Genomic DNA, 57,671 nt, shown 5'->3' on the forward strand with positions numbered 1-57,671 from the left:
CCCCCCCCCAGCTGTAAGCGTGCGGCTATAGTGCCCATATTAGTCAGGGCGGTGAGCACTTGCTCGCGCTGCAGTTCAGGCTGGTTTTGGACCTGACCAAGGGTCTGATCGAGCGGTTCAAAAAGTGCCTTATCCAGTATTGCCATCTGCACGGGCAATTGATGCATATTTGAGCGCAAATAATCCTGCTCAGTATATTTGAAATCAGGCGGGTAGGTCACTTTGCGTACGGTTGAAGCAAATTGGCTAGTGCATCCGGCTATGAATAAGGCGCTTATAAGGGTAATCGCCGCAATTTTTGGTAAAGTCACGTTTACTTTTATCATCTTTTGCGCTCCAGCGTAAGTACGTTAAACGTTCACAATTAAAGCGCTTTCTCTGTTTTATGAATCATCTCAACAAGTTCGTCTTTGAGGTGAACGCGGCGTTTTTTTAGCGACTCTAGATAGTCATCTGCTACGCGTGCGTTATCTTGTTCTATCTTATGCACTTCGTTTTCCAATTCGTGGTAGCTGTCAAATAATTTAGCAAAGTGGGCATCGTTCATTTTAAGATGACGAATTGTATGGTGGTGTTCGGGGAGGTCCTTTACGAGTGTATGTTTTTCTAATGACATTTTCATAATCCTTGTTTATTCGCATGAGCCCTTATGTTAACGAATCTGGATATAGTCATGTTGATCTGGATCAGCTTTATTGCAATGCTATAAGGCTTGGGTCGCAAGGAGGCGTCTACCTTTACCATATGCTTCGGCGGCGATATCGACCAGTTGATGACAACCGTGCCGGCACCCAAAGCAGCGTCTGTAGAGTAAAAATAGCAGAAAGGACCATTAGCTTGCTGGCCTCTTTCTTTGGTTTGAAGGATAGTTAAGGGGTGGCTGGGATTTCCTCTAACAGTTTTGCAATATCCGGATTGTCGCTATGTTTGGCCAAATTAATAAGAAAGCTTTTTTGTATTTCGTCAAATAATATATTGGTCAAAAGCGCTTTTAGACGCTCTAAAGCCATGCGCTTAAAGGTGTACGAAAATCGTACTTGGCTACTTGTAGAAGCGACTAATATAAATATGGGTATTTTGCTTAACTCAAGTTAGTATACACGTAAAGCAACAGCTTCTTTCTCCACTCTTTTTAACGCAGATAATTTACGATATTCGATTATGCCGAAACGCCGTCTAAGCAAGCTTAATAGTGCTTATAATAAAAATAGAAGTTCGCAGGAAACCCTCGGCGATATAAAGGCTAGTACTGCAAACGTGACGCAAAAAAATGATCTTGAGAACTCAAAGCGAAACAAGGGGACTGAGACTGCCGCAAACGCGCGAGTTGAAAAACGAAGAGCAGACAATTCAACGCTTAGGCAAACGCTTAAATACTCTCAAAAAGAGGCCTTAGCTTCCTCCGCTATGACAGCAACCAGTGATAACTTCTTCAATGCGTTTGCCATTTACCTCCACGCCAGCATGACACAATTGGGCATTTTAACGGGATTACCTCAATTGTTTGGTGCGATTATGCAAATTTTTTCGATTTGGTTAAGCAATTATTTTTGTCGCAAAAAAATCATCGTTTGCGGTGCTGTTTTACAGTCAATCGTATTAATAATAATGGCAGTTTTAGCACTCCTTAGACCAACATACGGTATATGGTTTTTTATTTTGTTAGTCCTTTTGCATCACGGCTTACTCAATCTTATACAGCCACAATGGCGGGCGTGGATGGGCAGTATTGTGCCTGCGAGCAGGCGTGGTTCTTTTTTTGCCGCACGTACTCGTATTGTCATGTTTGCATCGCTATGCGTATTTTTAGCTGGCGGTGCATTATTAACTGCAGCGGATAAAGTAGCATTAGTGTGGCTCGGATTTGCATCATTGTTTTTAGTTGCCGCCATAGGACGACTTAATTCAGCTTGGTTATTCTCCAAAATGGTAGATGATCAAGCAAGCGCTGGTAAAATTGCGTTTACTCAAACCTTGGTCGCTTTTAAAGAATCTTTGCAAGATCCGGTGTTTAAACAATACAGTTTCTTGGTGGCTGGTTTGAGTGCAATGGTGGCTATTTCTGCGCCATTTTTTGCTGTGTATATGTTAGAGCACTTGGCGTTTACCTATTTAGAATTTGTACTTGCGGGGATCTCATCAATTGTGACGCAGTTTATCAGCTTGAAATATTGGGGGAAATTTAGCGATAAATTCGGTAACCGTCTTGTCATTATGATTTGCACCGGGGCAATCAGCGTAATCCCTGTGCTCTGGTTGTTCGGTGACAGTTTTATTTACATTGTATTCATTCAAGCATTTTCAGGATTATGGTGGAGCGGTTTTACCCTAAGTAGCGCTAATTATTTATATGATATTCGTCCTCACCAAAGCAACTTCGCCACCTACGCGGCCACCCAAGCTGCGCTTGCTGCCGTGCTGGTGTTTATTGGCTCGCTGGTGGGCGGGGTAATTGCCTCTTACGCCAATTTGTTTAACGAATGGAGCGGCCTATCGACTTGGCTTAGTAGCGCATTATTTATCGTGTTTATCTGCTCTAGCATTGGGCGTTTGCTGGTATTTTTCTACTTTATTCCTAAATTGCATGATACCGGTATTCGCCAGAGACCCAAAGCACTGTCCTTGGTGCTAAGAGTGGCGAGGTTTAACGCTATTTCGGGTATTAACTTTGATTGGTTAACGGTGGCAAAGAAAAAGCGTGAGAAGTAATCCCGCAAAATTATAGTTGTAGATATCACCTGATACAGAAAACAAAAGCGCTTTACCATTGGGGCTGTTCGCATAGCTAACAATGCCGGCTGTTGACACGATAAAAGCAACAATACGCATCAACATAGGCAATCTTCTCTTAATTCTGCTTGGACACAGCCGTCGGTAGTTACGGTAATACGTGCGCATGCGCTATACAATAAATATCTATTTGATAGTTATGACCGACTAAAAGAGCGAGTGACTAAGTTGCATACAATGAATATAGCGTTTATTCTACTAATTGATAATATATGCACGGTACGTAAACATGATTCAGGATATGAATGCAATATTGCAAGGCGTAATAGCTAACAAGAGTTGTATACGAAATAAACAGCAGCGCAAATGGATTTGTAGCGCCGTGCAAAAAATTGCCGCCGATTATCGAAGAAGTGCAGATACCCATCTCTTAAAATTTAATCTTAGTGCATTTGAGGATGTCGATTTTTACTTAAAAGATGAGTCAACTCACTTAACCGGCAGCCTCAAGCACAGACTCGCCCGTTCTCTTTTTTTATATGCTTTGTGCAATGGTCATATCTTCGAAGGCTCTACCATTGTAGAAGCATCATCAGGCTCCACCGCCATATCCGAAGCTTATTTTGCACAATTACTAGGTTTACCGTTTATCTCTGTAGTACCAACAGGTACATCACCCGAAAAACTGGCCAGCATTAAGCACTACGGGGGTTCAATCACCTTTACTGAATCAGCCAATATTTATAATGAAGCTCAGCGCATTGCCACGCAAACAAGTGGCCATTATATGGACCAATTCACGTATGCCGAGCGAGTTACCGATTGGCGTGGTAATAACAACATTGCCGAGAGCCTATTTGATCAAATGTTAGATGAAGAGCATCACGTGCCAACATGGGTGGTAGTAGGCGCAGGCACTGGCGGCACCTCAGCCACAATTGGGCGCTATATTCGATATATGTCTTCTAAAATTGGTGACACAAAACTGTGTGTTGCGGATCCTGAGGGTTCGGTTTTCTTTGATGTATTTACATCAAGTATTGATACTCCGACATTAAACACTTACGAAACAGGTGTTTTCAAATGCACATCAACCAACATTGAAGGTGTTGGCAGGCCTCGCCACGAACCCTCTTTTAACCCACATATTGTAGATAAAATGCTCAAAATAGATGACTCTGCAAGTGTCGCTACCGCTATTTGGTTAGAGAGCTTACTAAATAAGAAGTTTGGTGGTTCAACAGGGTTGAACGTATACGCCGCAATTGTGCTTGCCCATGAAATGAAGCAGGAAAAACAGAGCGGTAGTATTGTGACGCTCATATGCGATGAGGGCACACGATATTTACAAAGCGTGCATAACGCAAAATGGCGTGAAGAAAAAAATCTCAACATAGCGCCGTATATTACACTGCTGCAGAACCTTCAGTGATTTAGAGTAATCATTCGGCTATGAGGCGTGAAGAGTTGAGCAAATAATCGCTGAGTTTTTAATTTTTAACATCGCGTTTACACTCTGCATTGAGCGCCTTAATAGGCCTAATTTCGCACAAAAGCGAGAATGATATATGACGGCAGCAGTAAGAAAAAAGCCGCTAATAGTGCTGCTCTGCTTAGATTGCGCGGTATTTTCCTGACCACGGCCACCACCTCACTTGGTATAATGCCTATGCTGTTTGAAACCAGCACGCAGGCGCAGTTTTTGATCCCCGCGCTGATGATTATTAGGGAAGATATACGCGCCAAAATAAAGAGATTTCAAACAGTGTAAGTAGCGTTTTTTAATAATTGATGAGGTAATGTAATGAAAAATAGTCTTTGCACCGTTGTAATGGCGGCCGTTGTTATACCTTTGCTGAGTACCAGTATATTGTTTGGTTCGGCGTACGCCAATGTTCAACTTAAGGCTTCGCCTGCGGCGTCTATATTAGACCAGCGAGCCAGAATTGAACCAGAGAATCGCATGTTAAATGATCGCATTTTGACATTGTTACCTGAGCTAATGGCGCAAAAAAATATTGATTTATGGCTGGTGCTAGCACGCGAATACGCCGAAGATCCGGTGTTTTTCTCACTAGTGCCGCAGCCCGTGTTTGCTGCTAGGCGAACCACTATGCTAGCGTTTCACTTACAAGAAGACGGCACGGTTGACGCCCTGTCGGTCAATACTTATCCCTTTGGCGAACCTTATGAATCGGTCTGGACGGGCGGCGATTTAGATGAGCAATGGCGTGCATTAGGTGACTTAATTGCTGAATTAAATCCCAAACGAATTGGCATTAACACTTCACGTCATTGGCCAGTTGCAGACGGCCTTACCCAAGGCTTGTATCAGCGCTTATTAGAGGTTATGCCCGAGGGTTTTGAAGACAGAGTCGTGTCGGCAGAGGAACTCGTGGTGCGCTGGATTGAAACACGCAGCGAAGGCGAGCGCGCGGTTTATCCGCATGTAGTGCAATTGGCTCGTTCGGTGATTGCGCAAGGGTTTTCATCAAAAGTTATCACGCCGGGCGTAACCAGCACCGACGATGTGGCGTGGTTTTTGCGCCAGCGCTTTCACGAACTCGACCTGCCAGTTTGGTTTATGCCCTATGTAAATTTGCAGCGTGAAGGCCTTGAATGTGCTAAAGATAATCCATTTTGCGGCACCAGCGGTGTTATTCAACCTGGTGACGTCTTACATACCGACGTAGGCATTTGTTATTTGAAGCTATGCACCGACACGCAAGAAATGGCTTATGTGCTAAAACCGGGTGAGTCTGATGTGCCTCAAGGCCTAAAAGATGCAATGGCAGTGGGCAATCAATGGCAAGATTTTGTGACCAGCTCGTTTGAAACTGGCTTAAGCGGTAACCAAATACTGGCGGCCACTCAGCGAAAAGCGACAAGTGCGGGTATTGACTCAAGTACCTATACCCATCCTATTGGCTTTTTTGGTCATGCACCCGGACCAACAATAGGCATGTGGGATAACCAAGGCGAAACACCGGTGCGCGGCGATTGGCCGCTATACCCAAATACCGCCTATGCGATAGAGGGAAACATCCGCTATGAACTGCAAGAATGGGACAATCAGGGCGTGCGTATCAAGCTAGAGCAGGGCGCTATGTTTGATGGCAATCGGGTTATTTATTTAGCGGGTCGGCAAACACAGTGGCACCTAATAGGGCCTAAAACAGCCCCATAAAAAGCTAAAGACTGGCGCTTTAAGCGCCAGTCTTTAGACCAATTTAGCCCCTTGTGACAAGCTTTGCAACTTTGCATAGGCAATGTCAGGCACAACGGCGCCAAAGCCAGCAAAGGTGCCAAAACCACAGTCGGAGCCGGCAATAACACGATCGCGTCCCACAATATCAACGAACTTTTGAATACGCTGTGCCACTAAGCGCGGATGCTCTACAAAGTTACTGGTGCTGTCAATCACGCCCGGGATTAGAATTTTAGAATCGGGTATGTCCTGCTTTCTTTGCTCAAACACCTCCCATTCATGACCGTGTCGCGGATTTGCAGTTTCAAACAGCAGTTGTCCTGCGTTAACCGACATTAAGGTATCAAACATTTTTTGCATGGGGATATCGCAAACGTGCGGTCCTTCATAGTTGCCCCAGCAAATATGCATGCGCACTCGTTCTTGCGGCAAATCTGCAATAGCATAATTAAGTGCTTCAACATGCGTGTTGGCTATTTTAATAAACGCTTCATCGCTTAAGTCTTGAAACAGCATATGCCGCGATAAAGCTAAATCGGGGCAGTCTAGCTGCAGGTCAAATCCTGCATCGATAATGGCTTTGTATTCCGCTTTCATTACCTCAGCAAGTGCCTCAATGTACTTCTCACGAGAAGGATAATATTGGTTAGGTAAAAATAGCGCAATGACGCCTGGAGAAGCCGCGTTCATAAACGCTTTGTTTATTTTTTGCTGCTTAAGCGCTAAGCGCAAATTATCTAAATCACGCTGTAGGTCTTCATTTCCTTTGCTTTTAATCGTGCCCGTACAAAACGGACGTGAGTAGGTGGGCGTACCGCCAGAGCTAGCCAGTTTTTTCAGAAAATCAGGGAATAACTGAAGGTCGGCGGGCGCATTTCTAGGGCTGTCTCCTGAAAATCCCGTGTAGCGATCTTTTACATAGGTGGCATATGAAATTTTAGAGGTTTCGCCATCAGACACAATATCAATGCCCGCTTCTTTCTGTTTTTGCACAACGCTCGCCACGCCAGACGTCATTTCGGCTTGAAATGCTTGTACATCATAGGACTCATTGTTTTCACGCGCGAAAATAAGGTCAACGGTGGATTGTGAGCGAGGTAGAGAACCAACATGGGTGCTGAGAATAGGCTTTGTCATTAACACTTATAAATTAGAAAATATTAGATCAACAATATAGTCTAATTTTGACAAACAAAAAAGCTAGAATATCGAAAAGGCATGCTACCAGGTAGATCATAGGCAAGTGGTATTCAAGTAATGCTTGGCCAGTTTGAAAATTATATGGACCACTTAGCGGGTGCTTAAAAAGACTCAAATGAAATGGGAAAAAAAGTAAAAAAGGCTAACGCTTAATGAAAGCCTTTTTCATTTTCACTTTACTATTAATAATGTTACCACCTAAAACGCGATGTGCTCGCTTGAACAGTTGCGTTCAATTTTTGCTGAGCATACTCTGCTGGCTCACTATTTTATGATTACGCGCGACCATTTTTTGAAAGTTTCTAAATTCACCGGCGGAATCTAAATCTTCAAGACTAGCGTCTAGATCACCTGATACATAGTGCATTACCGCGCGATTGTTGTAAGAAATTGCAGAAGCTCTACCCACATTAACAGCATCATTACAGTATTTGTCGGCCTGCACAATGTCTTCAATGGCTAAATGTGCCACGCACAAGTTATCTAACAGTGGTTTACGCATACCAGACGTTGATGTTTTGACTAAAACCGCTTTACTTTTTCGAATTCCCTGTTCAAACTTTCCTGATTCAATTTCGCGTACGCCAACCACTTCTGCAACACTGGTTTTCACGCTGAGTGTTGACGCTATGGTGGTACTATTTGCAGCAGCTGCTTGGCTTAAGGGCGCTGCCAAAAGCATCGCTAAAACGGCTGGTGAAAGTATTTTAATTGCTGTTTTCATAATGTTCTACCTTATGTATTTGAACGAGTACTTGGCGCTTAACTGTCAATGGTTAAAATGTACTGATTGGTGTTTACATTTTATTTACTCAACGTTTACTTCGCTTTCATCAATGCGACTTACTTGCACCGAGCTGACAACATTAGTATGGTTGCGCTGTGAAATAAATTCCTGATGAACAACAGATAAAAAGCTGATGAAATACCGATGAAAGTCTGATATCGACGTATTTTTGTTATAAACCGAGGGTGATAATCAAGTGGAACCAGGCAATTGACTGAACAGGCATTACCTGAAAATGGTTATTTTCGTTTAGATGATTATTATATTGACGTGGGCGACCACAAAATATTTCATGCCGATACAGCGCGGCATTTAGAGCCAAAAGCCATGCAGGTGCTCTATCAATTGGCTTTGTCTGCAGGCGAAACCGTCAGTAGAAATGAGCTAATGGATAAAGTCTGGCACGGACGCGTGGTCATTGACGACTCGCTGACTCGCGTTATTTCACAGCTTCGGCAACATTTCAACGACAGTAAAACGCGCAAAGTCATTCAAACAGTGCCCAAAAAAGGTTACCGATTATCGGCTAATGTGACGCGGCTTACGCGCCAAGAATTTATAAACCGGGGCGCTATGCAAAGCACAGACGACTTCACGGTGGATCCAGACATAAGTGACAAGCCCAAGCTAGTCAACGCGCCAACGATCAACAAAGGTAAAGCCGTCGCATTTGCTGTATTTAGTGTGATACTGACCCTGCTGATTTACTTTTTTTTACCGGACGCCCTACAAAGTCCTGAATCTTTCATTGAGAGGTCTCACACTAATGGCAATCGCAGCACGCCTACGACCGTCGCTTTTTTACCGTGGCGCAATCTTACGGGCGATGCAAACAATGATTATTTGGCTGAAATGCTGCCAGAAGAGCTGTCAATTACGTTAGCTAAGTCAGATAAAATTAGTGTTTTATCGCACTACTCGTCTGTTGCTCTGGCGCGCAACCCCGGCGCACTAGACGCGTTACTGGACGATGTGAATATTGAATATTGGGTAGAAGGCAGCGTTACCCAAGCAAACGAGCGCATTCGTGTATTAGTGCGTTTAGTTGAAAAGCAAAGTAATAACGCGATTTGGTCACAGATATATGAAGATGATATGCAGCAACTGCTGATATTAAATACTAAGGTCATTGCCGATATAAACACACAGCTGTTTGGACAAAGCGAACCAGCGACTTTTATAGTCGCAGCCAACAACATTGACATTAATGCTTATCAGGCATATTTACAGGGAAATTACTGGTGGATGAATGGCACCACCAGTGAATGGTTTTCTCGCGCAGAGGCATCATTTGCGAGGGCCACAGAGCTAGCGCCGAATTTTGCCTCTGCTTTTGGTAGTTTGGCATTCGTATATGCCCGTTATAACTATCATGACATTTACATGGAAAAAACAGCTGCTCTTGCAAAGGCTAATGCTGCTATTAATAGTGCACTTCAATTAGACGCCAATGATACTAATGCGCTATTAGCAGGCGCTATATTGGCAATTGAAGATCTGCGCTTTGACACCGCGCAGCAGTTAATCAATCGCGTGTTAAGTGTCGATGCCTTAAATACCCGAGGGCTCTATGTGTATTCGGAGCTGGCTTTGGCCAAGAATGAGTTTGACGTAGCACTTCGCTATGCAGAAAAGGCCCTGCAGCTAGATCCCTTATCGCCGTGGATAAATGTGAACAAAGCGATAGTGCACTTTTGGCGCAATGAAATGCCTGAAGCGCTTGCGCTAGTAGAGCGCGCAATTGATATTGACAGCAACTATACATGGGCCTACGTGTACAAAGCTAAAATACTCAGGCAACAGTCCCAGATTACTGCCGCCATTGACGCAATGAATATCTGTTTAACAATTGATACAGGCTCGCCAGTGAACAGTATTTTCTTGGCCTTGCTATACGATGAGGCAAACATGCCGAGCCAAGCGCAAGATTGGTTTTCTTATACTGCCTCACTCTATGGGGATTCGCCAGACGCCAGATTTTGGCAAAGCTACTTGAGTTTTATCAATCAGCAAGAAGATGCTGATATTACGCGACAGCTAGTTGATCAACTTACACTTAAAACCACACGTTTTTTTAGTGTAGTGCCTCTACAAAAGGCTTTGTTATCTTTGCAACCTGCATTGATTGAGCAATCTTTAACCGAATTTTTGGCGCCGGTTGAGCTGCCAGATAAATCAGGCTTTTGGGTCAATCATCGTAACCAGTTCAGCGCTTATGCGGCATCTGCGTTAATGCAGCAGCTCAATAGTGCTGAGTATGAGCAAAAGCTTGCCGAATTAAACACTCAAATTGAAGTCTTTGAGAGCAAAGTTGCGCCCCTGCTAAGGGCAGAGATAAAATAGCGCTTGTTTCCCATGAGGCCCTTGCGCCGAGTTTCAAAATGCCTTACCTAATGATTTGCGCCCGCTTATTCTTCATGCAAAAAAACGAGGTGGCGCAAGCCCTTAAGCTATTTGTAATACATCCAATGTGCGCGGTTCAAGAGCACGCTGGTAGATTGTTTGATGTACAGGTGGATTTGTACTATCTTACAGTAAAGTTTTCATGAGAAAGCATCGCATATATAACGTTAGCTAGGCTCTTTAGGCGCGAAATTAAATAATAAATGAAATGGCTTATACAGTTTTTACGCAGTAGAGTTGTGGCGCTAATTGCATTTTTCGTGGTGTTGTTTACTTTTATTACTATTTCATACTGGCAAGTGCTTAGCTTGCCGATCAGTGGTCAACTGTCGCTTATAAAGGGTGATATTCAAAGTGATGCGCTGCATTGCTACCGTAACGAAAAAGCTAAGCCGCTAGATAAAAATGGAAAGCTAGATTTACTTGTCTGGAATATTTATAAGCAAACAAACGTGAATTGGCAAGGGAAATTAATGCAGTATTCAAGTAATACTGAATTAGCGCTGCTGCAAGAAGTCAACATGACAAATGAGTTTAAAGATTATATATCCAAAGCAAACTGGTATGCTAGTCATGTTGACGCGTTTAAATTATTTGACGTTTCTTCGGGCGTACTTAACTTATCGATGCGTGCACCTATGTTGGCCTGTGCATATATAGAGGCAGAGCCGTGGTTACAATTGCCTAAATCGGGCATATTTGCACGCTATAAACTATCAGATGGCAAAGTGCTGGCGGTGGTGAATTTACATTCAGTAAATTTTGCCTACGGCACCTTAGCATATAACCGGCAAATTTCTGCATTAGCAGCAGAACTTACCACACACGAAGGTCCGGTGATATTTGCAGGTGACTTAAATACGTGGAGCGCAGCGCGGGTTGAGTTAATAAAAGAGCAGCTAAGCAAACTTGGCTTGCGTAAAGTTGAGTTTTCACCCGACAACCGCACTCGATTTGTTAACGGTTTAGCCCTAGACCATGTTTATTACCGAGGCCTCACATTAGTGAAAGCAAGTTCACCTGTAACCGATGCGTCAGACCATAATCCGATGCTGGTGAGCTTTAGCATTACGTTTTAGGAGAATATAGTGACCGATATGACACATCATGGGTGTTTCGATTATACGCCTATCACCCACAGAGCAGATTTTGATTGGCCAAAGGAAAAACACTCGCGATAAATTTATACGTGGCAGGCTGACCCAAGGTACACAAAGGCATCGTAGTGTTTATCGACATGCAAAATAGAAATAAGACGATATTTTTTATTTTCTTATCGTATAAGAAAAAAGATAGAACAATCCAAAATAAAGTTAAAACCCTATATACTAAGCACAAGAAAGTGGTCAATGTAGGATTAATATGTATTTAGGAGTGGGATGAAGGCGTTGCTAGAAGCTGGTAATAAAAAGAAAAAAGTCAGTGATAAAGAAATTTATCAAGAAATTTTTGATGCTATCTTGTCATTTCGTCTGCGCCCAGGAACGCGGCTCACAGAAGATAACTTATCTAAAATATTTAATGTTGGCCGAAATACTATTCGCAGTGCCCTACTGCGCTTATCCCAAGATCATATAATTGAAATTGAACCTAATAAGGGCGCATTTATAGCTAAACCTTCGGTTAAGCAGGCAAAAGATATTTTCGCGGCTCGACAATTGATAGAAGTCGCTATTGTAAAAGACGTTATTAAACATGCTACTAAAAGTGATTTTGCGCTACTTAAAAAAATAGTAAAAACAGAACAAGACAATATAGATCATGAGCATATAGTAGAAGGCATTTTGTCGGGCGGCGATTTTCATTTAATGTTGGCTAAAATATCAAAAAATACAACCTTAGAACGAATGGTGACTACTTTAGTCCCACAAACCTCATTAGTTATCGTTCAATATGAAAAGCCAGATGCACCAAAGTGTTCTTATGAGGAGCATTTTGCCCTAATAGAAGTAATGCAAAAAGGACAGGTCGATAAAGCAACGCAGCTTATGTTTGACCATATACAAGGTATTGAAGCCCGTCTCAAGCTAGAAGATAAAGAAGTTAGTGGCGAACTGCTTGATGCGTTCAAACCGCGATTATAACGATAGTTTATTATTGAGGAGTTTTTATGGCCGATATAAACAGGCCTCGTATACAATTGAGCAATGATTCTCTAACAAATATTCAGCAGCGGTCTAGGGTGGCCAACAAACATAAAATTTTGGAAGCGGCCGGAGAAGAGTTTAAGCTGCACGGCTATAACGGCGCTTCGATTGTCCGAATAGCGGCATTGGCTAAAATCCCAAGGACCAACATACACTATTACTTCAAAAATAAGCTGGCGCTTTATGGCGCGGTATTAACTAATATTATCGATTTATGGAACCAAGCATTTGCTGATATACAGCCTGATGACGACCCCGCTCAGGCTATATCAAGCTACATAGATGCGAAATTGGAGTATTCACGCACCAATCCCACGGCGTCGATTATTTTTGCCAGTGAAATATTGTACGGAGCGCCTTATTTAAGCGAGTACTTGCAAACTGATTTTAAAAAATGGATAGGTGCAAAAGCGCATGTGATTGAAGCATGGCAAGCGCAAGGGAAAATTGATAACGTGTCTCCTTACCACTTGCTCTTTACTATTTGGGGCGCAACCCAGCACTATGCAAATTTTGCTGTAGAAATAGAAGCGGCTTTAGGCCACCCGCTAAATGAAAAAGACTTTGATGACGCGAAAAAAACCATCAAGCATATCGTTCTAAAAGGTTGTGGCATGCCAGTAAACGGGCTTGTTTGAACCCACTACTTCCCCTCTAAATTTTAATGTTTATGGTAAAAGCTATGTTTGTTCTTTTAAATAAACTAGCTGTTCCCTTAGCTTTAGTGGAGCTGTCTGTATTGTCAGTTAATTGTAAACAATCTTGTTGACAAGAATATTTTTGTTACATATCCTGTTGTCATCGTGATCCATAAACGCACAAGTCATGCACATAGAAATTTGCTAAATATGTATGGTTTAGCACTTATTGTTGATATTGATCAATAAGTTGAAACAAAATATTTGCTTAAAAGGAGCAGCCAATTGGAAGCGTATTTCTTTGACGTTTTAAATTTTTTAGTGCGAAGTGTGCATGTCATCGCGGGTATTGCATGGATCGGCGCGTCCTTCTATTTTGTAATGTTAGACAACTCATTACGGCCCTCAAAAAAAGCAGCAGACTCACAAAACGGTGTCTTTGGTGAGTTATGGGCGGTGCACGGCGGTGGGTTTTACCACTCTCAAAAATATATGCTGGGGCCAAAAAATGAGCCTTTAGCACAAAATCTGCATTGGTCTAAATGGGAAGCCTATTCGACATGGATCAGTGGGTTTTTCTTAATGGCCATCGTGTATTGGTACGGCGCTGACATTTATCTGGTTGACTCCAGCTTAATGGAAATGTCTCAAACAGCCGCCATTGCCATAAGCGTAAGCTTTTTAATTGGCGGTTATATTATTTATGACGTTTTGTGTAAGTCAGCCCTAGCTAAAAACGATTTAGTGCTGGGCATTGTCATATTCATATTAGTGTCGGGTGCGGCCTATGCGCTTACGCACATGTTCAGCGGACGTGGCGCTTTTATCACCTTCGGTGCTATGTTAGGCACCATAATGGCAGCCAATGTATACTTCATCATTATTCCCGGCCAAAAGAAAATGGTTGAAGATTTGCGTGCAGGCAAAGAGGTTGACCCCGCGCCGGGCTTAGCGGGTAAGCAGCGTTCTGTTCACAACACCTATTTCACCTTACCTGTGTTATTTACCATGATAAGTAACCACTATGCTATGACGTATAGTCATGAATATAACTGGTTAATTTTAGTTGGTATTTCAATGGCTGGCGCCTTAATTCGTATCTTCTTTGTATCTCGCCATAGCGAAGGCAAGCCTTTAACAGTGGTCTTAATCCCTGCATTTCTTATTTTAGCCGCGGTTTTTTGGGTAATGGCACCAAAGCCTCAGGTGGTCATGCCGATTGACCCAGCAGTGCCTAGAGTAGAATTTTCCCAAGTAGCCTCTGTCATCGAACAGCGCTGTCATTCATGCCATGCTGCACAGCCTACTCATCCTGGCTTTGCCGCTGCGCCTAAAGGTTATATGTACGACACACCTGAGCAAATTTTAGCGCAAGCAACGCAGATACATCAGCAAACGGTTGTGCTAAGAGCAATGCCAATTGGTAATTTAACCCAAATTACTGAAGAAGAGCGTTCGCTAATCGCAAAGTGGTATCAAGAATTACAGCAACCAGAATAATAAAATAGAATGAAGACTAAACGCAGTGTAAAGCTTAACGCGTGCCGATGGGTCAAGCTTTGCTGTTAGTGTACCGTTAGCTATAAATCTTTGTAATAAAAAGGACAGTGCATGAAAATTACTAAATTAGTCGCAAAGCCCCTTAACCGTGAGGCCTTCAAGCAATTTGGTGATGTAATAGAGCTTGAGGGCGCTAAAAACTTCAGTATCAATGATGGCAGAGTACAGCGCTATCACGATTTAGCCGACGTGCAAATTGACACCCAAAACGGTGGCCGCGCCATTGTCAGCTACTTCAAGATTAATGAGGCAAAACCATTTCCCCACTGCTTTAATTTGCTTGAAAAGCATCCCAAAGGCAGTCAAGCTTTTATTCCTACCGACAATGAACCCGTGGTACTTGTGGTTGGGCCAAAAGACAAACCTTTAGACTCCGATACCCTGCAGGCCTTTGTTACCAATGGCCACCAAGGCTTTAATTTTCATACTGGTGTGTGGCATATGCCATTAATATCGGAACGAAAAGATCGACTTTTTGTGATTGTTGACAGAAGCGGCCCCGGAAATAACTGCGATGAAGTCACCTTAGAAAACGAAACTATTGAGTTAAGGTTACAATGACCCTCAACAACATGAACATTACTATGAGTGATCTAATGAACAACTACCCAAGAGACATGAAAGGCTACGGCCAACGCGGCCCAAAAGTAACCTGGCCGAAAAAAGCAAAAATAGCGGTACAGTTTGTCATTAATTATGAAGAGGGCGCTGAAAACTGTATTTTGCACGGTGACAAAGCCTCAGAAACATTTTTATCTGAAATTATAGGCGCGCTGCCGTTTGAAAATCAGCGCCATATGAATATGGAATCTTTTTATGAATATGGCTCCAGGGTAGGATTTTGGCGACTGCATAAGCTGTTTACACAGCGCAAAATGCCAGTAACCGTGTTTGGTGTGGCTATGGCTATGCAGCGAAATCCAGAAGCAGTTGAAGCAATGTTAAAAGCCGACTGGGAAATAGCCAGTCATGGCTATAGATGGATTGACTATCAAAAAGTCCCGCTTGATATTGAGCGTGAACATCTGCAAAAAGCCATAGAAATTCACAAAAGCATGACCGGTGAGAAGCCAAAAGGCTGGTATTTAGGCCGCATGAGCGAAAACTCACGTAAGCTAGTGATAGAAGAAGACTCATTTTTATATGACGCTGACAGCTACGCCGACGATCTACCTTATTTTGTGGAAGGTAAAGCTGTTAACGGTAATTACAAGTCACACTTAATTGTGCCTTACACGCTAGACGCCAACGATATGCGCTTTGCCAGTCCGCAAGGTTTCAACTCAGGTGAGCAGTTCTTTACCTATTTAAAAGATTCCTTTGACACCCTTTACGATGAAGGCGCTGATGCACCAAAAATGCTGTCTATTGGTCTGCACTGCCGCATAATAGGTCGTCCTGGTAGGTTTGCTAGCTTGGTCAAGTTTTTAGACTATATTGAGCAGTTCAGCGACGTATGGGTTTGCCGTAGACAAGACATTGCATCGCATTGGATAAAGCATCACACACCAGACTAGCGGCTTTAGGCAAGTTAATCGCCTGCCTACTAGCTTTCATCTCTTCAAATTATCTGAAATTAAGCGTCATGAGCCACACGCCATGGTCCAGCCTAAGGTACCGTGACCGGCCTTAATATATAGGTTCGGAATGTTTGTTTTGCCTATAATAGGCGTTCCGTCGGGCGTCATTGGGCGAAGCCCAGTCCAGTACTCGGCTTTTGATAAATCGCCTGCATGGGGAAACAGATCGCTGACCACCATCGCAATAGTAGCTTTACTCAAGCAGCTAGCTATTTGCATGTAACGACAGGCGCGGTAAGTCAGCAGATCAGTTTACTTGAAAAGCAGCTGGCGGTGAGGTTATTTGAGCGCCATTCTAAAGGGATTACGCTTACCTATGCTGGCCAGCAGATATACGCAGCGGTTGAAAAAGGTTTGGGTGATATTGAAAGGACAATAGAGGTCTTTCGTCAAGAGAAAATCCCAGAAGTTGAGATACGTGTAAAACTAACGCCATCATTTGCCTTTTACACCTATTCCCGCTCAGGCAGGTTACTATTTGATTAGCTACCGTGAGTCAAAAGCTATTGCGTGTTTTAAACAATGGTTACGTGCCCAAATTACGCCTTGTGCTTAGTCTTAATCTATATCACGTTGCGTGGTTTTTAGAAACATTGGGTAAAAACAAGGCAATAACAACCATGCAAAAGCTCAGCGCCGCTAGAAAGGTAAACGACCATTCATAACTGCCGGTTATGTCTTTGCCAATGCCGACTAATGCAGGCGTAACGCCGCCAATAATATAGCCGAATGACGACATCATCGACGACAGTTGAGAGGCCTCATGAGGTGTATCAGTTTCAAGCACAGGTAAGGCTAGCGCGAGTGCAAAAGTGCCCGATGTGGTCACGCCTAATATAGACACAAGTACCAAGGGGTTGAACTGAGGCAGCCACGTTATCGCCAATATCAATAATGTCGTAATGAAGGTAACTGCCGCTATAAGCAAACTGCGCTTGGCTGTGCGCGCCGCAATCAAAGGCATAATTAGCGCACCCAAAATACCTGACCCCATGAACACGCTAGCCATAATACTGGCTCGAGATATGCTAAAACCGACATGCTCAAAATGCGCCACCATCCATGTTGCAAGTGCATAAAAAACACCGGCTTGCGCCGCGAAAAAGCCGGTTAATAACCAAGCCTTAAAAGAATGCAGCGGCAGTTTTTTAAGAATGCTCTTGTCTAGTTTTGGGCTAGTCGATTTTGGTAAGAAAATGATTAACAGCAAGAAGGTTGCTAAAGCGAGCCAGCCCCAGCTCGACAATCCATAGTGCCATTCACCGCCAAACGTACTGATAATAGGCAATGTAAGGGCTACGGCCAATGCTGCACCAATGGTAATGCTGACCGAATATATGGCGATTGCAAAACCCATATGGCGCGCAAAATGCTGCTTAATAAAACCAGACATCAATGGCCCTGCAATGGCAATGGCAGTGCCCGCTAACACGGCAGATAAAAGCAGAAGAGCGAAACTGTGCTGGCTAAAATGCCGCAGCAGCAATGCGACTGTTAGCACGGCCATTGCGCCCTTCAGCACGCTCTCTTGGCTCCAGCGAGCCGCTAACCTAGGCGCTAAGGGTGCCAGTAAGCCCATTAATAATACGGGTATAGTGGTTATTAAGCCTGCATTTGCTTGGCTTAAGGACAAATCTTCAACAATGCTTTGTATAACAGGCGCTACGGAAGTGAGGGCAGGGCGCAAGTTGAGTGATATAAGTATAAGAGCCAACAGCAATATGCTGGCCCTATAAACGTTAGCCTTTAACAACGTGTGTGTCACAGTGCAGTTTATCAATAATATACTCGGCGGTAGTACTTAATAACATTCTTGTACCACTTCTTATACCATGTCACGACGGACTTCATGCTGGTTGATACATCAAGTGTATTAGCTAAAAAAATAGCTTTTTTAAGAGCAGGTTGTTCTTCCCAATATGGGGTGGTAACAACGATTAGGCGTTTGTAATGTAACATAATAATATTATACATCGTTGGATGTGAATATGCTAAGTTACTTGCTATTTTACAATGTATTCAATAACTTTGATGACATCAGCAGGCGTTTTTGCCCATGCCAAAGCCGGCAACGTGCTTAAGCAGCATTGCTTTACTTTGCATCACAGGTTTTGAGGCTAGTGCGCCAATGTTGCCTAGGCCTAGTACCGCTGTGCCCTTGGTAATAACGCCCACTAGCTACCGCGGTAAGTCGAATAGCTCCATGGCGATACTAGCAAAGGAACATGGTAGTTGGCTTTAGCGTCGAAAATGCCAAAATGAATGGGAATACGGTTTAAAAACGCGGGTTTTGTTTGCTCAACCCCCAACTTTGTAAAGTATTCAGCGACATAAAATACAATAATATACTCACCCACTTCAATATTACTGTTGTCTAGCAATAGTTCATTAGTTCTGCCGTCGTTGTTAGTGGTCAGTGTTTTGAGTAACACATTTTGTGAACCTTCTACGCGATAGAATTCAAGTTTGATGTTTTCAGCAGGCTTGCCGTTTGCGGTGTCCAGCACATGGGTTGATAGCTTGGCCATGATTAATCCTTATTTATGTCGTTAGTGTCGTTTTGTTAAGTGTTATGCGCTAGGCTCGTAACCTTTAAGTATGCCGGCAAGTCGAAAAGTAGCGATTAAACCAACCTGCAATATAGCGCTATATACCTCTTCGCTATAAGGTTTGTTTATACGCTTTCTAAACTCATTGAAAATACCCGCTTTGTCATGGTTCTTAACCGCAATGATAAAAGGAAAGCCATGCGTGTCAATATACTGCTGATTGAGCGAAGTGATTTCGTCCATTTCTTTTTTGCTTAGGGCGTTTAAATTAGCTGAAGACTGCTCTTGGGTTGACGCGGTGGTTAGTGAGCCGCTTTTTGCTTCTTTGCCCGCTAACTGTGGGTGAGCGCGCAGCAAAGTAAGTTTTTCTTCGATAGACGCATTTTCAACTATTTTCAGCATTGCCTGATGCAAATTATCGACGCTTAAAAAAGGGCGGCTATGCCAGACTTTCTCTGGGATCCAGCTTGAATGTTCATAAATCTCGGCGAGGGTTTCAATGAACTCTGCCTGCGTAGCGTTATTTAAAGTGTGTATGTCTATTTTGTCTGTCATGAGTGATTACCAAAACGGTCGTGTTTTATATAAATGCATATCTGCGCTCGCCGATGGTCTTGCTTGTACCAACAATAGCGAAATGTTCTTATATTCCACAGCCACTGCTTTAAAATAGATTTACTATTTATCGTGGTGCGGTGTAAAGCCTATTTAGCACTAGCAATTAAGCCTTGTTCAAACCAAGCAAATTATGCTTTACGCGCTTATTATCCATGATTATGAGTAGATATATAAGAGTAGCGAGTTTTGAATCCGCATTAATGAGCTACTATATTTTACTTTCGCTAAAATTGTCAACAATATTGTTTACAATTTACTGACAAAGTTGACAGCTGAGGTGAATTTATTTACATTTAGAGGTAGAATAATTTTAGGAATTAACCATAACCGAGTAAAAGCACAATGACACAATACTTACAAAAAAACGCACTTCGTGTTGACGCTAATTTAGTGACGTTTATAGAAACAGAAGTGCTGCCGGGTTTGTCAGTCTCGGGCGACACATTTTGGGCTTCTTTAGCGATAATTATTCACGATTTTGCACCACAAAACAAAGCGCTGTTGGAAAAACGCATAGAATTACAGCATAAGATTGACGAATACAACCTTGCCAACCAAGGCAAGTTTGAGGTGCAGTCTTATAAAACGTTTCTTCAAGATATTGGCTATTTAGCACCCCAAGGCGATGACTTTCAAATTAGCACCGTTAACGTCGACAGCGAAGTCTGCACCACAGCAGGTCCGCAGCTTGTGGTACCCGCAGCCAATGCGCGCTTTGCATTAAATGCTGCCAACGCCCGCTGGGGCAGTTTATACGATGCGCTTTACGGCACCGATGTAATAAGTGATGAGGGCGGTGCAGAAAAAAGCGCTACTCACAACCCTGTCAGAGCAGCGAAAGTAGTTGCTTATGGACGTGACTTTTTAAACACGCATTTTGCGCTAGAAAAAGGTTCACATACCGACGCTAACAAGTATGAAATTACCGGTCATCAGCTTCTCATTACCCTAGCTGGCGGCGATACAGTCAATTTAGCGCAGCGCGCACAATTTATTGGCTATCAGGGCGACACAAGCGCGCCAAGCTCAATATTACTTAGCCATAATGGGCTGCGCGTTGCCATTGAAATTGACACAAATTCAGCGATAGGCAAAACTGATGCAGCAGGCGTCAAAGACATTACCTTAGAAGCGGCTTTAACCACTATTGTCGATTTTGAAGACTCAGTGGTTGCGGTAGATGCTGCAGAAAAAATAAACGTATATCGGAACTGGCTTGGCCTAATGAAAGGTGATTTAAGCGAAACCATTGAAAAGTCAGGTAAAGTGAGCCAGCGCGTTTTACATGCTGACAAAGAATATTACAACCCTGCTGGTGAAGCCCTCAGCGTGCACGGCCGCAGTTTATTGTTTTGTAGAAACGTGGGTCATTTAATGACCAATCCAGCCATACTCGACAGCCACGGTAATGAAGTGCCAGAGGGCATCATGGACGCCATGATAAGTACCTGTATTGCTCTTCACGACATTCAAAAAATAAATGTTCACCGCAATTCACGAAATGGCAACGTATATATCGTAAAGCCTAAAATGCATGGCCCACAAGAAGTTGCCTTAGCCAACGCCTTGTTTGATGCCGTAGAGGACGCCTTAGACTTATCCCGAGGCACCATAAAAATAGGTGTAATGGACGAAGAGCGCCGCACCACGGTCAACTTAAAACAGTGCATTGAACAAGTTAAGTCAAGAGTGGCGTTTATTAACACCGGCTTTTTAGACAGAACAGGCGATGAAATTCATACCAGTATGCTGTTAGGACCGGTTGTGGCCAAAGGCGATATGAAGTCGCAGCCTTGGATTAAAGGCTATGAAGATTACAACGTTGATATAGGCTTAGCCTGCGGTTTTTCAGGTAAGGCACAAATAGGCAAGGGCATGTGGGCTATGCCCGACATGATGAAAGATATGATGAAAGCTAAAATTGCGCACCCTCAATCAGGCGCCAATACCGCTTGGGTACCATCCCCTACGGGCGCTACTTTACACGCAATTCACTATCATCAGGTGAATGTGTTTGATGTACAAAATAAACTTAAAAATAGAGTGCGTGCAAATATAGACGATATTCTTACCGTGCCGCTGTTGCTAAACCCAGAAAGTTTGAGTGCAAGTGATATTGAAAAAGAGCTTAACAACAACGCGCAGGGATTATTAGGCTATGTAGTGCGCTGGGTCGACTTGGGCATGGGCGCGTCTAAAGTTCCCGACATTAATAATGTTGGTTTGATGGAAGATCGCGCAACCTTACGTATTTCAAGCCAGCATATTTGTAACTGGCTGAAACATGGCATTTTGACTGAGCCTCAGGTAAAAGATGCGCTACAAAAGATGGCTGCCGTGGTCGACAAGCAAAATGAACACGATCCACTTTACAGACCTATGTCTGTAGACTTTGACGCAAGTTTAGCGTTTCAAGCGGCGCTTGATTTAGTCTTCAAAGGCGAAACTCAGCCTAACGGCTACACTGAACCTTTGCTTCACGCGTACCGACAAAAATTTAACCAACTGCATCAAAATGTAGCTAACTAGGACCATTCAACATGTCAACTAAAAGTACTTATTACGCACCAACCGGCGGCTTACCACCGCAAACACAGTTGTTGTCAGACCGTGCTATCTTTACCGAAGGCTATGCGATTATTCCAAAGCGAGTATTAACTGATATTGTTATCAGTTATCTGCCGTTTTGGACCAACATGCGCATGTGGGTAATAGCACGTCCGTTAAGTGGTTTTTCTGAAACATTTTCACAGTATATTGTGGAATTAGGTCCAAATGGCGGCTCTGACAAGCCAGAACTAGATGCCAGCGCCGAAGCTGTTTTGTTTGTGGTAGAAGGTGAAATGGACGTTAATATTGAAGGTATCGTGCACAATATGAGCGCTGGCGGTTATGCTTATTTACCACCTAATTGTCAATGGACCATAAAAAATAACAGCGACAAGCACGCTAAGTTTCATTGGATCCGCAAAGCTTACCAATTTGTAGAAGGTATTGACGCACCAGAGCCATTCGTAACGAGCGATCATGAAGTCCCGGCTATTGCCATGCCAAACACGGGAGATGTGTGGAAAACAACGCGTTTTACCGAGCAGTCTGATATGCGTCACGATATGCATGTGAATATTGTTACTTTTGAGCCCGGCGGCGTTATTCCTTTTGACGAAACTCACGTGATGGAACACGGTCTGTATGTGCTTGAAGGTAAAGCGGTATATCACCTAAACGGTGAATGGGTGGAAGTAGAAGCTGGAGACTTTATGTGGTTACGCGCTTTTTGCCCACAGTCTTGTTACGCCGGAGGACCGGGACCATTTAGATACTTGTTATATAAAGACGTAAACAGACACATGCCGTTTATAAGACCGAAGAACTAAAAAACGATCTTTACCAGATTATAAGCAGTGCTATATATACGCATCGCTTAGCGGGTAAAATCGGTTTACGTTAACAAGTGAGTCGGCACAACCGGTTTCTCCCTCTTTAGTATTTTCAGCAATGTGAGGGGCGAGGTGTACCATATTGCGTTTAATTCCCACGCCAATAGCATCACCAAAGGAGGCGAATAATCCTTTTACTAACTAAACACCGTCCTTTGAAAGACGAACAATTAACTACACACTAAAGTCTTAAGCCTTTTGTCGCTTACTACAAATTATAGTAGCAGCATTGGAATATAAATAAACTTGTTAACAAGTTATTTTAATGACTACTTATTCAATTTAAGCAAAGGATTTATATTATGCAGATTAGAATTGAAGCGTCTCAGTGCCAAGTACTGGTAGTCGATATTCAAACGCGATTAGCGCCGGTTTTATTAAATATTGAAACGATGTTACGCAACGTTAACATCGTGCTTAGCACAGCTACCGCACTCGACATTCCGGTCACAATAGCGCAACAGTATACAAAAGGTCTTGGTCCATCTGCAAATATTGTACAGCCGTTTATTAATAATAATTTGTTTGCGAAAACGACATTTTCCTGCTTTGGTGCGCCCGCATTAGTCAAAAATATGGAAGAGCACAGGCAACAAGGCAAAAGCTGTCTTATTGTTATTGGCTGTGAAGCGCATGTTTGCGTGACTCAAAGCGTTATTGACGCGTTGACACATGGGTATCGCGTAATACTAGTGGCCGATGCCATTAGTTCTAGAACTCAACTCGATTGCGACACCGCAACGGCCAGGCTAGGTGTCGCCGGGGCAGAAGTAGTAACAAGCGAAATGCTTGTATTTGAGTTGATACAAGGAAAAAATTCGCCTCATTTCGACATGGTGTTAAATCTCGTTAAATAGAATATTTTTTCAGTGTTTTATCCAACAAGCATTCTTTTTTTACTTAATACCTGAACAAATAATATTTAATCTTCCACGCGGGTAAAATGTTGTGAAACCTGCCGATAGTATATCGACTAATAAAGACCCGCATGTGTCGTAGATACGGTTAGTCGCTTCGCACTTACGTTTCATCACTTTCTTGTGCAAGCAACACGCCCACCGTAATAATGCGCTGTGATATCATATCTAGCACCTGTAGTTGAATATTAGCAAGTTCAACTACCGCGTCTATAGTGGGCACAACACCTAAGGCCTCCGTTATGACCTGTTCTATGCTGTGTTCGTCATTCGCGGCTAATCGAATACCGTAAGAGTGTCGTAAGTTGGCCACCAAAGTATTGCCTTTTATTTGAAGCCCTTTATTAGGCAGCTTGGTTTTTTCATTACTACCGACGTTGCCAGAAAACACACAATTAACAAAATCTCTCGAGTCAGGTTTTAATACAATAAATAAATGGTCATTGGCGCATAATGTGGTCGAGCCGCGAGGCGCAATGACTTTACTATTGCGAGTGATCATGGCAACCACTGCGCTATCAGGCAGCGCCATTTGCGAAAGCCTGCGTCCCACTGCGCGTGAGTTTTCGCCTAAGGTGTATTCAACAATTTCAGCGTCAACATCGCCCACAGCGGTTATCTCCAAGGTGGCGGCGGGTGTCACAGGAGGCGGTAAGGTTAATTTTAGCTTGCGCGCAATCCATGGCAGTGTAGAGCCTTGAACCGTGGCCGAAATTAAGACCACGAAAAACACCACGTTAAATATCAGGTCGGCACCAGGCAGACCAAAAATAAGCGGGAAAATGGCTAAAATAATGGGCACAGAGCCGCGTAAACCGACCCAAGACACCAATGTGATTTGGCGCCAGTTAAAGCCGAACAAGGCTAATATGGGGATGACTGCTAAAGGCCGTGCGACAAAGGTAAGCACCAAGGCAATCATTAAGCCCTCAAACCACACATCTAGTAGTGACGATGGATGGATCAGTAAACCAAGCACTACGAACATGGTGATTTGGCTTAACCATGCTAAACCATCGTGAAATAAGAAGGTACTGCGCTGAAATACAAAACGGCTATTGCCTATCACTACGCCAGAAATAAAAATTGATAAAAACCCGCTGCCACCAATAGCCGCTGACACCCCAAAAGAGAGTAAGCCCAGCGCTACTACTAACACAGGGTATAAACCCGAAGCGACCAAGTGTATGCGGTTTATGACTTTAACTGCTATCCAACCAACCGCCAAACCCACTATTGCACCTAGGCCCATTTGCGAAATAAACATTATTAGCAAACTGGTGCCCGGCTCCATGGAGTTTACCAATACTTCGAGTAAACCAACGGTAAGAAAAATGGCCATGGGATCGTTAGATGCACTTTCTATTTCTAAGGTTGCTTTTAGTTTTTTATTTAAGTGAATGCCAGCGTTACGCAGCAATGCAAAAACAGCTGCGGCGTCTGTCGAGCCAACGATAGCGCCTAGTAACATACCCTGTAGCAGTGGTATATCTAGAATATAGGCTGCTGCAAGACCGGTAATTGCGGCGGTAACAAGTACGCCAACTGTGGCCAGGGTTGAGGCCGGCCGCCACACTTGTTTAATGGCATGCATAGGGGTTTGTAGCCCGCCGTCGAACAAAATCATGGCCAAGGCGATAGTGCCAAGGGTATGTGCGGCTTCTGCGTTATCAAAAACAATGCCGCCAGGGCCTTCTTCACCGGCTAACATCCCGACCAGTAAAAATAATACGAGTACGGGTAAGCCTAATCGTGCCGATAGTTTACTCGAAACAATGCCTAAGAGAATTAATACAGCGGCTAGTAAAATGATGTGGTCAATTAGAAACATACTTTCCTCCTAGTGTAGTAAACTTCGTGCATAAGGGAGAATAACAATATTTCTGAATATAAAATATGCGCTAAGTATGATGCGCTAAGAGTTTATGAAACGTCCTGCGATTTATAATGCATGAAAGGGTGTATGTTAAGCAAGATGTATATTGTACGTTTTGTTAATAGTTTTAGTTGATATGCGAATGATAGCGCTGGTCGCATTGGATTAATAGCTAACAAATGTTTACAGCGAGTGATTGAAGGGTTTACTTACTTTGCTTATTGAAGAACGAATTGCCTAAGTGGGGCGCCGAGGCACCGCCGTTTAGGGATGTCTCGGGCATGAATACCGCGGTATTAAGAACGGTACAGTTCGTTTTCAAGTTCGAAACGGTCAAGCATCATCACTTTGTGCCATGCGCTTACAAACGCCGTAATGAAGCGAGTGTTTCCTGTGGATGAGCCGTAAACTTCACACACAGCGCGCAGCTGTAGATTAGAGCCAAAGACAAGATCATTTCGCGTTGCGGTCCACTTAAGCTCTCCGGTTTTCGTGTCCTTACCCTCAAATGTTTCGTTATCTTCATCAATTGGGGCCCATTTGGTATTAATATCGAGAAGGTTTACGAAGAAATCGTTGCTCAGTGCGCCAGGGACAGTGGTGAATACACCATGTTTAGACCCATCAAAATTGGTGTCAAGAACACGAAGTCCTCCTACAAGTGCGGTCATTTCAGGTGCTGATAGGTCTAGTAAGTGCGCCCTGTCTATGAGCATACGCTCTGTATCAACAGCATATTTTCCCTTAGTAAAATTTCTGAAACCATCGGCATAGGGCTCTAGAAAAGATATATTATGCTCATCTGTTTGTTCTTTAAGGGCGTCCATACGACCCGGTACAAACGGTACATTAATTTTTACACCGGCACTTAATGCTGCCTTTTCTATAGCGGCACATCCAGATAGCACCACTAAGTCAGCGACGGAAACTCGTTTAGCGCCAGAATCAGCACTATTAAATCCTTGCTGTATTTCTTCAAGTGATGCTAAAACGCTTTTGAGTTGCTTGGGATTATTTACTTCCCAATTGATCATTGGTTCAAGCCTTATACGAGCGCCATTGGCTCCACCTCTAAGGTCTGTTTTGCGAAATGTTGAGGCAGAGCCCCAAGCTGTGCTCACAAGCGCCGATACGCTGTGGCCCGTTTCTAATATCTTTGTTTTAAGTGCATTTATATCGGCTTCACTTATCAAGTCATGATTAAGTTCAGGAATAGGGTCTTGCCATATCAGCTCTTCGCTGGGAACATCTTTGCCAAGCAGGCGGTTCTTTGGTCCCATATCTCGATGTATAAGCTTATACCACGCTTTGGCGAAAGCATCATCTAGCAAGGCTGGGGTTTCAAAGAACTTCTTACAAACTTCTAGGTATGCCGGGTCTTTAATTAATGCGATGTCTGTTGTCATCATCATAGGTGGGTGACGAAGACCTTCAACATGCGCGTCAGGAATAAGGTCTGATGCCGCACCTTCTTTAGGGCGCCATGACTTGCCGCCTGCTACACTTTCACATTGTTCCCAATCAAACGCGAATAAGTTCTTTAAGTATTCGTGGTCCCAACGAGTAGGGTTAGATGTCCAAGCACCTTCAATACCATTGGTGGTTGTGAATTGTGCCTTACCTGAACCATTGCTGTTTAACCAACCCAAAGCTTGATTTTCAATGGGTGCTGCACTAGGCTCAGGACCAAGGAAAGATTTAGGTGAACCACCGTGACTCTTACCAAACGCGTGACCGCCTGCGATTAGCGCTACGGTTTCTGCATCGTTCATACCCATGCGGCCAAATGTAATTCTAATCTCTTGTGCAGAAGACAAAGGGTCCATATTACCAAAAGGGCCTTCTGGGTGTACGTAGATGAGCGATTGACGCGAGGCTGCTAGTGGGTTTTCCAAGTCATATTCTTTTGTACCAGGCTCACCAAGCCAGCGTTTGTCTTGCGTAGCCATAACGGTTTCGGGGCCCCAATAGCTAGCGTCGTCGGCTTCATAACAGTCAATTCGCCCACCGCCAAAGCCGAAGGTCTTAAAGCCCATTTGTTCTAATGCCACATTTCCGGCCAAAATGATGAGGTCGGCCCATGAAATATTCTCGCCATATTTGAGCTTAATGGGTTGCAGCAAGCGGATAGACTTATCTATATTTCCGTTATCTTCCCACGAATACAATGGTGCAAAGCGCTGTAAACCTTGTGCTGAGCCGCCGCGTCCGTCAAAGACCCGATAAGATCCTGCAGAATGCCATGCCATTCTGATCATTTGTGGACCATAATTACCGTAGTCAGCAGGCCAAAAATCTTGCGATGTAATTAATAGCTCTGCAATGTCTTTTTTAACTACATCAATATCTATAGATGCGAATGCTGCTGGATAATCAAAATTATCACCAAGTGGATTAGCCTTGGCCGATTGGCTATGAAGTAATTCAATTGGCAGCTGTCCTGGCCACCAGTCAGCGTTCATTGGTGGTGTGCCGATGGCACCTCCTATACGCTTACTTTCAATCGCCTCGTAGCCGCCAGCAATAGGGCACTTTGATGGTTTTGACATGGTGGGCTTCCTCTATTCTATATGTTTTAGCTATAATACCTAGCATAAACCACCATCCTGCTCTATGCAACAGGGAGCGATTTTGCTTTAGTTTAAGGGTAATTAACGATCCAATTTTTATTTCAGATAGGTTTATTATTACTAACGTTCTTTTCACATTCACTTAATAGCACACTGCTAGCAATGATTAACCGTTTTAGGTGTTATTTCTGCCGCGTTATTGGGCCCTATCTGATATGTATTTATGACCATTCAAATCTTATTTTATTTTCTTATCGTTAATGAAAATTTGCTCAAGCTCTTCGCGACCCCGTGTGACGGTGGTAATTAAGCCTGCAAACTCAGGGTCGGTGTGAATCACTTCATTGAGTATTTTTAAATCGTGTTTAGCAAACACCTCCGTCATATATTGTGCTTGTCCTTGCGTATATCCGTAGGCAGTTAATACTTGTCCACAGGCGTTTAAGCCACCATCAAATACCTCGCGCACGAAACGCTCAACCCCAGCTTGTGCAAGTGCAGTGGCGTGCGTGCGATTGCGAGCCCGAGCGATTATTTTTATGTGCGGGAATTCACTTTGCACTAGCTGCACAAGTCGGCTGGTTTGCTCTGCTGAGTCGATGGCGATAAGCAGCACGCGGGCATTTTCAATCCCCGACTTTTTAAGTAAGTCTACCCGGCACGCGTCTCCAAAGAATACGCGATTACCAAACTGCCTGACAAACTCAATATGCTGTGCATCTTTATCCAGCGCGGTGTATGGAATATTATTTGCCGATAATACTCTTGCTGTAACTTGTCCAAATCGCCCAAAACCAGCAATAATTACCTGAGGTTCGTGTGACACACTTTGCGACTCATATACCGGCGGACAGTTTTTTGAGTTGAAAAACTGTCCATACAAGATCACCATGGGTGAAGTGAAGGCCATAGACAGCCCCACAATTAAATTTACGCTGGCAGCAATTTCAGGTGACAGCACAGCAGAACTTACCGCTAAGGTCATCACCACAAAGGCAAATTCACCGCCTTGAGACAGCATTACCCCTATTCTAAAGGCGTCGCGCTTTGATTCTTTATTAGCGATAAGAATCAACACAATAATGAGGCCTTTAAAGATAACCAGAGCAAGGCTCATTGCTACAATAAATATAGGCTGCGACACTAATAAATTTAAATCTAGCGTCATGCCAATCGCTATGAAGAAAAGTCCTAACAACAGACCTTTAAAGGGTTCTATTTCAATTTCTAATTGCCGCTTGAAGCTACTGTTGGCTAGCAATATGCCCGCAAGAAAGGCGCCCATTCCCATCGACAAGCCAGACTTTGACATCGCCAGCGCGGTAACCAGCACTAAAAATAAGGCCGCTGCGGTCATTACTTCACTACTGCCGTATTTAGCAATCACGCGCAACACTGGGTTTACCATATATCGGCCCACTACAAGCACTGCCGCTACTGCGGCTAAACTTACGTACCACGCAACACCACCTTCGGTCTGAACGGGCGAAAACGAGGCCACTAATAGTAGTATAGGGATTACCGCTATATCTTGCATCAGCAGCATGGAAAAGCCTTGCTGCCCGGGCGGTGTGTTTAAAATACGCTGATCATTCATTAACTGAATAGCAAAAGCGGTTGACGATAGCGCTAATGCAAGGCCAATAGTAATGCTTGTGGACATATTTAAGCCTAGCGCAAAGTAGCATATTGCGCCTATGAGCAGGGCGCTGAAGGTAAGTTGGCTGCCGCCGCTTAACATTATTTGATTGCGCATTCGCCATAGCGTGGTGGGTTCAAGTTCTAGGCCAATAACAAACAGCAGCATAACCACGCCTAATTCGGCAAAATGCAAAATAGTATAGGGGTCTGCAATGAAGTTAAAAACAGAGGGTCCAATAAGCACGCCTGCTACTAAGTAGCCTAAAATCCCTCCTAGCTTGAAGCGTTTAAACAGTGGTACCGCGATGATTGTCGCGGCTAAAAAAATGGCAACAGAAGAAAGGAGACTCATGTAGGTTTTACCTTGCTCAAAAATTGTTTATATTCTTAGTGTAACCTGCCTAAACATCTTTTGAAGTGCTTATTGTTTTTAATAGAGGCTTGACGCTACATTTTTCTGCTATTCAAATAGCGAGTTCTTTTTTGTTTACAACACTATTTACCAAATATTAGGTAACTGCCTGCTCTTGATCCTTGCTGATACAAATAGTTGCCTAGGCTTAGCTGCGGTTTTTCCCATTTATCCAGTGCGCTTTTTAGTTCGTCATAGCTGGTAACCTGGGCTAACGCTCCGCCCAGTGCAAGCGCATTGGCAGCAGCTTTGGCAGAGCTTGCTGCGGTGTGCGGTCGCGGAATAAATGCGGCATCGCCAAGTAGTAACACATTGGTATAAACCATTTTTTCACTGGTTAAATCTACAATAGCTTGCGCAAATGGTTCTTCAGTTGCTAGCACCGCCGCTTTAAATGCACAGGGCAATAAGGCATTCGCATCTTGATATACTTTAGTGCGCCATTTTGGCGCCAACATGCCCGGAGGTATGGCGTATTCTCGTCGTTTGCCCGCTTTGTCGGTCATTAAATCTGGCAGCTCATTTATTTCTTCAACCGCGCGATACCAAACCCAATTATAGTAGCGACTTCCTTCTTCGCTACTGTTGTTATCGCCAGGCACTAAATATCCTAAAATATGAGAGCGGGTATTACTAGCAAATCCAAAATCACCTAGTAGCTCTTTTGCATCCTGCGGCATATCCTTTTCCTTGATTAAGCCTCTATAAGCCACATAGCCTGCATACTGTGTTTTGCTAGTTGGTGACACTAGTTTGCGCACCGTAGAATTACCGCCGTCTGCGCCAATTAGTATATCAGCGTTGACTTCACTGCCATCGTCAAACAAAGCATTTACCGAATCTTCTTGTTGTATAATATTCACTAGTGTTTTGCCTTGATGGTAATGTTTATCTCCAAAGTGTTCGCGCATATTTGAATAGATTAGACGCCATGATGTTTGGGTTTGAGGAGCTCTATCGCGCTGAAGTACGTCGCCCTTAGGGTCAAACACCACTCTATCTTTTGACGATACACCGAGCCCTCCTTTTATGCTTGCGCCCACTTCTTTAAAAACATTAACAACGTCGGGTTGTAGCACCATTCCACCGCCTCTGCTGTCTAAGTCAGCTGCTGAGCGTTCGTAAATATCTACATCCCAGCCTATATTTTTTAGAATATTAGCGGTGAATAAACCGCCAAGCGAACCGCCTATTACAAGGGCTTTTTTTCGAAAATTCGCGGTATGAACATGCATATTATTCTCCATTAGGGTAAAGCTTATGTAGACCCTGTTTGTGACGTCTAATGTTTAATAAATCCATCATCGAAGCGCTATTTTTTATCAGATCACGCATTATAACTGGCTGTTTTTTTTAGTGCTGTAAGCAGTCTTTCAATCACAAAAGACGGCTGGGCACCGTAGAGTGTTTCAAAAGAGTCGCCATTTTTGAAATTGATGGTTGGAACTCCTCTGGCACCGCTTAGCATTGAACTTTCAATCTGGGCGTTCAAGTCGTCACGATGACTATGCGTTGACAAAAAGTGGCTTAATTTATCTCTATCCATATTCATCCCTTGTGCTATTGCCAACAACGTAGGTTTATCTCCAATGTCTTTGCCAAGACTAAAATAGGCTTCAAACAAAGCATCAGCCGTCTTAGACTCTAAGTTTGGTGCGTGCATTTGCACAAATTGCATCACCTTGTGTGCCAATCTGGTGTTAGGTGTTTTTGCCATACGCGCATAGTCGAATGTGAGTGGATCATCTTTTGAGGCTTCAATCGTGCCAAGATCGAGTTGATTAGAGCGCTCAAGGCTTCCAAATTTTTGACTACGATAGGCTTTTCTGTCTTTCCCTAGTTCAGGCATAGTAGGGTTGAGCTCATATGGTTTATAGGTAATATCTAGCTTAACGCCCACTTTTCTGGCGACTTCGTTTAAGCGCCTTGCTGCAATAAAGCACCAAGGGCAAATAAAGTCAGAGGTAATGGATACGGGTATTGTGATTTGATTATTCATAAATTCTTCATCCGATTTTAATGGTATATAGCTTATACCGTTTAATGAAAATTGATAATACCCTCAAAAGTAGATTCGGCATTGCACTATGTGCAATAATGCTTGTATGAAAATATATAAAACCTTGGTTCGTTAATTCAACAGTTTGAGTGTCGTTTGTATAGGTGATAAAAAACAGTCTACACTGGCAAGATGGGTGTACTGATGTTAAGGAGGTATTATGAGCGATAAATTTGCAAGTATGGCTGCATTTGTAAAGACGGTTGATGAAAAAGGCTTTTCGGCTGCGGCGCGCCAACTAGACCTTGCCACATCGAGCGTGACGCGCTTAGTCGATAAACTAGAAAAACAGCTAGGGACAAAGCTTCTAAATCGCTCCACTAGAAAAGTAACCTTAACCAGTGCAGGGGAAATTTTTTATCATCAAGCCATAATCATACTTCGCCAATTGGCCCTAGCAGAAGAAAATATACGTGATTTAGATACCAAGCCAAGAGGAAAGCTGCATATTGCCATGCCAACCGCATTAGGTAGGTTAAGGATCATGCCCATAATTAATCAATTTATGCATCGCTTTGCTAACATTCATATTGTTGTTCATTTAAGTGACGATGAAGTAGATATTCAAAGCATGGATGTAGATATTGCAATTAGAATAGGCCCGCTGCCGTCGATTACAAGCTTAATTGTAACTAAAATATCATCGCATTCTAGGTATGTGGTAGGCGCAAAAAGTTATTTCGATAAGGCAGGTAGACCCTCCCACCCAGAGGAACTAAACCAACATAAGTGTTTACTTTTTGCTTACAATAATGGGGTTAAAAATTGGAATTTTACGCCTAAATTAGCCAGTGAATCAGAAGTGTTTACCTGTTCACCGCAGCCTAATATGGTGGCAAATAATTCTGAAGTATTGCTAGAGGCAGTCAAAGATGGCTTGGGTATTGCTCTGCTCCCTGACTGGCTGGTTGAGAACGAGTTGTCGATAGGCACAATCGAATCGGTGTTGAACGACTTTGATAGCAATCCTCATTCAAACGAGGTAAATGTGTACGCGATATTTCCTGAAAATAGGAGAACCATGAAAAAAGTGAGACTGTTTATTGATTTTTTAAAAGAGAATTATCGGCTTAAATAGGGAAGGGAAACTGCTGGGGTGCTTTGTGTTTACGCACTTGATATTATGGAATAAGACAGCAAACTTATTTGTCTACAGTTACACAGATTTTGTTACAGCCTCCTTTATTTTTTCAAAATAGCTCTATCGCATAAATTACAGCGATTCAGTTACCGCTGATTTCATTACCGTTCGATCGCTAGTGTAAGATTGCTTAGTACAAAAAGCAATGAGATATTGCGCGACAATCTAAACGACGTCGATAACTTTTCCGTACTATACATTTAAGTTTAGACAATCGCCGTTTTGTAAAAAGCTAAAACATTGCGGCAAACCATAGGATAATTATAATGAGTAAAATAGTCGAAGAAGTAAAGTCAGCGAATGCTGAGTACGTAGCAAATTTTGCTGATAAAGGTGATTTGCCGATGCCGCCTAGCAGACAGTTTGCTATTTTGACATGCATGGATGCGAGATTAGACCCAGCTAAATATGCAGGCCTAGCGGAAGGTGATGCGCATGTTATTAGAAATGCAGGCGGAAGAGCAAGCGATGATGCCATTCGTTCGCTAGTCATATCTTACAAATTACTAGGTACAAAAGAATGGTTTGTCATTCACCATACTGATTGCGGAATGGAAACATTTACGGATGAAATAATGGGAGACTTACTATCGAGTAGTTTAAACACATCAAGCGTTGATGCCTCTGGTTGGCATGATAGCAATCCTGGTGGTGGAACAACTGACGGTAAGTACATCAACTGGCTAACTATAAGTGTTCAAGAAAAAAGTGTCTTAGAAGATGTTCAGCGGATCAGAGCTAACTCGATGGTGCCAAGCGAGATACCGATTTATGGTTATATCTATGACTGTAAAACTGGAAACTTAGTTGAAGTTCCTGAGGCTACGGAAGCAGGGAAGGCAAATTAAAATATTTAGCATTACTATGCATGGTAACTGACTGTATTTTGACATCCGTGGCAAAACCATGTGTGGGATATTACTTTTCTCAATAGTAGACCTATCCAGCTAGATAATAGCGTGTTGGTGCAAAGGGGACTTACCTTTGGTGTATTTTTCGAAAATACGATAAGTAATCTCAACAGTGTTAATGTTAACGAGAAAACTAATCGAGATTTTCATATACTTTTACATAAATACGCATCTATTTCTTTGTGCGTTAAATTTTATTGTTAAAGCGCTGAGGTCCACATAAGTTTTGAGTATCATCTTTCAAGCAGTGCGTCCGAATCAATTAGACGATGTTACTTATTCCTTTATTGGCGTGGGACGCATAATACCAAATTCATCTCGTGCTAATGGGTGTGTTTGCGTCATTAAAGGAGCGCCAGGCACTTCATCAATACTCACGCCATAAGACCAGCTTGGTGGCGCCACCGCAATATATCTCGCGAATCCGCCGGTGCCACCTAAGGGTTTTGCAAAACCTATGATAATTAGTGCGCCTTTTTCAGGCACCATATGTAAGTTTGCGACGCCCTCAGCCTGAGCAAAGTTATTATGCAGCAGCCAGTGCTCACCTTCTAAATTAGGGGTTGTATCGGTGTCTAATGGCTCGTGTCCATGAAACAAAATACCTCTTTCATTATGCAAAAACTTTAACGCTTCTAAGCCAACGCCCGGGAATGGCTTTTGATTGAAGCGCTCAATTTCTTTCCACCGCTTAGACCAGTCAGAACGCACCATCACAACCGAGCCTTTGGGAATGATGCCATGTTTGTCTTCCCAATCAAGTACGTCTTGAACTTGAAGGTGATAACCCTCGTCTTTTTTGACTTTATCTACCACATTAATCACCACTAATGGTCGCATCGCGTATGTAGGAGGAATGTCGCTAATGGTCGCACCCATAGGATTCCAATGCGCGGGTGGATCCAGTTGAGTGCCGTATTGGTCGGTTGGAATAGTGTAAGCGGTTGCCACGAAACCGTGATCGGCATAGGTAAACTCTTCACCAATACTAATGAAGCCTGGCATTTCTTGACCCGCGACAGCCCCCGAAACAGTAGCAGTGCCAAAGCCAGGCCACACTGCTTGTTTAACTTCAAATGGATGCGTTAAATCGATGTATTTGGCAGACACAAATGAATCTTCATAAATTGTCCATAAGTCCTTTTCTTTGACCTCGGTACAGGCCGATAGACTGAGTAAAACAAAAACGCTGATGATACATTTCATATTCATTCCTAATATAAATTCACATAATTATGTTTATTTTAAGATTGCTTCTGCTAGCGGTACGTCCACTATCAAGGTATTCAAAACCCCGCAGCGTAACACGCTTTTAACGGAATTTGCTTTTTCAGCACCCGCAGCAACCCCAATAAGGTTATTAATATTTTTCATGACTTTTACATCAACTGTTACCATACGGTTTTTCCAAGGAGTATCTAGCTCGACGCCATGAGCGGTAAAATAATGTGATAGCACCTCGCCAACGGCACCGTTAGTATGCACTTCTGCCATTTCTTCATCACTAATATATCTATGTTTAACCAGTGCCGACTGCCTTGTTGTAACACCAATACCAACAATTCCCATGTTACATTTTGAGACCCAATCCATTGTTTGCGCTACTGAAGCGTCGCTAAGCAGAGCGTCGCGCAATTCTTTATTTTTTAATAGTATTGGTACCGGTAAGGTTTCAACAGGTACTTCAAGTATAGATCCTAAACCAATCGATATATGTTGGGCGCTTGATTTACCTAGGCCGCCTAAATAGCCTCCAAGCTGTACGATGCGCTCGGGGGAGTATTTGCCTTTAGACATATAGTCGTTTAGGTAGCTTAAAGTGCTGCTCCATCCCACGCCTAAAATGTGCTTGCTTTTTAAATGCTTTTTTAAATACTCTGCAGTGGCCTTTGCGCACGCCTTTTTAGGATCTTCATTGTCACTGTCAACGACCACTAACTGATTAATGCCATAAATGGAATACTTTGCATAAATTAGGTTCTCTAGCTCTATGTTATGCGGCAATTTACGTGTTAGTTTAATCTCAACATACCCGGCATCAAGAGCTCGCTTAAGCATTCTAATAATAGTGGGGCGAGATAGGCCAAACTGCTTGGCAATTTGATCTTGGGTAAGTCCGTTCAAATAATATAGTGATGCTGCTTTTAATACCTGCGCTTCACTGTTATTCATAGGCCGTTCTCTCTTTTACGAAATAGTATACATGATCCCAACCTGAGTCATCCATTTTAAGCGCGGCCAATAGTTAAGAGTTATTACTAATATACTGCTGTATGTCGCGCTTGACTCGCGCTTTAAAAGACATGATTTCTGGACTTACCAGACCATCTCGCAAATATTTTGTGTACTGTTCGCCAGCTGGATTGATGGCCCAATCATTGTGCGGGAAAAAAACCGATACCGGCTGTTTTGAAATATTCAGTGTAATATTTTTATTAGAAATATCATTTAACCAAGCAGCTAAATATTGCACGGCATCTGCTTTTTTATTCGCATTATACGGTGGTGAGAAAGTAGAAAATATGCGTGTGCCTTTATAAAAAGTATATCCTAAGTCATCAGTTGTGTTGAGCTGTCCAATCATTAGACCAAAAAACAAGCCAATGTTTTCATTAGTGAAAAATGTTTTGGTGCCCGCATCTTGTATATTCAAAGACACTAAGTCTACCCAATCTTCTCCTGCTGCTTGGTCACAGATGACTAAAGTGCTGTCTTGCGAAAATACGTAGCCAATATTGGCGGCTATTTCGATAAGGGTGGTATAACCCGCTTGAGAAGTGACCGAGGTATGCAGCACCATGGAAGGAATAGTTTTGCCCTCATAACCACCTAATACGGCTTCTTGGCGATTAATCCTTATGCCATTTGATTTACCCAAAGACGTCTTAGCAATGGCCATTGCCTCGTCTTTAAATAAGCCGATTAACGCTAACTTTTCTTGCTTGTCAAACTCACTTAAGGCTGCCAACACCGAAGCGCCTGTGCTGATCGTCGACTTAGGATGCGGATACACAGCGTACATTATTTCACACTTTGCTATTTCGGCTTGGCTATCGCTATTTGAAGTGTTCGCCGCACAGCCGCCAAGTAACATGAGCGAGGCCATAATCCCGAGCAATATTTTTTTTGGTAAATTCATATAAAAGCCTTTTAAAAGCGGTGTCTTTAACCTACCTTTGTTTAAGACACCTAAATAGAGACTAGAAACGATAGGTAGACCGTAAATACACGAATCTGCCGTTTACACCAACGGGTGAGACGCTCGCGTCATAGGGTAAATTGCCAAAATAGCTTATATCAAAAATCGATTTATCAGGATATTCATCGAATAAATTGCTGATACCAAGCGCGACAGACAAGTTGCTAGTTAGCGCATATTGAGTGTCTATATCAATTACCCATTCGTCACCATATACTTGGGTTGGTTCAGAGCCACCGCCAAAATCGAATACTCGTTTAGTTTCGCCAAAATTGGTTGCTCGAGTCATAATAGATAGCGCATCCTTGCTCCACGTTGCTGTCAGAATCAATTTATCTTTAGGCGCTGCGGTCTCAAAGGTATTGGTTTCCTCAATGCCAAAGATGTTTCTGTCGGGCGCATTTACCACGTCGGTATCGGTTTGATTGTACGCGGCAGAAAGATCCCAATTACTGATCTGGTATGAAGCGACTATATCAAAACCACTTGTTTCGGTATCTATAATATTAGTGAAGAAGTTAATTGATGATATATCAGGAATATTGGCTACATTAATACCTTCTGACAAGGCAATACGGTCATCAATATCGATTTCATAATAGTCAAAGGTTAAGCTAAATTGCTCATAATTATACAAAATACCAAAACTGCGATTAAAAGACTCTTCAGCCTCAAGGGGCTTGGCGCCGTTGTCAATCGCGACTTGATTCGATACTGGTAAATTTAATGAGCGAACAAGAGCTCCACCGTCACCAAAAACTGAGCCACCGCCGGCAAAAAATGATTGCTGTAAAGAGGGGGCTCTAAAGCCTGTACTTATTGCAGCGCGCAGGGCCAAGTTATCAGTAAGTTCAGCTCGGGCGGCCACCTTTACGTTTAATGTATCGCCAAAATCGCTATAGTCTTCATAGCGTATAGCGGCAGAAAGGTTGACTGCATCTGTTATTTTAAAATCAGTGTCAACAAATACTGAAATTGCGTTTCTATTTTCATCAACCGTATCTACTGGCTGAAGCCCAGGGCCCGCTTGTGAACCGATTGGCGCACCAATTATAGGACCAGCTTGATAGGACGCAGGGTCGCCCGCTTTGGTTTTATAAAACTCTTTTCTATATTCTATGCCGGCAGTTAGGTATACCGTTGTATTAGCGATATCAAAATCATTGCTAGCTTCGACGTTTGCTACCGCTTGCGAATATTCATATTCTGCGCGATTAAAACGAGTAGGGCTTGACTCTCCAAGTGAAGGGTTTAATGAGTTTTTAACATCGTCGTCGTATGTGTTAGAGCCATACACAAGACTAGAATCGAGTAACCAATCGCCAAAGTATGTGGTAACGCCGCCGGCTAATGAGAAGTCAGATACTCGTGCGACACTGACAGGACGGTAACCGTTCGGATATATCGATTGAATATTATTTTCTGAAACGGGATATCTAAAGAAGTTTGAGCCTTCAGCATCTCGGTCTGAATAAGTACCAAATCCGTACAGTTCTGTTTTTGAACTAAGCGTAAATCCTGCGTTAAAAGCAAGGTTTAAGTCGCTAGACTCACCGTCACCTACTGTAAAATTGCGCTTTCCGGCTAATGCGTCATTGGGCGCAGCTTCAGGCGTACCGCTAGGTGGAATGGGGGCAATAAATTCAGCAAAACCTATTGTGGGCAACTGGTCAAAACCTGCGCGATTAGTGGCCGAACGGTTTCTAAACTCACCGCTTAAATTAATAAAGCCATTGCCTAGACTAAGGCCTTTATTGAATGACAAAATTGCGGTGTTACCGTCGGTAATATCTTCATCAATAGGCTTAAGGTTGGTCATGTGTGCGCCATAAGTTACGCTTACACTACCTTCACTTTCGGAGTCCTTTAATACAATATTAATTACGCCGGCAATTGCGTCAGATCCATACTGGGCAGCAGCACCATCTCTTAGCACTTCTATTCTGGCGATGGCGCTAGTGGGAATGTTATTGAAATCAACCGCCGCAGCGCCTTTACCTAATTTGGTGTCGGCAGCTACAACGGCGTTGCTGTGCCTTCTTTTACCATTCACCAAAACAAGTATTTGGTCTGGGTTTAATCCGCGCAACTGAGCTGCTCGAACAATATCACTGTTGCCAGAGTTTGATTGTCTGGGCATATTAAAAGACGGTATGTTGGCTTGCAACAGCATCCCAATTTCGCTGCCAAGCGTGCCCGATTGCTCTAGCTGCTCTGCAGTGATTATATCAACCGGTACTAAGCTATCTTGTAAGCTTCTACCCGGCACACGACTGCCGACTATGGATATCTCTTCAATTGCGCTGTTTTCTGCCACTGCATTTTGTGCTATAGCGTTTGTCTGTTGTGCACCAGCGCCTAAAGTAAGCGCAGATAGCGATAGAGCAACAATGATTTTGTTTTTATTAAATACCTTGGTCATGGTGTGTTCCTTTATAAGTAAAAGTTATACTGGATGCTGTCCGTAAATGTTCATAGTCTTTACATAAGTATCACAAGCGTATTGCTTAATCAACTGTGGCGCATACAAAACGGACTAACTTGAAACTTAGCAAATAAAAATTAATGCTCAGTTTTATTTCTGCGTGTGCGCCTTTGTGCACGCCGCGTTAAATTGTTAAAAATAAGCCGGCTAAAGCCGCGCTCATTAGGTTTGCTAGGGTTGCCGCTAATACCGCTTTTAATCCGAGATTTGATATATCGGCTCGTCGCGAGGGCGCCATGGTGCCAAGCCCGCCGAGTAAGATAGCTAACGAGCCCAAATTAGCAAAGCCACACAAAGCAAAAGTCGCAATGATTCTTGAATGCTCACTCAGGTCAGACATACCTTGAAGGCTAATAAACGCAACAAATTCATTTACAACGAGTTTTTCGCCAAGCAGCTGCCCAACTGCTAAGCTTTCTGACCATGGGACACCTATCGCATATGCCAATGGCGAAAATATATAGGCTAAAATAACTTGCAGACTCAGCTGCGGATAGCCCGCAAGGGAGCCAAGATAGCCAAATAAACCATTTACCATGGCGATTAATGCAACGAATGCAATTAACAGCGCTGCGATACTGGCCGCCAGCTTTAAACCTGCTAATGCACCGTTAGTGATGGCTTCAAATATACTAGAAGGCTGATCTTCTTGCTGCTCAGAAAAGTCATTATGTTTTGAGTCTACAGGCGTTTCATTTTCGGGAAAGATGATTTTTGCCATAAGCAGCCCCCCTGGCGCCGCCATAAAGCTGGCGGCTACAAGATGCTTAACCTCAATTCCAAGGCTTGCATAACCCGCCAGCATGGCGCCAGCGGTTGAGGCTAAACCACCCACCATCACCGCAAAAAGCTCTGACTTGGTCATGGTTCTAATATAGGGTTTCACTACTAAAGGGGCTTCAGTTAATCCAACAAAAATATTCCCCGCGGCCGATACCGATTCAGTTTTGCTGGTGCCTAGCAGTTTCGAAATTCCGCCCCCCAGCACAGCAATCACGCGCGGCATTATTTTTAAGTAGTAAAGAACGGAAATAAGCGCGGAGAAAAAGATGATCACCGCCAGCACATTAAGAGCAACCACAAAGCCCACTTTTTGCCGAGCCAAATCGCCAAATACAAACTCCACGCCAACATTGCCATAAGAGATGACGTGAGTTACGCCCTGCGACAGTGCTTGCAAGGCGTTTTTTCCAAGATCAGAATAAAATACCAGCGCGGCAATGCCCGCCTGCAGCAAAAATGCGACCCCTATGGTTTTAAGGTTTATCGCCCGGCGGTTGCTCGAGCACAAAATAGCAATGCCTATGAGCAAAACTACGCCTACTAAACTATTCATATTAAAGCCTTAACATTAAGGAGTGAACGCTTAATAACGATTATAAAGCCGCAGTTTGTTGTAAAACAAGTCGCTTCAACTCTTTACAATTAGATGCGATGTCGGGTCCCGATTGATGCAAGGCGCCGCCAATAAGAAACATAATGTCTTTACCGTAAACGTCAATCATTTTTGGCACACTTTTGAAGTTCATGCCCCCCCCCGGCGAGGCGATAATTCGCTTAATATGCCCCATATCACAACTAGCGCCCTGTACGATCGATTCACATTGCTCAACGCTGAATGCAAAGCGTCCACCGAAATTAGGGTAAATACTGGTATCGGCGCCTGCTAGGCGCATTAATTGACCAAATAAAAAATAATGCGAATAGCCCGATTGCGGGCTCGAAACCCAACTACCCAACATAGAAGGATGCCCTAAAATGGGCAAATTAATGTCACCATCATCGGCAATGCACCGCATGGTATCAAAACCACTGATTCCCGGCATAACTAAAAAGCCACCTACACCTTGCTCTTTGGCCCAGCGAGCGTCGTCGAAGATTTGATTGGCTGGCGAGTTTAAGGTTGGTGTATAGCGGCAGTTCATACCGGTTTCAGCATTCGCGCGATTAACCGCCTCAACGCAAAGCTTTACTCTTTCTCGAAACGGCGAAAAAGGTTGATTAAAAATGCCGTGATCGTCTTTGATTAAATGAATCCCGCCCTTTGCAAATTCATAAGCTTGCGCAGCTAGGGCTTGATTAGATAAACCCATCGGTTTTAGGGCAGTGCAAAACAAAGGCTGCTCTGGCTCATCGCATAGCGTGCGCAAGCCATCAATACCAAAGCGTGGACCCTTGAAAAGTTTGGTGAAGCTTTCGGGCAACAATACCTCGACTATTTTGATATTCGATTGCAAACTGGTATTGCCGAACATGACATTTAAAAAGCCGTTTAAACTATGGCCTGTAACTTCCAAAGCGTAACTAATTTTGGCTTCCCAAATGTTTTCGCTAACGCTGTCAAAATGGACTATTTGACCAAAAACATGTCGGCGAATATCGTCGTTACTTATCAAATCCGCGGGAAATTCGATGGTTTGTTCAATGCACACCGCTTCTGCGCGCCGTTGCGCCTCGTCTTTACTTCCTACAATATGATAGATAACTACAAAGCGCTGGCCCGACATGGCTACCGAAGTGTGCTTAATCATAGCGCTTCAACCTTTGAACTGGCGTTCATATCATCTATTCTCGCCTGCTCTAAATCTGACTTTTCAATCGATAAATTGCGCTTGAGAAGTTTTTCAACGCCGCGCACTAGAGCAATAGCATCTAATTCATATTCTTCCATGAGGAAGTTTTTAGACGCACCGTGTGCGTAAGTATCTTTGAGTCCGAGCCTTAGCAAAGGTCTATGGATGGCGTTATCGGCTATTACTTCGGCTACAGCAGAGCCCAAACCACCCACAATGCTGTGATTTTCCATGGTAATCACGCCATATTTTGCGCGATTTATTGCTTCCACAACGAGTGGATCTGTAAACGGTTTTAAGGTTGATATATGTAAATGATTAACTGAAACGCCTTTGCTTTTAAGTACGTTTACCGCCCTAAGCGCCTCTTCAGTAATGATACTTGAAGTCAACACAGTAATATCGTCGCCGGTGCTTAGCACCCGTGCTTTGTTAAACTGCATAGGCTCATCTTTAGGGAAAAGTCTTGGCATGTCACCTCGTAACAAACGCACGTATACAGGGCCGTCAACGGCTTGCGCTATATCTAATACGGATTCAACCTCGGTTGCATCCCCCGTATCAAAAATTGTCATATTTGGGGTAGCCCGCATAATCGCAACGTCTTCTATCGCTTGGTGCGTAACCCCGCCTGGCGTGACAATACCCGGCAGAAACGCCATCATCCTAACTTTCAAATTTGGATAAGCAATTGACATAGCAAGTTGATCATAAGGACGGCGATAAATAAATACCGCAAAGGTATGAATGAAAGGCGTGAAGCCTTCTCGGGCAAGACCAGCGGCCATGCCCATCATGTTTTGTTCAGCCATGCCCATCGGAAAAAATCGCTCTGGGTAGGTTTCTCTCCATTTGCCAACTTCACACGAATTCGATAAGTCTGCAGTCAGGACAAGCACTTCAGGTTTATCTTTACACCAATCAATGAAATTTTGCACATGTGGTCGAGATACTAAGTTCATTACTGTGGCTCCTTGAGCATCTTGTCGTAAGCTTGTTGAAAAGAAAATTTCTCGTTTTCAGACGAAAAACGTAAATAATGCAGAGTGGGGCGCTTTGTATTCAAAAGACTGACGCCGCGGGTTGGATCGGTAATAGCCAAAATAAACAGGGGTTTTCCTTGCGTATCCATGTTGGCGAGTCTATCAAAGGCTTCCATGTCGTGTCCGTCTACTTCCTCGGCATGGGCACCAAAGGCATTAAGCTTGTTTTGCAATGATCTAAGTGACATCACACTTTCTATGGGGCCATCACATTGTTGTCCATTTACGTCTACAATGACTTTAATTGAATCAAGCTTGTAGTGCGCCAGCGTTTGCACCGCCTCCCACGTTTGACCCTCTTGAAACTCACCATCAGACATCATGACCCATGTGTTGCCGGTTTCTTGTTTTATTCTGCGACCAATCGCGATGCCGCCAGCAACACTCAGGGCTTGCGCTAATGAGCCCGAGGTTATTTCGGCGCCGGGACTATGTTCAGCGCTAATAAGCTCGACCGTACTGCCGTCTTTGTTGAAGTCGTTGAGCCCTTCAGGTGCCATTCTTTTTGCTTCAATAAGCGCCACATATAATACTAAGGCGTAGTGGGCAGGAGAAAAAATAAATCGGTCTAAGTGAGGCAGTTTTTCGCCGTTATAATCAGAGCCTGAATAATACGGTTTGCCTTGCGATGGCACGCAGTCAAATGGGTCGGGGACCATGGGCGCTATTGACGGTCCTAAATTCATGCCCTTGCAGTAAAGATAAGCAAATATTTCTGCCGATGAACAAATTTGGCTTAAGTAACCGCCGTTATTTTGCATTACATAATCAAACCCGCGCAGCCTAATTTTGGCAGCAACCGATTTTGCATCCTCTAGCCAGTTTAACTCTTGCTTAGCCATATTTACGCTTCCTTCAATTTTTGTAGATTTTCTTGGAACGGGGGATACACGATGCCTTTTTCAGTAATAATGGCGCTAATGTATTCAGCCGGCGTTACATCAAAAGCGGGGTTGTATACTAAGACCCCTTCAGGCGCAATTTGAGCGCCATCAATATTGGTGACTTCGTCGCCGTCTCTTTGTTCTATTTCAATATCGCTGCGACACAAAGTATTCAGATCGATAGTCGATAAAGGAGCCGCTACAAAAAAAGGCACCTTATGCGCTTTCGCCACAATGGCTAAGTTACAGGTGCCAATCTTGTTCGCAACGTCACCGTTTGCGGCAACGCGGTCGCAGCCAACAATACATAAGTCAACTTTGTTGTTTGACATAACGCTAGACGAAGCGCCATCCACGATTAAATAGTGCTTTATGCCAAGCTGTTTAAGCTCCCATGAAGTTAATTTAGCACCCTGCAAGCGCGGCCGCGTTTCGTCAACAAATACAGTGGTTGCTAGGCCTTGTTCATGGGCCATTCTGATAACGCCCAGCGCCGTTCCGTAGTCAACCGTGGCCAGCGAGCCAGTATTGCAATGATGTATAAAGGTCACTGCATTCTTAGGCATAAGCTGCATCGCGTGCTGAGCAATTTTTTTGTTTATTTGAATGTCTTGCTCGGCCAACTGCTGCGCCGCCGATAATAAGCCTGCCTTGTACTGTGTTTGCGTCTCAAATTTCGATACCGGCGCAAGGCGTTTCATTTCATCTAATGCCCAAAATAAATTCACCGCAGTAGGTCGTGTGGCCCGCAGCAGGACATCCGCTTTTTCAATGAGATCAGCAAGCTCGCTTATATCAGCGGCCTTCACTCTAAACGATTCAACAACTAAGCCATAAGCCGCAGTCACGCCTATTAAGGGAGCACCTCTTACCACCATATTTTTTATGGCAGTTGCAATGTCGCCAGCACTTGTATAATCGTTATAAACCACTTTTGCCGGTAGTACCGACTGATCAAGCAGGCGCAGAGTCTTGTTAGCATCAATCCATTCAATACTTGTATAATTTTTCATGCTTAACCTTGTGCGGGTGTTGAAATGTTTGAATAAATAGCTGTTTTAATTTCGTGCATTTTTTTCGAAACTTCATGTAGGTTTAAATTGACTAACCTTCTATTGTTAACCACTACTTTGCCGTTCACCACCACTGAATGTACATCGTCTGGTCGTGCACTATAAACGAGGTGTGAATAGACATCGTAGATTGGCTGAGCATGTGGTTTATTGCATTGTACAACAATAATGTCGGCTAGCATTCCTGGAGCTAACTGGCCAATTTTATCAGACACCGAAAGTGTGTTGGCACCGTATCGCGTAGCCATTTTAACGACTTCTTTAGCAGGCAAAGCAAGCGCGTCGTTATTGCTGTTTTTTTGTAACAGGCTAGCTAAACGCATTGCCATCCATGGGTTTAGATCGTTACTTGAAGAAGGACCGTCGGTACCTAAACTAACAGTTATCGACTCGTTCAAATAGTCGCATACCGGCGCTGTACCTGACGCTAATTTCATGTTCGAAGCGGGGCAATGGGCAACTTTTGTATTGCGCATTAAAAGCGTGTCGCGATCTTCTTTTGAAACGTGTACGCCATGGGCTATCCACGTTTTTTCATTTAGCAATCCAGCGGATTCTAATACTTGAATCGGCGTTTTACCGGTGATTTTTTTTACGGTATCCATCTCAAATTCAGCTTCGCTGGCGTGAATATGCACGGCCACATCATGCTTTTTTGCCAGTGCCGCGAGTGCCGCTAAATGTTCTTCGCTCACGGTATAGGTGGCGTGAGGACATAAAATGGGCGTTACTAAATCATCATTCTTATATGTTGCTATAAAGTTTTCAGCACGCTCTATACGTGTGTCCCATTGACTAATATGATCGGCACCGAGGAAATCGACGAATACTTCACCTGCAAATAGCCTTATGCCAATCTGTTTGGCACATTGCGCGGTGGATTCAGGAAACCAATACATATCGGCGCAGCAGGTCACGCCTGCCAATAACATCTCAGCAAAGCCAAGGTTTGCGCCCACGGCAACGCTCTCGGGGGTAATATAATGGGTTTCAGCCGCCCATACCTTGTCTAGAAATGACCCTAGATCAGTGTCATCGGCAAGTCCTCTAAACAAGGTCATGGCAACATGAGTATGAGTATTAATAAGTCCAGGCATTACAATAGATTCAGCTACGTCAAGGAGTTCTTTAGGTTTATATTTATTGATGATCGTGTTTTTAGTGCCAATTTCTACGATTTTGCCTTGTTTTACCACAACAGCGGCGTCTTCAAGCACCTGCTCTTCGTTGTTCATTGTGACCACATGCGAACCGCAAATAATCAGATCACAATCTAAGCGCTCATCCTTTTTCATGACTTAATCTCCCCAACAGTGTTTCTATCAGTTTTTTAAGCTTAGGAACAATGGCAACCACGTTTTCCCAAACCTCTTCTTCGCTGGTAATATGAGTGTCTTCAACATTGTGCACAGCCATATTTGTAATAGAGCTCAAAGCGAGTACTTTAATCCCCGCATTTCGCGCTGCAATCACTTCTGGAACAGTCGACATCCCCGTTGCATCTACGCCCAATAGATTTAAAAAGCGTATTTCTGCCGGTGTTTCAAAGCTCGGACCCACTAAGTAAGAATATACGCCCTCGTGAAGTGGCATTTTTATTTTAACTGCAACCGCCTTAATAAGCTGTCTTAGCTCTGCATCGTAGCAATTATTTAGGGAGGTAAATCGAGAGCCAAAGTCTGCGTTATGACTGCCCCTTGTTGGGTCGAGACCTGTCATTCCGGGCATATTAACATGGTCTTTTATGACCATAATATCTCCGACTTTAAAGCTTTTGTTCACGCCGCCTGCGGCGTTTGTTAGCACAAGATTTTTAATACCTAACTGTTTCATAACATAAACAGGAAACGCAACGTCTTGCGGCGTATAGCCTTCGTAGGTATGCACGCGTCCTTGCATTAACACCAACGGCACACCCGATAAGTAGCCAAAGCATAAACGCCCTTTGTGGCTTGGCGCACTTGATACTGGGAAATGGGGGATATCTTTATATTCGATGTAAAAAAAGTCGTCTAAAGCGTCGGCTAATTCGCCAAGGCCTGAGCCAAGAATTAAACCGCACATGGGCTTAATATTGGTGCGCGCCTGAATATACGCTTGGGCCTCATTGATTTTTGCTAATTGCTCTTTTTTCATGCGTTACAAATGTAAAATAGATGAACATTTGAAATACACTAGCATATTCTTTTACTTATGCAATAGAAAATTTACTTGTTTACTTCTCACTATGTGAGGATAAGCTTCATATTGCTAGGTCTTTAGCAAGTGAATTAGGAGCTGCGTGAGCATTTAATATGATGTTCTTCGCTTAATAGGAAAATTCTCGGCGCAAGAAAAAAACTGTAGATTTATGCCAAACGGTACGATCCAAAACGTTTCTTAGTTAGATCGTAATAACGATGATATTGTTGATGAAGAAGAATAGTTAAGCGAGCAGTTTGGCAGCCTTATTTGGAGTTAGAATAAGGCTGCCGATGTGGTCAATATAAATGAAAACTAATGTGATAAGCCTGAAAATACCCCATTTTTCTGTTGTGCAAGCAATCCCTCTGAAATATGGCAGCCATGGCAGCAAGTCACTGAAAATGGCCGGCAGGTTAGGCATTATCTGCAAAGCTCCTCAGTCATGTTAAACACACAGGGTACCCGATTATTCGCTAACGCTGCATTTAGTGAAGGTAAAATAATTAAACTGCAAAAGATCTTTTAAGTCTTAAGCAATCATTACTGTTCCCAAAAAACTGTTACAGAAAAAGCTTGCGCAAGGCTGGCTTTTTGTTTTCTAAAGCAATACTAGTTTTACATCATCTTATTAAAAGAACCTTACTTTAAACTCGGCTCCCACGTAGCGCTCTTCATTAACAAGCGCGGTATTGTTATTAAAGTCAACCGCACCAATGGCTTGTTGCTCGTCAAATAAGTTACGTACAAAGGCCGATACTTCATATTCTTTATCGCCTTGAGCCCATAAATAACCGGCACGTAAGCCGCTTTCAAGCAATGCTTTACCTTCAAACTCTATCGATTCATAAAGGAACAGGTTAATTTCACTGCGGTATGAAATATCACCATAAGCAAAAAAGTTACCTTCGCCTAGCGCTTTGCTGTAGCGCAAGGTGGCGTTAGAGATCCATTCAGGCGCATGAGGTAAGCTGTTACCATCGAGCAAAGCAAATGTTTGACCATTTACCAAAGTGGTTGGATTAGTTACTGTACACTGCGCGCAAACGGCAACGGCTAAGCTACTATCATCAAGCTCAGTGTTGTTATAGCTTATATTAAATGTAGCGTTAAGTTCGTCAGTTAATACCCACTCAGAATCTACCTCAAAACCATAACCGATGGTTTTATCAGCATTCAGTAAGCGGTTCGAGTTATCGTTACCACCCACGGCGGTTAACTGCTGATCGTCCATTGTGTAGTAAAAGATACTCACGTTTACCCGACCTTGGCCATTGAGTACGTCTGATTTTATACCCGTTTCGAAAGACGTGACGGTTTCGGTATCGGCAACCGTGACTTCATCGCCAAATACAATGCGTCCTTGTAAGCTTGGCGCCCGAAAGCTATTCGCAACACGGCTATACCAGTTTACATTTCCATTGACTTTATAGGTGGCCGATAAATCCCAACTTACGTGATTGTCGCTAACACTGCGCTGAATTCGTAATGGCGGGGCGCCAAATGGACTTATTTCGCGATCAGCTGAAAAATCCTTTTCATCGTCAGAATAACGTAGGCCGGCAGTTACTTTTAAGGCATCGGTTAAGGTATAGTCAACTGCGCCAAATACTGCCCACGCGGTGGTATCTTGATGCTGAATTGCATAGCCATTTAATTTTCCAGCAGGGCTTGATAATGAGTCGTAGCTAAAGTTTTCAATGGTAAGCTTTTCATCAAAGTAGAATACGCCCACTTGATAGTTCAAGGCATCATCAAAATTACTTAACAAGCGTAGCTCTTGGGTTAATTGATCTTGATCAGGAATACCATCGGCAGTTTCAGATGAGAAGGGAATAAAACCTGGGCCCATAAAGTCAGGTAAAAAAGACGCACCATAGCCACCATCAACGTCCCCATGAGCGAGTATTTCGGCACTTTCCCAAGCAGAGATTGAGGTAACAGTGTAACTCTCAAACTCCCACTCAAGTTTTAGACTTGCGCCCTGCGACTGTCCTTCAATAGAAGCCCTAGCAGCACCATCTTGAAACATAACATCGTGCTCATAGCCATCAACTAAGTCGTTGCTGCCAGCTTTAATCGCATTAGCACGAAATACAATAGGGGTACCGTCTAAGTCACGCGTGTGGTAGTTCAATAAACCGGTGAAATCGTTGCCCTCATACAAAAATTGAATACGTGCGGCTTGCTCGGTGTAACCGCCTAGTTGGTCTTTAGCTTCCAAACCTGGCGCACGATTGTCAATGTAAGGGTCTTTATCTTGCCATAGCAACGACACACGAGTCGAAATGTTATCGCTTAAGGCCCCGCCTACCGCGCCTTCCATATCAATAGCGCCGCGGCTGCCATACGATACCGACGCATAGCCTTCAAATTCTTGGCTCGGCTTAACCGTATCAAATTTAACTAGGCCGGCGGGAGTATTACGACCAAACAGTGTGCCCTGTGGACCGCGCAACACCTCTACACGTGCCACATCAAATACGGGGAAGCCTTTCAGAATGGCATTTTCTTGCACCACATCGTCAATTACTAATGAAACGGGCTGCGAGGCATTTAAATCGAAATCGGAATTGCCTAAACCGCGAATATAAAAACGCGGGAACGCACGGCCGAATGAAGACTCAATGCTTAGGCTGGGAATTTTTGCATTCATGAAGCGAATATCCATTCCTGCTGAGTTATACGCGTTTAGCGCATCGCCTTGCAGCGCCGTTACCGCTATAGGTACTTCTTGCGCGTTCTCTACGCGTTTACGTGCGGTAATTTGAATCACTTCGAGTTGCTTACTTTTGTTGTCTGTTTCTTCTTGTTGTTTTGCTAAAGAAGCAAATGAAGTGCCTGCTACTGCAGAAAATAAGCTTGCATTGATTAGGATCGCCAGGGTAGTTCTTTTCATTAATATCATGTGGTTAGTAACCTTTTTAGTGTAGACTTTTGCAAAGAGTGTTGTGTAGCGCAATATTTTTATTTTGTATTCGTTCAAGGTTTTGTGGCTTGTACTACTGCTGCAAATATTAATTGAGAGCGCAAAAAAACTCAGCATAAAGCTGAGCAAACCAAACTAGTGATAGCACGGCATAGCAAATCTGCGGTAATAAATGAACAAAAATACAATTTTTATTGTGTGGCAATCATATATTCTTAACACAAGATGAATTAAAGCTTCGTTTCAAGCATCCTGCGGCGTTTGTTAGCACAATATTTTAAATACCTAACTGTTTCATAACATAAACAGGAGACCCAAGGTCTTGCGGCGTATAAGCTTTGAAGATATTTACGTGTCCTTGCATTGACACTAACGACATACCTGATAATTAGCCAAAGCATAAACGCCCTTTATGGCTTGGCGCTCTGGGTACTGGGAAATGTGGGATATCTTTGTATTCGATGTAAAAAATTCGTCTAAGGCGCAGGCTAACTCACCAAGGCCTGAGCCAAGAACTAAACCGTACATAGGGCTAATATTGGTGAGTGCTTGAATATACACTTGGGTCTCATTGAGTTTTGCTAACTGCTCTTTTTTCATGTCTTACAAATGTAAAATAGATGAACATTTTCTTTAAGATTAGCATATTTTCTTCTTTATGCAATAGAAAATTTACTTGTTTACTTCTCACGATGTGAGGATAGGCTTTAGGTTGCTAAGTCATTAGCGAATTCATTAGGGACTGCGTGAGCATTCAGTATGGCGTTCTTCGCCAATTTAGCTATGCACTAGCCAAACAATTAGAGAGCGAAAGAAATAACCCTTACTTTATAAAGTCCGTAACAACAATATTTAGGCGAGGATTCGGTTTTTTATAATCTAAATTGCGCTAATCATTCGCGGCAGTAAATTAATGGCTTATGTCGCCTGTAAGCACTCTAGTTCGACAAAAGCCGCTATGATACATCTACACAATTGAGAGGTAATGCTAAACTAACCTTTGTCCGTCCCATAACAACAGACGTTTTAAAATGTAGAACAGCATTGTCACTAAAAAAGAATAATTGGGTAAACTCTTCAAAGTTTTCCATATCTTTTGCAGTAACAATGAGTACGAAGTCAGCATCGCCGGTGATGTAATAGCACTGCTGTATATTAATGTTGTTTTTCACTTTTATTTTAAAGTAATTAAAACAATCACTATAATTTCTATTTAACTGTACAGATATAATAAAGGTCATTGATTGATTAACACAATTAGGAGAAATTATTGCTACTTCCTGTGAGATGACTCTATTATCTCTCAAACGTTTTAAGCGACGTTTTATGCTTGCTACTGATAATCCAGCTTCTTCAGAAAGTCTTTCTACGCTAGTTTTTGCATTTATTTGCAATAATCTTAATATTTCCAAGTCATGTTTACTTAATTCCATAATTACACTTACTTTCACAGCTCAATAATATAATAGTATCATTGTTTTTAATTAAGTGATTAATAATCTCTGATAAACACAAAAACATGATACATGAGTATTACGATGTCTAGATAGAATGTCTTTAAGTTATTACATAATTAATCGAGGAATTTCTCTATGCCTGCTACACAAAGTCAAATACTGCCAACTAATGAAAATGAAGTCAGCGCACAAGCAAAAATAAAAGTATTAAACCCGCAGGATGGTAGTTTAGTCTCAATGGTTACGAATAACTCAGTGAGTGAAGTTGAATCGATAATTAAAGCAGCAGTAATAGGCGCCCAAAAAGCCAAGGAGCTTTCTACTAATATGCGAATGTTAGTGCTTAATGAAGTTGCTGATAATTTACAGAATAAGAAAGAACTGTTCGCTCAAATGATTGCACGTGAAGGCATTAAAACAATTAATGAAGCGAGAAAAGAAGTGTCTCGGTCTATAGACACAATTCGAATTAGCGCTGAAGAAGCACGCAGATTAACTGGAGAAACAATTGCGTTTGATCAGGCGCAAGGTTCTGAGAATAGGTTTGGATATTATCGCAGAATCCCTCTGGGTGTAATTGCTGCAATTACACCCTTTAACGATCCATTAAACTTAGTTGCTCATAAAATAGGACCAGCTATAGCCGCAGGAAACTCAGTGATATTGATGCCTCACCATGAGACACCTACTGTAGCAAAAATGCTCGTAGAACTATTCAATAACACAGCTCTACCGCATGGTGTTTTAAACTTGGTTACAGGATATGGAGCAGCTATAGGCGATATTATTGTTTCAGACCCTCGCGTTAATATGATTTCATTTACGGGAGGGAGAAAAGTAGGTGAAAGAATTTTAGGCCTCGCAGGTCTAAAGAAAATATCGATGGAGCTTGGAAGTAATTGCCCTGTAATAATCATGAATGATGCAAATTTAGAGATGGCAATGGAGGCATGTGTCAGTGGTGCTTTTTCAGCAGCAGGTCAAAACTGTTTACATGTTCAAAGAATTTTTATTCAAGATGCACAATTTGAACAATTTGCTAAAGAATTTTGTAATCGAGCAAAAAGTATCTTAATGGGAGACAAACTCTCTGAACATACACAAATGGGTCCTATGATTAATGAAAATGCCGCTCGTAAAGTTGAGTCAATGGTACAGGATGCTATTGAGAAAAACGCTACGTTGCTGTCTGGAGGCAATAGAGAGGGAAACTTTTTTCAGCCTACGGTTTTGTCAAATGTTAGCAATGATTGCTTAATAGCCAAAGAAGAAGTATTTGGTCCAGTCACCGTTTTATATCGATTTTCAGATAAGGCAGAAGCAATAGCGCAAGCTAATAATGTAGATTTTGGCTTACAAGCAGGTGTTTTTACTAATAACCTTGCATTAGCTTTTGAAATTGCAGATGCCATTGAATGTGGTGGCGTAATGATAAATGACAGTAGCGACTATCGAATAGATGCAATGCCATTTGGAGGTGTAAAGGGATCGGGTGTTGGGAGAGAAGGCGTTATGAGTGCCATTAAAGAAATGACAGATATAAAAACGTACTGTTTTAATTTACGAAAATAAGGCCATCAAACTATCAGTTAATAAATAAAAAAGTATCGAAAACAGGAAGTATAAAATGAAGAAATACAAATTGGCAATAATCGGTTTCGGTAATGTCGGGCAAGGATTAGCCAAAATAATTCGTGATAAAAACGAATTGTTAAGTAAAAAGTTTGGTATAGAATTGAGTATTGTTGCGGTATGCGACTTATATAAAGGCAGCATTGCAAATAGTAGCGGTTTGGATCCTGAGATTCTATTATCTGATATTGAAAAGTATGGAGATTTAAAAAGTACATCTGCTCCTATCACTGGATGGAATGCTATTGAGATGATTGATAATAGTGGAGCTGATATTCTAATAGAGCTTGCTTTTACCGATCTTAAAACAGGAGAACCTGCGTTAAGCCACGTTAAGCGAGCATTAAATAATGGTATGCATGTTTCTATGACGAATAAAGGACCTGTTGCTTTACATTTTCCTGAACTACATAAATTAGCGTCTAGCAAAAATGTTCAAATAGGCATTGAAGGGACTGTAATGAGTGGAACTCCTTCAATTCACTTGGGCAAGGGAATGTTATTAGCAGCAGGAATTACAAAAATCCAAGGAATTCTTAATGGAACAACAAATTACATATTAGGAGAGATGTCCACAGGAGCTGATTATGAGGTTGCTTTAAAAAAGGCTCAAGAACTTGGGTATGCAGAAGCAGATCCTACAGGTGATGTTGAAGGGCACGATACTGCAGCAAAAGTAGTTATTCTTGGTAATCTTTTAATGGATTTATCCCTTACCTTAGATGATATAGATAGAACAGGCATTAGCCACATAACAAATGTTGATATTTCCAATGCGACCAAGTCTAATAAATATTGGAAATTAATTGGTTCAGTTCAAAAAAGGGACACCGGATTCATCGCATCAGTTAAGCCTGAAATGGTCTCTAGTGATCATCCATTAGCATTTATTAACGGTGCAACAAATGCTATTACTTATTCAACTGAATTATTAGGTGATATTACCTTAATTGGTCCGGGAGCTGGGGGTATGGAGACAGGCTATGCCGTTATTGAAGATATTCTTTCAATACATAGAAGCGCACCTGCGTATAGAGAATATAGACTAAATAGCCAATAGCCACTGTCAAGGTATCGCAGACACCAGTAACTGCATACCTTGGTGAGCTAAGAATTAATAGCTGGATAGCGGACTGATAACATCACCTGAGTATAAAATGGCCTATTTTTTTAAATAAAGTTAGCTCAATTCAATTTTGTTCTGGCTCAGATTAACTGCAATGGAAGTCTATCAACAATGGAATTTGAAAAGTTAGCGACAATTGCGAACAATAAATTTAACCAATCACAAAGTCTTCTTTCTTGTCACACAGAAGTAAATAAATTAGCACTTTGGGAAGGAAATAAACATGGAACAATTTATTGCATTGTTTCTAATCATCAACAAAAAACGATAGAAGAAAAAGATATTGAATTTGACAATGCTGGATTTGGTAGTATAGCCTTACACAGTATTTATGCTTCACTAATCGAAAAGAACAGCATGGACCAATCAGATTTTATCGATAAAATTTCATCTCAACCACGAAAAATGGCTAATTTTGAGGCAGACACAAGTATAAATGAAAACAATATTACTGACTTGACAATTTTCGAGCCTACAATTGAATGGAAATTAGATAAAGAAACAAACCTTTCAAAAAGTGAAAAATCTTCCTTCTTTGGTCAAAAAAAGAAAGGAAAAGCAAGCGGAATTGGCAAGATTAACACACTTACTTTAAATAAATAGACCCCTTGGATAAGAAGAAAAACAATTTTCTAAAAGAATTTTTTAAAGAACGCAAAACCGTTGGAGCTATTCGACCAAGTTCTGAATCTTTGGCAAAAAAAATGTTGAAAAATGTAAACTTTAAAAATTCAGATGTTATAGTCGAATTTGGTCCTGGTACGGGTGTTTTTACGCGTCGGATAATTGAAGAAATGAATCCAAATGCGAGTTTATATATTTTCGAATTACATAGTCCTTTTTATGTCAAGTTGCAAAAGGAATTCGAAAATGATGAGAGAATTCAAGTGATTAATGACAGTGCAGCAAATGTGAGAAAATATTTGAAGGCTGACGGTAAAGAATTTGCCGATGTCATTATTTCCTCTTTGCCATTGACAAATTTCGATCAAAAATTAACAATGCGCATACTGAAGTCTGCTGAAATTGCATTAAAACCAGAAGGGAAATATATTCAGTTTCAGTACTCTTTAAATGCAAGGAAATTGCTAATTAAGATCTTCAGTTCAATTTCTATACAATTCACAGCGAATAATTTACCACCAGCTTTTGTATATACATGCAAAAAAATAAGCCTGATTTCTCAGACGAATTTATAACTTTCATTAGTAGTAGTGTTAATATCTAAAATCTAGACGCAGACCCATTTATTGAGCTTGCTTTAAATTGTTTTAATATTTACGTTTATTTAGCAGCTTATTCAGTCAGATTTTCAAAACACCGCAGTCTTTTATTTTACCATCACCATCATCATCACACGTACTCGACATTTCCAGTAAGGTCACTTTTAATGCGTTTAACTCTTCAATCCGAGCGCTTACTTCTGCAAGATGCTCGTTGATAGTATCGAATTGTTTGTATTGAACAGCCAGTTTTTTTTGAATACGCATCAATTTTCACAAAGGCCCCATTAAGCTATTGACTCTACATTCAATATATAGACTTCATAATCTTCCTATTCAATTGCAATACGAGAGCTCAATATGCGTGGATGTGGTTGCAAGGTACAAATTAATGATGCTTTGCAAAAGACAGTATTATGATTGAAGACAAGCTAAACCCAGCTTCACAGGCGCAGTTGCGCCGTGAATACAATAAAAGCTTTGCTTTACTTGAAGATGCTCATGTTATCGGGCAGCAGTCGACATATTTTCATTCGCTTGTGCATCTTAAAATGTTGCGACATGGACTCTCAATGCGTAATTACAAAGAAGTCATGTGGCAACTATGTAGACTTATCGACGCGTTCACTAAAACGGCGATAGGACTCATTCCCACAGGCAATACCGGTGGAGCCAACGTCAATCGGTTTAGACAGATGCCTATATCAGAAAAAAACAAAGAGACTATAGCGAGAATTAAACATGCACAGTCACGACCATAGCCATCACGCAAGTGGCGATAATGCATCGAAACGCATTGGATGGGCGTTTTTTCTTAATGTTGCCTTCACTATAATCGAATTTATTGGGGGCTGGCTAACAAACAGTACCGCCATCATGGCCGATGCCGTACATGATTTAGGCGATAGTTTGTCTATTGGCACCGCATGGATACTTAATAAACTCGGCGATAAAGAGGCTAACAACACCTTCTCTTATGGCTATAAACGCTTTTCATTGCTAGGTGCGTTGATTAACGGCTTAGTGCTCACTGTAGGTTCTGTGTGGATATTATTTGAAGCTATTCCTCGACTCACTGAACCCCAAATGCCAAACGCTGAAGGCATGTTGCTGTTGTCCATATTCGGAATGGCGGTAAATGGGTTTGCTGCCTACAAATTAAGCGATGGTGATTCTTTGAATGAACGTGTTCTTAACTGGCACTTACTTGAAGATATGCTTGGTTGGGTGGCCGTTTTTATTGTATCGATAGTTTTGATGTTTAAACCATGGCCCATACTAGACCCTATATTATCCATCGGATTTACCTTGTTTATCTTATTTAATGTTGTCCGCAATTTGAAAGAGACACTCTTGCTGTTTTTGCAAGCAACACCCGATAGAGAGCAAGTTGAGAAAGTGCGCAGCGTATTACTATCAAAATCAGAGGTAGACGCGCTTCATCACTTCCATATATGGTCACTGGACGGCGAACAAAAC

The 57,671-nt window shown here is 42.6% G+C and carries 51 protein-coding genes and 1 pseudogene (1 of these 52 running past the window's edge); 23 read left to right on the plus strand and 29 right to left on the minus strand.

Going from position 1 to position 57,671, the window contains the following annotated elements; all coding sequences use genetic code 11:
* The coding region (locus tag BAE46_RS12790) for a hypothetical protein (protein ID WP_070113096.1) at positions 1 to 326 on the minus strand (326 nt) is incomplete at its 3' end.
* A 38-nt stretch (positions 327 to 364) separates the two neighbouring features.
* Entirely contained in the window at positions 365 to 616 is a 252-nt protein-coding gene (locus BAE46_RS12795; protein WP_040520012.1) for an HP1242/YdcH family protein, read from the minus strand.
* 545 nt (positions 617 to 1,161) lie between these two features.
* Between BAE46_RS12795 and BAE46_RS12800 the strand changes: the two genes are divergently transcribed.
* From BAE46_RS12800 to BAE46_RS12815, 4 genes are all read left to right on the plus strand, one after another.
* Positions 1,162 to 2,709 carry an MFS transporter gene (locus tag BAE46_RS12800; RefSeq protein ID WP_006002883.1) on the plus strand — a complete coding sequence of 516 codons (1,548 nt, stop codon included), beginning with the start codon at positions 1,162 to 1,164 and terminating at the stop codon, positions 2,707 to 2,709.
* Positions 2,710 to 3,031: 322 nt separating this feature from the next.
* A complete protein-coding gene (locus BAE46_RS12805; RefSeq protein WP_141567191.1) occupies positions 3,032 to 4,162 on the plus strand; it encodes a PLP-dependent cysteine synthase family protein in 1,131 nt (376 codons plus the stop codon).
* 129 nt (positions 4,163 to 4,291) lie between these two features.
* Complete coding sequence (locus BAE46_RS12810; RefSeq protein ID WP_006002879.1) at positions 4,292 to 4,501, plus strand: hypothetical protein; 210 nt, start codon at positions 4,292 to 4,294, stop codon at positions 4,499 to 4,501.
* Positions 4,502 to 4,534: 33 nt separating this feature from the next.
* On the plus strand, positions 4,535 to 5,917 hold the full coding sequence (locus BAE46_RS12815) for a M24 family metallopeptidase (protein ID WP_070113097.1): 1,383 nt from the start codon (positions 4,535 to 4,537) through the stop codon (positions 5,915 to 5,917).
* Between the two features lie 33 nt (positions 5,918 to 5,950).
* On the opposite strand, the gene BAE46_RS12820 is transcribed toward BAE46_RS12815, so the two are convergent.
* The gene (locus BAE46_RS12820; protein ID WP_006002874.1) at positions 5,951 to 7,075 is read right to left on the minus strand and encodes a cobalamin-independent methionine synthase II family protein; all 1,125 of its coding nucleotides are present in this window, start codon (positions 7,073 to 7,075) and stop codon (positions 5,951 to 5,953) included.
* A gap of 295 nt (positions 7,076 to 7,370) precedes the next feature.
* A complete protein-coding gene (locus BAE46_RS12825; RefSeq protein WP_006002872.1) occupies positions 7,371 to 7,862 on the minus strand; it encodes a tetratricopeptide repeat protein in 492 nt (163 codons plus the stop codon).
* A gap of 273 nt (positions 7,863 to 8,135) precedes the next feature.
* On the opposite strand from BAE46_RS12825, the gene BAE46_RS12830 reads away from it, so the two are divergent.
* From BAE46_RS12830 to puuE, 7 genes are all read left to right on the plus strand, one after another.
* A complete protein-coding gene (locus BAE46_RS12830) occupies positions 8,136 to 10,268 on the plus strand; it encodes a winged helix-turn-helix domain-containing protein (protein ID WP_070113098.1) in 2,133 nt (710 codons plus the stop codon).
* A gap of 263 nt (positions 10,269 to 10,531) precedes the next feature.
* On the plus strand, positions 10,532 to 11,407 hold the full coding sequence (locus BAE46_RS12835) for an endonuclease/exonuclease/phosphatase family protein (protein WP_070113099.1): 876 nt from the start codon (positions 10,532 to 10,534) through the stop codon (positions 11,405 to 11,407).
* Between the two features lie 300 nt (positions 11,408 to 11,707).
* A complete protein-coding gene (locus BAE46_RS12840) occupies positions 11,708 to 12,412 on the plus strand; it encodes a GntR family transcriptional regulator (protein ID WP_006002862.1) in 705 nt (234 codons plus the stop codon).
* Positions 12,413 to 12,438: 26 nt separating this feature from the next.
* On the plus strand, positions 12,439 to 13,113 hold the full coding sequence (locus tag BAE46_RS12845) for a TetR family transcriptional regulator C-terminal domain-containing protein (protein WP_006002861.1): 675 nt from the start codon (positions 12,439 to 12,441) through the stop codon (positions 13,111 to 13,113).
* Positions 13,114 to 13,398: 285 nt separating this feature from the next.
* On the plus strand, positions 13,399 to 14,613 hold the full coding sequence (locus BAE46_RS12850; RefSeq protein WP_070113101.1) for a urate hydroxylase PuuD: 1,215 nt from the start codon (positions 13,399 to 13,401) through the stop codon (positions 14,611 to 14,613).
* A gap of 111 nt (positions 14,614 to 14,724) precedes the next feature.
* The gene (locus BAE46_RS12855; RefSeq protein ID WP_006002859.1) at positions 14,725 to 15,234 is read left to right on the plus strand and encodes an ureidoglycolate lyase; all 510 of its coding nucleotides are present in this window, start codon (positions 14,725 to 14,727) and stop codon (positions 15,232 to 15,234) included.
* Positions 15,231 to 16,190 carry an allantoinase PuuE gene (gene puuE, locus BAE46_RS12860; protein ID WP_006002858.1) on the plus strand — a complete coding sequence of 320 codons (960 nt, stop codon included), beginning with the start codon at positions 15,231 to 15,233 and terminating at the stop codon, positions 16,188 to 16,190. The genes BAE46_RS12855 and puuE overlap by 4 nt, the downstream gene beginning before the upstream one ends.
* 66 nt (positions 16,191 to 16,256) lie before the next feature.
* Here puuE and BAE46_RS12865 read toward each other — a convergent pair whose 3' ends face one another.
* A complete protein-coding gene (locus BAE46_RS12865; RefSeq protein WP_274378070.1) occupies positions 16,257 to 16,454 on the minus strand; it encodes an FAD-dependent oxidoreductase in 198 nt (65 codons plus the stop codon).
* A 12-nt stretch (positions 16,455 to 16,466) separates the two neighbouring features.
* On the opposite strand from BAE46_RS12865, the gene BAE46_RS12870 reads away from it, so the two are divergent.
* Entirely contained in the window at positions 16,467 to 16,739 is a 273-nt protein-coding gene (locus BAE46_RS12870; protein ID WP_006002856.1) for a LysR family transcriptional regulator, read from the plus strand.
* 82 nt (positions 16,740 to 16,821) lie between these two features.
* On the opposite strand, the gene BAE46_RS12875 is transcribed toward BAE46_RS12870, so the two are convergent.
* The 4 genes and pseudogenes from BAE46_RS12875 to uraD all read right to left on the minus strand — a co-directional run bounded on the left by BAE46_RS12875 (position 16,822) and on the right by uraD (position 19,357).
* On the minus strand, positions 16,822 to 17,973 hold the full coding sequence (locus BAE46_RS12875) for an MFS transporter (protein WP_051987267.1): 1,152 nt from the start codon (positions 17,971 to 17,973) through the stop codon (positions 16,822 to 16,824).
* A gap of 344 nt (positions 17,974 to 18,317) precedes the next feature.
* A pseudogene (locus BAE46_RS14420) lies at positions 18,318 to 18,431 on the minus strand (hypothetical protein); the annotation flags it as partial.
* Positions 18,428 to 18,781, minus strand: coding sequence for a hydroxyisourate hydrolase (gene uraH, locus BAE46_RS12880; RefSeq protein ID WP_006002851.1), 354 nt, complete (start codon positions 18,779 to 18,781; stop codon positions 18,428 to 18,430). The pseudogene BAE46_RS14420 and the gene uraH, both read right to left, overlap by 4 nt.
* Positions 18,782 to 18,823: 42 nt before the next feature.
* Positions 18,824 to 19,357, minus strand: coding sequence for a 2-oxo-4-hydroxy-4-carboxy-5-ureidoimidazoline decarboxylase (gene uraD, locus BAE46_RS12885; protein ID WP_006002849.1), 534 nt, complete (start codon positions 19,355 to 19,357; stop codon positions 18,824 to 18,826).
* A gap of 405 nt (positions 19,358 to 19,762) precedes the next feature.
* Between uraD and BAE46_RS12890 the strand changes: the two genes are divergently transcribed.
* The 3 genes from BAE46_RS12890 (at position 19,763) to BAE46_RS12900 (ending at position 23,717) form a co-directional block, all read left to right on the plus strand.
* Positions 19,763 to 21,949, plus strand: coding sequence for a malate synthase G (locus BAE46_RS12890; protein WP_070113103.1), 2,187 nt, complete (start codon positions 19,763 to 19,765; stop codon positions 21,947 to 21,949).
* A gap of 11 nt (positions 21,950 to 21,960) precedes the next feature.
* Positions 21,961 to 22,797, plus strand: coding sequence for a bifunctional allantoicase/(S)-ureidoglycine aminohydrolase (locus BAE46_RS12895; protein WP_070113105.1), 837 nt, complete (start codon positions 21,961 to 21,963; stop codon positions 22,795 to 22,797).
* A 365-nt stretch (positions 22,798 to 23,162) separates the two neighbouring features.
* Positions 23,163 to 23,717: an isochorismatase family protein gene (locus tag BAE46_RS12900; RefSeq protein ID WP_006002841.1), complete on the plus strand. Its 555-nt coding sequence runs from the start codon at positions 23,163 to 23,165 to the stop codon at positions 23,715 to 23,717.
* Between the two features lie 163 nt (positions 23,718 to 23,880).
* Here BAE46_RS12900 and BAE46_RS12905 read toward each other — a convergent pair whose 3' ends face one another.
* From BAE46_RS12905 to BAE46_RS12925, 5 genes are all read right to left on the minus strand, one after another.
* On the minus strand, positions 23,881 to 25,608 hold the full coding sequence (locus BAE46_RS12905) for a potassium/proton antiporter (RefSeq protein WP_070113109.1): 1,728 nt from the start codon (positions 25,606 to 25,608) through the stop codon (positions 23,881 to 23,883).
* Between the two features lie 341 nt (positions 25,609 to 25,949).
* Complete coding sequence (gene katG / locus BAE46_RS12910) at positions 25,950 to 28,202, minus strand: catalase/peroxidase HPI (protein ID WP_070113110.1); 2,253 nt, start codon at positions 28,200 to 28,202, stop codon at positions 25,950 to 25,952.
* A gap of 259 nt (positions 28,203 to 28,461) precedes the next feature.
* Positions 28,462 to 30,216 carry a monovalent cation:proton antiporter-2 (CPA2) family protein gene (locus BAE46_RS12915; protein WP_006002835.1) on the minus strand — a complete coding sequence of 585 codons (1,755 nt, stop codon included), beginning with the start codon at positions 30,214 to 30,216 and terminating at the stop codon, positions 28,462 to 28,464.
* A gap of 143 nt (positions 30,217 to 30,359) precedes the next feature.
* A complete protein-coding gene (locus tag BAE46_RS12920) occupies positions 30,360 to 31,511 on the minus strand; it encodes an FAD binding domain-containing protein (RefSeq protein ID WP_006002832.1) in 1,152 nt (383 codons plus the stop codon).
* 92 nt (positions 31,512 to 31,603) lie between these two features.
* Complete coding sequence (locus BAE46_RS12925) at positions 31,604 to 32,275, minus strand: DsbA family oxidoreductase (RefSeq protein ID WP_006002830.1); 672 nt, start codon at positions 32,273 to 32,275, stop codon at positions 31,604 to 31,606.
* Between the two features lie 220 nt (positions 32,276 to 32,495).
* Here BAE46_RS12925 and BAE46_RS12930 point away from each other — a divergent pair, with 220 nt between their 5' ends.
* A complete protein-coding gene (locus tag BAE46_RS12930; RefSeq protein ID WP_006002828.1) occupies positions 32,496 to 33,413 on the plus strand; it encodes a LysR family transcriptional regulator in 918 nt (305 codons plus the stop codon).
* A gap of 329 nt (positions 33,414 to 33,742) precedes the next feature.
* A complete protein-coding gene (locus BAE46_RS12935) occupies positions 33,743 to 34,324 on the plus strand; it encodes a beta-class carbonic anhydrase (RefSeq protein ID WP_006002826.1) in 582 nt (193 codons plus the stop codon).
* A gap of 339 nt (positions 34,325 to 34,663) precedes the next feature.
* Here the strand turns inward: BAE46_RS12935 and BAE46_RS12940 are convergent, their stop codons facing one another.
* From BAE46_RS12940 to BAE46_RS13010, 14 genes are all read right to left on the minus strand, one after another.
* Positions 34,664 to 35,593, minus strand: a complete 930-nt coding sequence (locus BAE46_RS12940) for a cyclase family protein (RefSeq protein WP_070113111.1) — start codon at positions 35,591 to 35,593, stop codon at positions 34,664 to 34,666.
* Positions 35,594 to 35,626: 33 nt separating this feature from the next.
* A complete protein-coding gene (locus BAE46_RS12945; protein WP_006002822.1) occupies positions 35,627 to 36,559 on the minus strand; it encodes a sugar-binding transcriptional regulator in 933 nt (310 codons plus the stop codon).
* A 73-nt stretch (positions 36,560 to 36,632) separates the two neighbouring features.
* On the minus strand, positions 36,633 to 37,526 hold the full coding sequence (locus BAE46_RS12950) for a hypothetical protein (protein ID WP_006002821.1): 894 nt from the start codon (positions 37,524 to 37,526) through the stop codon (positions 36,633 to 36,635).
* 61 nt (positions 37,527 to 37,587) lie between these two features.
* Positions 37,588 to 40,008 carry a TonB-dependent receptor plug domain-containing protein gene (locus tag BAE46_RS12955; RefSeq protein WP_006002819.1) on the minus strand — a complete coding sequence of 807 codons (2,421 nt, stop codon included), beginning with the start codon at positions 40,006 to 40,008 and terminating at the stop codon, positions 37,588 to 37,590.
* 187 nt (positions 40,009 to 40,195) lie between these two features.
* Positions 40,196 to 41,407, minus strand: coding sequence for a NupC/NupG family nucleoside CNT transporter (locus BAE46_RS12960; protein WP_070113112.1), 1,212 nt, complete (start codon positions 41,405 to 41,407; stop codon positions 40,196 to 40,198).
* 40 nt (positions 41,408 to 41,447) lie between these two features.
* The gene (locus BAE46_RS12965) at positions 41,448 to 42,602 is read right to left on the minus strand and encodes a RuBisCO large subunit C-terminal-like domain-containing protein (protein ID WP_070113114.1); all 1,155 of its coding nucleotides are present in this window, start codon (positions 42,600 to 42,602) and stop codon (positions 41,448 to 41,450) included.
* Entirely contained in the window at positions 42,599 to 43,606 is a 1,008-nt protein-coding gene (locus BAE46_RS12970) for a transketolase family protein (protein ID WP_006002815.1), read from the minus strand. Before BAE46_RS12970 ends, BAE46_RS12965 begins: the two co-directional genes overlap by 4 nt.
* Positions 43,606 to 44,529: a transketolase gene (locus BAE46_RS12975; protein WP_006002814.1), complete on the minus strand. Its 924-nt coding sequence runs from the start codon at positions 44,527 to 44,529 to the stop codon at positions 43,606 to 43,608. Before BAE46_RS12975 ends, BAE46_RS12970 begins: the two co-directional genes overlap by 1 nt.
* Before the next feature lie 2 nt (positions 44,530 to 44,531).
* On the minus strand, positions 44,532 to 45,584 hold the full coding sequence (gene mtnA / locus BAE46_RS12980; protein ID WP_006002813.1) for an S-methyl-5-thioribose-1-phosphate isomerase: 1,053 nt from the start codon (positions 45,582 to 45,584) through the stop codon (positions 44,532 to 44,534).
* A gap of 2 nt (positions 45,585 to 45,586) precedes the next feature.
* A complete protein-coding gene (locus BAE46_RS12985; RefSeq protein ID WP_006002812.1) occupies positions 45,587 to 46,939 on the minus strand; it encodes an amidohydrolase family protein in 1,353 nt (450 codons plus the stop codon).
* Positions 46,926 to 47,780, minus strand: coding sequence for a purine-nucleoside phosphorylase (locus tag BAE46_RS12990; protein WP_070113116.1), 855 nt, complete (start codon positions 47,778 to 47,780; stop codon positions 46,926 to 46,928). The genes BAE46_RS12985 and BAE46_RS12990 overlap by 14 nt, the downstream gene beginning before the upstream one ends.
* A gap of 676 nt (positions 47,781 to 48,456) precedes the next feature.
* Complete coding sequence (locus BAE46_RS13000) at positions 48,457 to 50,733, minus strand: TonB-dependent receptor (RefSeq protein WP_070113150.1); 2,277 nt, start codon at positions 50,731 to 50,733, stop codon at positions 48,457 to 48,459.
* A gap of 390 nt (positions 50,734 to 51,123) precedes the next feature.
* Positions 51,124 to 51,354, minus strand: coding sequence for a hypothetical protein (locus BAE46_RS13005; RefSeq protein WP_006002808.1), 231 nt, complete (start codon positions 51,352 to 51,354; stop codon positions 51,124 to 51,126).
* Between the two features lie 356 nt (positions 51,355 to 51,710).
* The gene (locus BAE46_RS13010; protein ID WP_006002806.1) at positions 51,711 to 52,187 is read right to left on the minus strand and encodes an Lrp/AsnC family transcriptional regulator; all 477 of its coding nucleotides are present in this window, start codon (positions 52,185 to 52,187) and stop codon (positions 51,711 to 51,713) included.
* A 159-nt stretch (positions 52,188 to 52,346) separates the two neighbouring features.
* Between BAE46_RS13010 and BAE46_RS13015 the strand changes: the two genes are divergently transcribed.
* The 4 genes from BAE46_RS13015 to BAE46_RS13030 all read left to right on the plus strand — a co-directional run bounded on the left by BAE46_RS13015 (position 52,347) and on the right by BAE46_RS13030 (position 56,168).
* Positions 52,347 to 53,783, plus strand: a complete 1,437-nt coding sequence (locus BAE46_RS13015; protein WP_070113120.1) for an aldehyde dehydrogenase family protein — start codon at positions 52,347 to 52,349, stop codon at positions 53,781 to 53,783.
* Between the two features lie 55 nt (positions 53,784 to 53,838).
* Positions 53,839 to 54,903, plus strand: a complete 1,065-nt coding sequence (locus tag BAE46_RS13020; protein WP_006002801.1) for a homoserine dehydrogenase — start codon at positions 53,839 to 53,841, stop codon at positions 54,901 to 54,903.
* A 177-nt stretch (positions 54,904 to 55,080) separates the two neighbouring features.
* A complete protein-coding gene (locus BAE46_RS13025; protein WP_070113122.1) occupies positions 55,081 to 55,572 on the plus strand; it encodes an amidohydrolase family protein in 492 nt (163 codons plus the stop codon).
* 5 nt (positions 55,573 to 55,577) lie between these two features.
* Positions 55,578 to 56,168 (plus strand): class I SAM-dependent methyltransferase, encoded by a 591-nt coding sequence (locus BAE46_RS13030; RefSeq protein WP_070113124.1) that lies wholly within the window; start codon positions 55,578 to 55,580, stop codon positions 56,166 to 56,168.
* Between the two features lie 105 nt (positions 56,169 to 56,273).
* Here the strand turns inward: BAE46_RS13030 and BAE46_RS13035 are convergent, their stop codons facing one another.
* Complete coding sequence (locus BAE46_RS13035; RefSeq protein WP_006002794.1) at positions 56,274 to 56,459, minus strand: MerR family transcriptional regulator; 186 nt, start codon at positions 56,457 to 56,459, stop codon at positions 56,274 to 56,276.
* A gap of 149 nt (positions 56,460 to 56,608) precedes the next feature.
* Between BAE46_RS13035 and BAE46_RS13040 the strand changes: the two genes are divergently transcribed.
* Complete coding sequence (locus BAE46_RS13040) at positions 56,609 to 56,953, plus strand: DUF3703 domain-containing protein (RefSeq protein WP_006002792.1); 345 nt, start codon at positions 56,609 to 56,611, stop codon at positions 56,951 to 56,953.
* Positions 56,934 to 57,671: the 5' portion of a cation diffusion facilitator family transporter gene (locus BAE46_RS13045; protein WP_070113126.1), read on the plus strand. 165 nt of this gene lie beyond the right edge of the window; the window shows 738 of its 903 coding nt (coding positions 1-738); it begins with the start codon at positions 56,934 to 56,936; its stop codon lies off the right edge, out of view. Before BAE46_RS13040 ends, BAE46_RS13045 begins: the two co-directional genes overlap by 20 nt.

The sequence above is a fragment of the Glaciecola punicea genome, assembly GCF_001756615.1.
GTDB lineage: Bacteria > Pseudomonadota > Gammaproteobacteria > Enterobacterales > Alteromonadaceae > Glaciecola > Glaciecola punicea.

Coding starts and splice junctions, on each gene's coding strand:
- BAE46_RS13005 (WP_006002808.1), bottom strand. CDS start 51,354: ATGAAAAAAGAGCAGTTAGCAAAACTCAATGAGACCCAAGTGTATATT.
- BAE46_RS13040 (WP_006002792.1), top strand. CDS start 56,609: ATGATTGAAGACAAGCTAAACCCAGCTTCACAGGCGCAGTTGCGCCGT.
- uraH (WP_006002851.1), bottom strand. CDS start 18,781: ATGGCCAAGCTATCAACCCATGTGCTGGACACCGCAAACGGCAAGCCT.
- BAE46_RS13025 (WP_070113122.1), top strand. CDS start 55,081: ATGGAATTTGAAAAGTTAGCGACAATTGCGAACAATAAATTTAACCAA.
- BAE46_RS12840 (WP_006002862.1), top strand. CDS start 11,708: ATGAAGGCGTTGCTAGAAGCTGGTAATAAAAAGAAAAAAGTCAGTGAT.
- BAE46_RS13035 (WP_006002794.1), bottom strand. CDS start 56,459: ATGCGTATTCAAAAAAAACTGGCTGTTCAATACAAACAATTCGATACT.
- BAE46_RS12855 (WP_006002859.1), top strand. CDS start 14,725: ATGAAAATTACTAAATTAGTCGCAAAGCCCCTTAACCGTGAGGCCTTC.
- mtnA (WP_006002813.1), bottom strand. CDS start 45,584: ATGAAAAATTATACAAGTATTGAATGGATTGATGCTAACAAGACTCTG.
- BAE46_RS13015 (WP_070113120.1), top strand. CDS start 52,347: ATGCCTGCTACACAAAGTCAAATACTGCCAACTAATGAAAATGAAGTC.
- BAE46_RS12905 (WP_070113109.1), bottom strand. CDS start 25,608: ATGTTTCTAATTGACCACATCATTTTACTAGCCGCTGTATTAATTCTC.
- BAE46_RS12890 (WP_070113103.1), top strand. CDS start 19,763: ATGACACAATACTTACAAAAAAACGCACTTCGTGTTGACGCTAATTTA.
- BAE46_RS12915 (WP_006002835.1), bottom strand. CDS start 30,216: ATGAGTCTCCTTTCTTCTGTTGCCATTTTTTTAGCCGCGACAATCATC.
- katG (WP_070113110.1), bottom strand. CDS start 28,202: ATGTCAAAACCATCAAAGTGCCCTATTGCTGGCGGCTACGAGGCGATT.
- BAE46_RS12950 (WP_006002821.1), bottom strand. CDS start 37,526: ATGAATTTACCAAAAAAAATATTGCTCGGGATTATGGCCTCGCTCATG.
- BAE46_RS12835 (WP_070113099.1), top strand. CDS start 10,532: ATGAAATGGCTTATACAGTTTTTACGCAGTAGAGTTGTGGCGCTAATT.
- BAE46_RS12940 (WP_070113111.1), bottom strand. CDS start 35,593: ATGAAATGTATCATCAGCGTTTTTGTTTTACTCAGTCTATCGGCCTGT.
- BAE46_RS12985 (WP_006002812.1), bottom strand. CDS start 46,939: ATGAAAAAGGATGAGCGCTTAGATTGTGATCTGATTATTTGCGGTTCG.
- BAE46_RS13000 (WP_070113150.1), bottom strand. CDS start 50,733: ATGATATTAATGAAAAGAACTACCCTGGCGATCCTAATCAATGCAAGC.
- BAE46_RS12965 (WP_070113114.1), bottom strand. CDS start 42,602: ATGATTAAGCACACTTCGGTAGCCATGTCGGGCCAGCGCTTTGTAGTT.
- BAE46_RS12920 (WP_006002832.1), bottom strand. CDS start 31,511: ATGCATGTTCATACCGCGAATTTTCGAAAAAAAGCCCTTGTAATAGGC.
- BAE46_RS12975 (WP_006002814.1), bottom strand. CDS start 44,529: ATGGCTAAGCAAGAGTTAAACTGGCTAGAGGATGCAAAATCGGTTGCT.
- BAE46_RS12800 (WP_006002883.1), top strand. CDS start 1,162: ATGCCGAAACGCCGTCTAAGCAAGCTTAATAGTGCTTATAATAAAAAT.
- BAE46_RS13020 (WP_006002801.1), top strand. CDS start 53,839: ATGAAGAAATACAAATTGGCAATAATCGGTTTCGGTAATGTCGGGCAA.
- BAE46_RS12935 (WP_006002826.1), top strand. CDS start 33,743: ATGAGTAAAATAGTCGAAGAAGTAAAGTCAGCGAATGCTGAGTACGTA.
- uraD (WP_006002849.1), bottom strand. CDS start 19,357: ATGACAGACAAAATAGACATACACACTTTAAATAACGCTACGCAGGCA.
- BAE46_RS12960 (WP_070113112.1), bottom strand. CDS start 41,407: ATGAATAGTTTAGTAGGCGTAGTTTTGCTCATAGGCATTGCTATTTTG.
- BAE46_RS12955 (WP_006002819.1), bottom strand. CDS start 40,008: ATGACCAAGGTATTTAATAAAAACAAAATCATTGTTGCTCTATCGCTA.
- BAE46_RS12805 (WP_141567191.1), top strand. CDS start 3,032: ATGAATGCAATATTGCAAGGCGTAATAGCTAACAAGAGTTGTATACGA.
- BAE46_RS12825 (WP_006002872.1), bottom strand. CDS start 7,862: ATGAAAACAGCAATTAAAATACTTTCACCAGCCGTTTTAGCGATGCTT.
- BAE46_RS12895 (WP_070113105.1), top strand. CDS start 21,961: ATGTCAACTAAAAGTACTTATTACGCACCAACCGGCGGCTTACCACCG.
- BAE46_RS12820 (WP_006002874.1), bottom strand. CDS start 7,075: ATGACAAAGCCTATTCTCAGCACCCATGTTGGTTCTCTACCTCGCTCA.
- puuE (WP_006002858.1), top strand. CDS start 15,231: ATGACCCTCAACAACATGAACATTACTATGAGTGATCTAATGAACAAC.
- BAE46_RS12930 (WP_006002828.1), top strand. CDS start 32,496: ATGAGCGATAAATTTGCAAGTATGGCTGCATTTGTAAAGACGGTTGAT.
- BAE46_RS12810 (WP_006002879.1), top strand. CDS start 4,292: ATGATATATGACGGCAGCAGTAAGAAAAAAGCCGCTAATAGTGCTGCT.
- BAE46_RS12795 (WP_040520012.1), bottom strand. CDS start 616: ATGTCATTAGAAAAACATACACTCGTAAAGGACCTCCCCGAACACCAC.
- BAE46_RS12970 (WP_006002815.1), bottom strand. CDS start 43,606: ATGAACTTAGTATCTCGACCACATGTGCAAAATTTCATTGATTGGTGT.
- BAE46_RS12990 (WP_070113116.1), bottom strand. CDS start 47,780: ATGAAAAAAGAGCAATTAGCAAAAATCAATGAGGCCCAAGCGTATATT.
- BAE46_RS12925 (WP_006002830.1), bottom strand. CDS start 32,275: ATGAATAATCAAATCACAATACCCGTATCCATTACCTCTGACTTTATT.
- BAE46_RS12900 (WP_006002841.1), top strand. CDS start 23,163: ATGCAGATTAGAATTGAAGCGTCTCAGTGCCAAGTACTGGTAGTCGAT.
- BAE46_RS12845 (WP_006002861.1), top strand. CDS start 12,439: ATGGCCGATATAAACAGGCCTCGTATACAATTGAGCAATGATTCTCTA.
- BAE46_RS12815 (WP_070113097.1), top strand. CDS start 4,535: ATGAAAAATAGTCTTTGCACCGTTGTAATGGCGGCCGTTGTTATACCT.
- BAE46_RS13010 (WP_006002806.1), bottom strand. CDS start 52,187: ATGGAATTAAGTAAACATGACTTGGAAATATTAAGATTATTGCAAATA.
- BAE46_RS12945 (WP_006002822.1), bottom strand. CDS start 36,559: ATGAATAACAGTGAAGCGCAGGTATTAAAAGCAGCATCACTATATTAT.